General features: G+C 73.0%; 45 protein-coding genes, 2 pseudogenes and 1 riboswitch (1 of these 48 only partly in view). Of the genes and pseudogenes, 19 read left to right on the top strand and 28 right to left on the bottom strand.

What is annotated here, in order from left to right:
• Together AB0M11_RS26045 and AB0M11_RS26040 are read right to left on the bottom strand one after the other, a co-directional pair.
• Positions 1-540, bottom strand: partial view of a M56 family metallopeptidase gene (locus AB0M11_RS26045; RefSeq protein WP_365709458.1) — the 5' portion only. Its footprint begins 345 nt before the window's first position; 540 of the gene's 885 nt are visible here — the first part of the coding sequence; the start codon lies at positions 538-540; its stop codon lies off the left edge, out of view.
• Entirely contained in the window at positions 537-920 is a 384-nt protein-coding gene (locus tag AB0M11_RS26040) for a BlaI/MecI/CopY family transcriptional regulator (RefSeq protein ID WP_365709456.1), read from the bottom strand. The genes AB0M11_RS26045 and AB0M11_RS26040 overlap by 4 nt, the downstream gene beginning before the upstream one ends.
• Before the next feature lie 159 nt (positions 921-1,079).
• Here AB0M11_RS26040 and AB0M11_RS26035 point away from each other — a divergent pair, with 159 nt between their 5' ends.
• A complete protein-coding gene (locus AB0M11_RS26035) occupies positions 1,080-2,015 on the top strand; it encodes a lysylphosphatidylglycerol synthase domain-containing protein (protein WP_365709454.1) in 936 nt (311 codons plus the stop codon).
• Between the two features lie 11 nt (positions 2,016-2,026).
• On the opposite strand, the gene AB0M11_RS26030 is transcribed toward AB0M11_RS26035, so the two are convergent.
• Positions 2,027-2,710: a phosphatase PAP2 family protein gene (locus tag AB0M11_RS26030; RefSeq protein ID WP_365709452.1), complete on the bottom strand. Its 684-nt coding sequence runs from the start codon at positions 2,708-2,710 to the stop codon at positions 2,027-2,029.
• 252 nt (positions 2,711-2,962) lie between these two features.
• On the opposite strand from AB0M11_RS26030, the gene efeU reads away from it, so the two are divergent.
• From efeU to AB0M11_RS26015, 3 genes are all read left to right on the top strand, one after another.
• Positions 2,963-5,230: an iron uptake transporter permease EfeU gene (gene efeU / locus AB0M11_RS26025; RefSeq protein WP_365709450.1), complete on the top strand. Its 2,268-nt coding sequence runs from the start codon at positions 2,963-2,965 to the stop codon at positions 5,228-5,230.
• Between the two features lie 47 nt (positions 5,231-5,277).
• A complete protein-coding gene (gene efeB, locus AB0M11_RS26020; protein ID WP_365709448.1) occupies positions 5,278-6,549 on the top strand; it encodes an iron uptake transporter deferrochelatase/peroxidase subunit in 1,272 nt (423 codons plus the stop codon).
• Between the two features lie 147 nt (positions 6,550-6,696).
• Positions 6,697-7,854 carry a HoxN/HupN/NixA family nickel/cobalt transporter gene (locus tag AB0M11_RS26015; RefSeq protein WP_365709446.1) on the top strand — a complete coding sequence of 386 codons (1,158 nt, stop codon included), beginning with the start codon at positions 6,697-6,699 and terminating at the stop codon, positions 7,852-7,854.
• Here the strand turns inward: AB0M11_RS26015 and AB0M11_RS26010 are convergent.
• Both AB0M11_RS26010 and AB0M11_RS26005 read right to left on the bottom strand, forming a co-directional pair.
• Positions 7,739-8,068: pseudogene (locus AB0M11_RS26010) on the bottom strand (helix-turn-helix transcriptional regulator); the annotation flags it as partial. The gene AB0M11_RS26015 and the pseudogene AB0M11_RS26010 sit on opposite strands and share 116 nt — an antisense overlap.
• Positions 8,069-8,093: 25 nt before the next feature.
• Complete coding sequence (locus tag AB0M11_RS26005; protein ID WP_365709444.1) at positions 8,094-9,005, bottom strand: helix-turn-helix transcriptional regulator; 912 nt, start codon at positions 9,003-9,005, stop codon at positions 8,094-8,096.
• Between the two features lie 170 nt (positions 9,006-9,175).
• Here AB0M11_RS26005 and AB0M11_RS26000 point away from each other — a divergent pair, with 170 nt between their 5' ends.
• Positions 9,176-10,216, top strand: coding sequence for an NAD(P)-dependent alcohol dehydrogenase (locus AB0M11_RS26000; protein WP_365709442.1), 1,041 nt, complete (start codon positions 9,176-9,178; stop codon positions 10,214-10,216).
• 119 nt (positions 10,217-10,335) lie between these two features.
• Here AB0M11_RS26000 and AB0M11_RS25995 read toward each other — a convergent pair whose 3' ends face one another.
• The 3 genes from AB0M11_RS25995 to AB0M11_RS25985 all read right to left on the bottom strand — a co-directional run bounded on the left by AB0M11_RS25995 (position 10,336) and on the right by AB0M11_RS25985 (position 13,508).
• Positions 10,336-11,328: a hypothetical protein gene (locus AB0M11_RS25995; protein WP_365709439.1), complete on the bottom strand. Its 993-nt coding sequence runs from the start codon at positions 11,326-11,328 to the stop codon at positions 10,336-10,338.
• A 398-nt stretch (positions 11,329-11,726) separates the two neighbouring features.
• On the bottom strand, positions 11,727-13,130 hold the full coding sequence (gene sthA, locus AB0M11_RS25990) for a Si-specific NAD(P)(+) transhydrogenase (RefSeq protein WP_365709437.1): 1,404 nt from the start codon (positions 13,128-13,130) through the stop codon (positions 11,727-11,729).
• A 171-nt stretch (positions 13,131-13,301) separates the two neighbouring features.
• Entirely contained in the window at positions 13,302-13,508 is a 207-nt protein-coding gene (locus AB0M11_RS25985) for a hypothetical protein (protein ID WP_365709435.1), read from the bottom strand.
• Positions 13,509-13,638: 130 nt separating this feature from the next.
• Between AB0M11_RS25985 and AB0M11_RS25980 the strand changes: the two genes are divergently transcribed.
• Positions 13,639-15,474 carry a glycoside hydrolase family 15 protein gene (locus tag AB0M11_RS25980; RefSeq protein WP_365709433.1) on the top strand — a complete coding sequence of 612 codons (1,836 nt, stop codon included), beginning with the start codon at positions 13,639-13,641 and terminating at the stop codon, positions 15,472-15,474.
• Between the two features lie 11 nt (positions 15,475-15,485).
• Here AB0M11_RS25980 and AB0M11_RS25975 read toward each other — a convergent pair whose 3' ends face one another.
• From AB0M11_RS25975 to AB0M11_RS25955, 5 genes are all read right to left on the bottom strand, one after another.
• Positions 15,486-18,224: a SpoIIE family protein phosphatase gene (locus AB0M11_RS25975; RefSeq protein ID WP_365709431.1), complete on the bottom strand. Its 2,739-nt coding sequence runs from the start codon at positions 18,222-18,224 to the stop codon at positions 15,486-15,488.
• Positions 18,225-18,305: 81 nt separating this feature from the next.
• Positions 18,306-21,281 (bottom strand): SpoIIE family protein phosphatase, encoded by a 2,976-nt coding sequence (locus tag AB0M11_RS25970; protein ID WP_365709429.1) that lies wholly within the window; start codon positions 21,279-21,281, stop codon positions 18,306-18,308.
• Positions 21,282-21,472: 191 nt separating this feature from the next.
• Positions 21,473-21,754: a YkvA family protein gene (locus AB0M11_RS25965; RefSeq protein WP_365709427.1), complete on the bottom strand. Its 282-nt coding sequence runs from the start codon at positions 21,752-21,754 to the stop codon at positions 21,473-21,475.
• Positions 21,755-21,794: 40 nt separating this feature from the next.
• Positions 21,795-22,943 carry a hypothetical protein gene (locus tag AB0M11_RS25960; RefSeq protein ID WP_365709425.1) on the bottom strand — a complete coding sequence of 383 codons (1,149 nt, stop codon included), beginning with the start codon at positions 22,941-22,943 and terminating at the stop codon, positions 21,795-21,797.
• Between the two features lie 236 nt (positions 22,944-23,179).
• Positions 23,180-24,544 (bottom strand): FAD-dependent oxidoreductase, encoded by a 1,365-nt coding sequence (locus AB0M11_RS25955; protein WP_365709423.1) that lies wholly within the window; start codon positions 24,542-24,544, stop codon positions 23,180-23,182.
• A 301-nt stretch (positions 24,545-24,845) separates the two neighbouring features.
• Between AB0M11_RS25955 and AB0M11_RS25950 the strand changes: the two genes are divergently transcribed.
• Positions 24,846-25,904 carry an NAD-dependent epimerase/dehydratase family protein gene (locus AB0M11_RS25950; protein ID WP_365709421.1) on the top strand — a complete coding sequence of 353 codons (1,059 nt, stop codon included), beginning with the start codon at positions 24,846-24,848 and terminating at the stop codon, positions 25,902-25,904.
• A gap of 16 nt (positions 25,905-25,920) precedes the next feature.
• Here AB0M11_RS25950 and AB0M11_RS25945 read toward each other — a convergent pair whose 3' ends face one another.
• Positions 25,921-28,374, bottom strand: coding sequence for an NlpC/P60 family protein (locus AB0M11_RS25945; protein ID WP_365709419.1), 2,454 nt, complete (start codon positions 28,372-28,374; stop codon positions 25,921-25,923).
• Between the two features lie 10 nt (positions 28,375-28,384).
• Positions 28,385-28,561, bottom strand: a riboswitch (cyclic di-AMP (ydaO/yuaA leader).
• A gap of 415 nt (positions 28,562-28,976) precedes the next feature.
• Here AB0M11_RS25945 and AB0M11_RS25940 point away from each other — a divergent pair.
• The 5 genes from AB0M11_RS25940 (at position 28,977) to AB0M11_RS25920 (ending at position 35,663) form a co-directional block, all read left to right on the top strand.
• Positions 28,977-30,965 (top strand): DUF1996 domain-containing protein, encoded by a 1,989-nt coding sequence (locus tag AB0M11_RS25940; RefSeq protein WP_365709464.1) that lies wholly within the window; start codon positions 28,977-28,979, stop codon positions 30,963-30,965.
• A gap of 287 nt (positions 30,966-31,252) precedes the next feature.
• Positions 31,253-32,569, top strand: coding sequence for a lipase family protein (locus AB0M11_RS25935; protein WP_365709417.1), 1,317 nt, complete (start codon positions 31,253-31,255; stop codon positions 32,567-32,569).
• 119 nt (positions 32,570-32,688) lie between these two features.
• Complete coding sequence (locus tag AB0M11_RS25930; RefSeq protein ID WP_365709415.1) at positions 32,689-33,141, top strand: NAD(P)H-dependent oxidoreductase; 453 nt, start codon at positions 32,689-32,691, stop codon at positions 33,139-33,141.
• A 109-nt stretch (positions 33,142-33,250) separates the two neighbouring features.
• Entirely contained in the window at positions 33,251-35,383 is a 2,133-nt protein-coding gene (locus AB0M11_RS25925; RefSeq protein WP_365709413.1) for a hypothetical protein, read from the top strand.
• A gap of 28 nt (positions 35,384-35,411) precedes the next feature.
• The gene (locus AB0M11_RS25920; protein ID WP_365709411.1) at positions 35,412-35,663 is read left to right on the top strand and encodes a hypothetical protein; all 252 of its coding nucleotides are present in this window, start codon (positions 35,412-35,414) and stop codon (positions 35,661-35,663) included.
• Between the two features lie 286 nt (positions 35,664-35,949).
• Here the strand turns inward: AB0M11_RS25920 and AB0M11_RS25915 are convergent, their stop codons facing one another.
• The gene (locus AB0M11_RS25915; RefSeq protein WP_365709409.1) at positions 35,950-36,624 is read right to left on the bottom strand and encodes an ATP-binding protein; all 675 of its coding nucleotides are present in this window, start codon (positions 36,622-36,624) and stop codon (positions 35,950-35,952) included.
• 327 nt (positions 36,625-36,951) lie between these two features.
• Between AB0M11_RS25915 and AB0M11_RS25910 the strand changes: the two genes are divergently transcribed.
• From AB0M11_RS25910 to AB0M11_RS25895, 4 genes are all read left to right on the top strand, one after another.
• Positions 36,952-37,827: a helix-turn-helix transcriptional regulator gene (locus AB0M11_RS25910; protein WP_365709407.1), complete on the top strand. Its 876-nt coding sequence runs from the start codon at positions 36,952-36,954 to the stop codon at positions 37,825-37,827.
• 1 nt (position 37,828) lies between these two features.
• The gene (locus AB0M11_RS25905) at positions 37,829-38,065 is read left to right on the top strand and encodes a DUF397 domain-containing protein (protein ID WP_177233215.1); all 237 of its coding nucleotides are present in this window, start codon (positions 37,829-37,831) and stop codon (positions 38,063-38,065) included.
• A 112-nt stretch (positions 38,066-38,177) separates the two neighbouring features.
• Complete coding sequence (locus AB0M11_RS25900; protein WP_365709404.1) at positions 38,178-38,993, top strand: SAM-dependent methyltransferase; 816 nt, start codon at positions 38,178-38,180, stop codon at positions 38,991-38,993.
• Positions 38,994-39,065: 72 nt separating this feature from the next.
• A complete protein-coding gene (locus tag AB0M11_RS25895; protein WP_365709402.1) occupies positions 39,066-39,527 on the top strand; it encodes an SRPBCC domain-containing protein in 462 nt (153 codons plus the stop codon).
• A 1-nt stretch (position 39,528) separates the two neighbouring features.
• Here the strand turns inward: AB0M11_RS25895 and AB0M11_RS25890 are convergent, their stop codons facing one another.
• The 9 genes from AB0M11_RS25890 to AB0M11_RS25850 all read right to left on the bottom strand — a co-directional run bounded on the left by AB0M11_RS25890 (position 39,529) and on the right by AB0M11_RS25850 (position 48,496).
• Positions 39,529-40,314, bottom strand: a complete 786-nt coding sequence (locus AB0M11_RS25890) for an NPP1 family protein (RefSeq protein WP_365709400.1) — start codon at positions 40,312-40,314, stop codon at positions 39,529-39,531.
• 252 nt (positions 40,315-40,566) lie between these two features.
• Positions 40,567-41,763 (bottom strand): PP2C family protein-serine/threonine phosphatase, encoded by a 1,197-nt coding sequence (locus AB0M11_RS25885; RefSeq protein ID WP_365709398.1) that lies wholly within the window; start codon positions 41,761-41,763, stop codon positions 40,567-40,569.
• Positions 41,764-41,862: 99 nt separating this feature from the next.
• The gene (locus AB0M11_RS25880) at positions 41,863-42,852 is read right to left on the bottom strand and encodes an aldo/keto reductase (protein ID WP_365709396.1); all 990 of its coding nucleotides are present in this window, start codon (positions 42,850-42,852) and stop codon (positions 41,863-41,865) included.
• Between the two features lie 157 nt (positions 42,853-43,009).
• Positions 43,010-44,236 carry a cytochrome P450 gene (locus AB0M11_RS25875; protein ID WP_365709393.1) on the bottom strand — a complete coding sequence of 409 codons (1,227 nt, stop codon included), beginning with the start codon at positions 44,234-44,236 and terminating at the stop codon, positions 43,010-43,012.
• 80 nt (positions 44,237-44,316) lie between these two features.
• Positions 44,317-45,525 carry a cytochrome P450 gene (locus AB0M11_RS25870; protein WP_365709391.1) on the bottom strand — a complete coding sequence of 403 codons (1,209 nt, stop codon included), beginning with the start codon at positions 45,523-45,525 and terminating at the stop codon, positions 44,317-44,319.
• The gene (locus AB0M11_RS25865; protein ID WP_365709462.1) at positions 45,522-46,115 is read right to left on the bottom strand and encodes an ATP/GTP-binding protein; all 594 of its coding nucleotides are present in this window, start codon (positions 46,113-46,115) and stop codon (positions 45,522-45,524) included. Before AB0M11_RS25865 ends, AB0M11_RS25870 begins: the two co-directional genes overlap by 4 nt.
• Positions 46,116-46,128: 13 nt before the next feature.
• Complete coding sequence (locus tag AB0M11_RS25860) at positions 46,129-46,476, bottom strand: DUF742 domain-containing protein (protein ID WP_365709389.1); 348 nt, start codon at positions 46,474-46,476, stop codon at positions 46,129-46,131.
• Positions 46,473-46,880, bottom strand: a complete 408-nt coding sequence (locus tag AB0M11_RS25855; protein ID WP_123979438.1) for a roadblock/LC7 domain-containing protein — start codon at positions 46,878-46,880, stop codon at positions 46,473-46,475. The genes AB0M11_RS25860 and AB0M11_RS25855 overlap by 4 nt, the downstream gene beginning before the upstream one ends.
• Positions 46,877-48,496 carry an ATP-binding protein gene (locus AB0M11_RS25850; protein WP_365709387.1) on the bottom strand — a complete coding sequence of 540 codons (1,620 nt, stop codon included), beginning with the start codon at positions 48,494-48,496 and terminating at the stop codon, positions 46,877-46,879. The genes AB0M11_RS25855 and AB0M11_RS25850 overlap by 4 nt, the downstream gene beginning before the upstream one ends.
• Before the next feature lie 522 nt (positions 48,497-49,018).
• On the opposite strand from AB0M11_RS25850, the gene AB0M11_RS25845 reads away from it, so the two are divergent.
• Positions 49,019-49,828 (top strand): hypothetical protein, encoded by an 810-nt coding sequence (locus tag AB0M11_RS25845; RefSeq protein ID WP_365709460.1) that lies wholly within the window; start codon positions 49,019-49,021, stop codon positions 49,826-49,828.
• Between the two features lie 364 nt (positions 49,829-50,192).
• Positions 50,193-53,567, top strand: coding sequence for a pyruvate carboxylase (locus tag AB0M11_RS25840; RefSeq protein WP_365709385.1), 3,375 nt, complete (start codon positions 50,193-50,195; stop codon positions 53,565-53,567).
• Between the two features lie 51 nt (positions 53,568-53,618).
• On the opposite strand, the gene AB0M11_RS25835 is transcribed toward AB0M11_RS25840, so the two are convergent.
• The 4 genes and pseudogenes from AB0M11_RS25835 to AB0M11_RS25820 all read right to left on the bottom strand — a co-directional run.
• Entirely contained in the window at positions 53,619-54,593 is a 975-nt protein-coding gene (locus AB0M11_RS25835; RefSeq protein WP_365709383.1) for a hypothetical protein, read from the bottom strand.
• A 154-nt stretch (positions 54,594-54,747) separates the two neighbouring features.
• Positions 54,748-55,203: a hypothetical protein gene (locus AB0M11_RS25830; protein ID WP_365709381.1), complete on the bottom strand. Its 456-nt coding sequence runs from the start codon at positions 55,201-55,203 to the stop codon at positions 54,748-54,750.
• Between the two features lie 141 nt (positions 55,204-55,344).
• Entirely contained in the window at positions 55,345-56,007 is a 663-nt protein-coding gene (locus tag AB0M11_RS25825; RefSeq protein WP_365709379.1) for an MBL fold metallo-hydrolase, read from the bottom strand.
• Between the two features lie 37 nt (positions 56,008-56,044).
• A pseudogene (locus tag AB0M11_RS25820) lies at positions 56,045-56,230 on the bottom strand (polysaccharide lyase family 7 protein); the annotation flags it as partial.
• Positions 56,231-56,453: 223 nt separating this feature from the next.
• Here AB0M11_RS25820 and AB0M11_RS25815 point away from each other — a divergent pair.
• Positions 56,454-56,945 carry a peptidylprolyl isomerase gene (locus AB0M11_RS25815; RefSeq protein ID WP_365709377.1) on the top strand — a complete coding sequence of 164 codons (492 nt, stop codon included), beginning with the start codon at positions 56,454-56,456 and terminating at the stop codon, positions 56,943-56,945.
• Positions 56,946-57,099: the final 154 nt, after the last annotated feature.

The raw sequence follows: 57,099 nt of genomic DNA, 5'->3' as shown, positions 1-57,099 counted from the left end.
CGTCACCAGGCCACCGTGCCGGTGTCTCAGGTGCGCGCGTTCGTGCGCGAGCAGCACCCGCCGCTCCGCCGGTGTCAGCGCGCCCAGCATCGCCGAGGTGACCAGGATCCGGCCCGGCCTCCCCGGTATCGCGAACGCCCGCGGCACCGGCGAGGCGGCCACCACCAGCTCCGTGTCCCGCGGATGCCCCTCGCACAGCCGTCGCAGCGCCCGCCGGGTGCGCCGCTCGGTCCGCACCGCCCGCTGCACCCGCCGGACCACCAGGGCCAGCGCGACGCACGCGGCGACGCCGATCACCTCGGGCACCGGGTCGGCCAGCGCACGGCCGTCCTCGTGGGCCTCCCGGACCACCGGCGGTGCGTCACCCAGCAGGGCCGTCGCCAGCAGGACCAGCGACCAGGCGCCCGCGGCGGCGGTCAGCACGGCCGCCGACGCCAGCACGCGCGCCGCCGCCGCGGGCGCCACCCGGCGGCCGATCACGGGGCTGACCAGGGGCAGCAGCAGGGAGACCAGCAGCGGGGTGTACACGTCGAACCTCATGCGCCGCCCCCGGCGAACAGGTTCCGCAGCGCCCGCTCCTCCTCCGGGCTCAGCCCGGACACGAACTGCTGGAGCGCGGCGATCGGATCCGGGCCCCGGTCCAGGGCCTCGTGCATGGCCTCGGCGGTCAGCTCGGCCGCGTTCTTCGCCGGCCGGTACGCGCCCCGCCGCCCGTCCGCGTCCCGGAGGACCAGGCCCTTGTCGTACAGCCGCTTCAGGATCGTGTGCACCGTGTTGTAGGCCAGTCCGCCGCCGATCCCGGTCTGGATCTCGGCCGGGGTCAACGGGCGGTCGGTCGCCCACAAGGCTGCCAGGACCTCGCTCTCCAGCTCTCCGGCGCTGCGCCGCTCCGTCCTGCCGCGGGACCCTGTGCCAGCCATGGGGCAACCTTACAGCGCGTAGTGCCGCCGTTCGTATGGCCGTCCCCGCGCTGCCTCCGCCGATAAGTCCGGTTATTTTGTCAGTGTTTGTCCCCTAAGTCCGTGGAGGGTCCTGCACGCCGCAGGGGAGACGGGGTGGGTGCCTCGATGGTCCCGAACGTGAACACCACGCCCGTGCGGGGCCGTCGGGGACGCTGCTGGCAGAGCGGTGCCTGCCTCGCGCTGCTGCTCGGCGCGGCCTGGCTGGCCCGGCGGCGCTGGCCGACCGTGGCGCACGGGGCGCTCCGGCTCGCCGCGGCCGACCAGGGCTGGCTGCTGGTGGCGGCGACGGCCGTGGTCGGCACCTGGGTCTGCTCGGCGCTCGCCCAGCAGGGCGCGGTCACCCGCCGGCTGCCCGGCGGGCGGCTGGTCGCCGCGCAGTTCGCCGCCTCGGCCGCGGGCCACGTGCTGCCCGCCGGGCTCGGGGCGGGCGCGGTCAACCTGCGGTTCCTCATGCGCTGCGGCCTGCCGGCGGGCCGCGGCGCGTCGGCCCTCGCGGTCAAGGCGGTCGCCGGTGCCGTGGTCCGGCTGGTCCTCATCGCGGTGCTCGCCCCCGCCTGCCCGGGGCTGCTGCGCATCCCGCACGTGTCCGCGGCCGCGCTCCTGGCCGGTCTCGGCACGGCCGTCCTGGCCGGCGTGCTGCTCCGGGTCCGGGTGTGGCCCCGCTGCCGGGGCGCGGTGGCCGCCGTGGCGGCCGACGTCCGGGCGCTGCACGCCCGTCCGGGCCGCGCGGCCGCGCTGTGGGGCGGCTCGCTGGCCTTCGCCGGACTGCACGCGCTGGTGCTCTTCGCGGTGACCCAGGCGGTCGAGCTGGCGCTCTCCCCGGCTCGGGTGGCGCTGCTCTACCTCGCCGCGAGCGGCGCCGCCGCGCTGCTGCCCACGCCGGGCGGCCTCGGCTCGCTGGACGCGGCCCTCGCGTTCGCCCTCACCGCTTCCGGAACCCCGGCGTCCGCTGCCGCCTCCGCCGTGCTCGGCTACCGCCTGCTCACCGTCTGGCTGCCGCTGCTGCCGGGCCTGCTGGTGCTCGGGGTGCTGATCCGGCGCCGGGTGCTGTGACCGGGCGGGGCTCAGGGCGCGGCCACCGGTCTCTCCGGGGCGCCGTCCCGCGTCCCCGCGTCCGGCAGCCATCGGGCCGCCACGCACACGCAGAGCCCGAGCCACCCGGCCGCGAACAGCCAGCCGCCGATCACGTCGGTGCACCAGTGCACACCGAGGAAGACCCGGGTGGCGCCCACGGCGAGCCCCCAGCAGGCGACGGCCGTGCACCACGCGGCTCGGCCGCGCGGGGCCCGCGTTCCGATCGCGAGGATCACCAGTCCGGCGGCGAGTGCGGCTGTGGTGGTGTGGCCGGAGGGGAACGACCAGCCGGAGGCCGACGCCTGCCAGTCGGCTCGCGGCGGCCGGGGCCGGGTGACCAGCTCCATCACGACGCGGCGGGCGGTCTGGCCGAGGGCCAGGCAGCCGGCGCCGAGCAGCGCGGCGACCAGCCGCTGCCGCCGGGTGCGGCCCACGGCCAGGCCGGCCGCCAGGACCAGGGCGTACGGCACGATTCCGGTGCCGGTCGTGGTGATCCCCCGGGCCACGGCCACCGCCACCGCCGGACGGTGCCCGAGGGACCAGGTCAGCAGCGCGCGGTCCGGGGCGAGCGGGGCGCCGTGCCGGCCGGTCACCACCAGGGCCAGCACGACGAACGCCGCCCACGCCCCGAACGCGACGCTTCCCGCGAACTCCGCGGTCCTCTTGCGGTCCATGACGCCGACGACGGCCTCCCGGTGCGATGACTACGGCGATGTAGACGGTCTACCCGAATGTAGACGACTGTCGTCCGGCCTGTGCCGCCGGGTCGGCGTGTCCGGCTCCGGTAGCGGCTTTTACCGCACCATTACCCGCTCATGACCAGCTGACTACATGGGTGTAGTCATCATGGTCGGCGGAGTAAGGCATGCCTTCACTAAGTTCGAGCCAAAGGGCGGGGACGGGCCTGCCGGGGAGGGCTGGGGCGGATGTGGGACGACGCGTTTCCTAGTTTCCTGATCGGGCTGCGGGAGGGCCTCGAAGCCGGGCTGATCGTCTCGATCCTCGTCGCCACGCTGGTGCGGGCCGGGGCGCAGAATCGGCTGGCCCAGGTGTGGACGGGTGTCCTGGCCGCGATCGCGCTCGCGATGAGTTTCGGGGCGGTCCTCACCTTCACCGCCGCGTCGCTCTCGGAGACCGCCCAGGAGGCCTTCGGCGGCACGCTCAGCGTGATCGCGGTCGCCTTCGTCACCGCTATGGTCTTCTGGATGCGCCGCTCGGCCCGCGGCCTGGCCGGCGAGATCAAGGAGAAGGTCACCGGCGCTCTGGCCATGGGCTCGGGCGTGCTGATCCTCACCTCGTTCCTCGCGGTCGGCCGTGAGGGCCTGGAGACCGCGCTCTTCCTGTGGACCACCGCCCGCGCGGCCGGCGAGTCGGCGGGTCCCCTGACCGGCGCCGGGATCGGGCTGGTCCTCGCGGCGGGGCTCTGCTGGGGCCTGTACCGCCGTGTGCTGAAGATCAACCTCACGAAGTTCTTCACCCGTACCGGCGCGGTCCTGATCGTGATCGCCGCCGGCGTCCTCGGCTACGGACTGCGCGACCTCCAGGAGGGCGGTGTCCTTCCGGGCGACGGGGCGTACGCCTTCGACCTCGGCGCCCACATCGACGCGGGCTCCTGGTACGGCACCCTCCTCCAGGGTGTCCTCAACATCACCCCGGCGATGACCTGGCTCCAGGTGATCGGGTACGCCGGCTACCTCGCCGTGGTGATGACCCTGTTCGTACGCGGAGTGCGCGCCGCCGCCCCGCGACCGGCCGCCGGGAAGCGCGAGCCGGGGCCGGTCACCGACGCGCCCGCACCCCGACACCCCACCGAACCCCCGGTGCCCGCGACCGACAGGCCGACCCCGCAGGCCGGCCTGGCAGCGGACGGGGCCGAGCCGGGGCACGAAGCCGACGGGGCGGCCGAGCCGGGGCGCGGAGCCGTCGGGGACGAACCGCGGTCCGGCGCGGAGGTGCGCGCGGCCGGGAAGTCCGAGGGGCCGGCGCAGTCGGAGCCCGGGGCCGGTCGGCCGGGGATCGCAGGCGGGCGCGGACGGCGCCCCGCCTGGGTGGCCCCCGTCGCCGTGGTCGCCGTCCCCGTGGTCGTCGCCGGGCTCGTCGTCGCCTTCGCCCGGCCCAAGCCGAGCGGCGGGCAGACCGTCGCCGTCTCCGAGACCGAGTGCGGCAAGGGCTTCACCGCGCCGAAGCCGGGCCGGCAGACGTTCCGGATGCGGAACACCGGCGGCAAGACCTCCGAGGTGTACCTGATCGACCCGGCCACCAACGCGGTCTACGGCGAGATCGAGGGCCTCGCCCCCGGCACCACCCGCGACCTGGTCGCCACCGTGGCCGGCGGCACCTACGCCTGGCGCTGCGTCCCCTCCGGCGGCAAGGCCGTCACCTCCGCGTCGGTCACCGTCAGCGGCGGCGGAAGCCGTGCCCAGGCGGTCGTCCCGGTCTCCGAGAACGACCTCGCGGCACCCCTGAAGGCCTACAAGGAGTACGTCGAACAGGGCCTGGCCACCCTCGTCACCCAGACCCGCACGCTCGACGCCGACATCGCGGGCGGCCATCTCGACCAGGCCCGCGCCGACTGGCTGACCGCCCACCTCACCTACTCCTCCCTCGGCGCCGCGTACGGGACCTTCGAGGACTTCGACAAGAAGATCAACGGCCGTGCCGACGGCCTCGCCGGCGGGGTCGCCGACCAGGACTTCGCCGGGTTCCACCGGATCGAGTACGGGCTGTGGCACGGTCAGTCCGCCGAGCAGCTGAGGGCTCCGGCGCAGGCGCTCGCGGACGCGGCCGCCGGGCTCCAGCAGGCGTTCCCCACCCAGGACTTCGACCCGGGCGACCTGCCGCTGCGCGCCCACGAGATCCTGGAGAACACCCTGCAGTTCGAGCTGACCGCCGACACCGACGAGGGCAGCGGCACCAACCTCGCCACCGCGAACGCCAACCTCGCGGGCACCCGCGAGCTGCTCACCGTCCTGCAGCCACTGCTGACCACCCGGGCGCCGAAGCTGCTGTCGTTCGTCGACGCGGACATCGCCCGTCTGCAGAAGCTCCTGGACGCCGCGCACCAGGGCGCGAGCTGGACCCCGGTCGAGCAGCTCGACACCGGCACCCGGGAGCGGATCGCCGGGGCCACCGGGCAGCTCCTCGAGGACCTCGCCCCGGTGCCGGACCTCCTGGAGATCCGGAAGTCCGCCTGATGAACCGCGCAGAGCACCCGCACCCGTACGACGAAGGGAACCCTCCGATGTCCGCTGCCGACACCCCGTCCTGCCCGATGGGCACGGGCCGCCGTTCCTTCGTGCGGACCGCGCTGGGCGCCGGGGCCGCGGGCGCGGTGCTGGCCGGCGGCGGCTTCGCGCTGAGCCAGGCCGGGGGCACCGCCGAGGCCGAGGCCGCCGGGCCGAGCAGCACCGCCAAGGTCCCCTTCCACGGCGCCCACCAGGCCGGCATCCTCACCCCGGCCCCGGCCGCCGCCACCTTCGTCTCCCTCGACGTCATCGCCGACAGCCGGCAGGAGCTCGCCGACCTGCTGAAGACGATCACCGCACGGGCCCGCTTCCTCGCCTCCGGCGGCACCCCCGACGACCTCGGCGTCGGCGCGCCGCCCGCCGACAACGGCATCCTCGGCCCCGAGGTCCCCTCCGACGCGCTGACCGTCACCGTCGGCGTCGGCGCCTCCCTGTTCGACGACCGGTACGGCCTGGCGAAGGCGAAGCCGGCCCGGCTGACGCCGATGCGGACCTTCCCCAACGACAACCTCAAGCCCGCCGAGTGCCACGGCGACCTCTCGCTGCAGATCTGCGCCAACAGCACGGACACCGTGCTGCACGCCCTGCGGGACATCGCCCGGCACACCCGCGGCGGCATGCAGATCAGGTGGCGGATCGACGGCTTCCAGAACGCCCCCCGGCCGACCGGCGCCCAGCGCAACCTGCTCGGCTTCAAGGACGGCATCGCCAACCCGGACGTCACCTCCGCCCGGGAGACCGACCGGCTGATCTGGGTGGGCGCGGGCCAGGGCGAGCCGGCCTGGGCCACGGGCGGCAGCTACCAGGTCATACGGATCATCCGGATGCTCGTGGAGTTCTGGGACCGCGTCTCGCTCAGCGAGCAGGAGCTGATGTTCGGCCGCCGCAAGGACACCGGCGCCCCGCTGGACGGCGCCAAGGAGACCGACATCCCGAACTACGCCAAGGACCCGAAGGGCAACGCCATCCCGCTGGACGCCCACATCCGGCTGGCCAACCCGCGCACCGCCGACACGGACGGCACCCGCATCCTGCGCCGCGGCTACAACTACGACCGGGGGATCGACAACGTCGGCAACCTCGACATGGGCCTCGTCTTCTGCTGCTACAACCAGGACGTCAAGCGCCAGTTCGAGGCCACCCAGACCCGGCTCATCGACGAGCCGCTCGTCGACTACATCTCCCCGACCGGCGGCGGCTACTTCTTCGCGCTGCCCGGCGTGCGCGACGCAAGGGACTGGCTGGGCAGCGGACTGCTGTCGGCCTGACCGACGACCGGACTTTACCTTTTCATGGCGTTCTCTTGGTGAAGGCCTGTCGCGGCCGTTGCTGCGAATGATGTGCAAGTGCGGGAGGATGGCACCAGGCTGCCGATGGCAGCTGCCCATCGCTCGACCGAAGGATGTCACCTCCCGATGACGGCCGCCCCTGGTTCCGCTCCGTCCCTCCCCGCCCAGGCCGAGACCAAGCGCTCGGCCTGGCGCCGTGTCCGGGGTTCCATGACCCGCCAGGAGTGGACCAGGGTCGGCGGCATGGCCGGTTTCGTGCTCGCCCTGCACGTCATCGGCTGGGGCACCCTGGTCGGGATCATCGCCCCGCGGCACTTCAGCGTGGGCACCGAGTCCTTCGGCATAGGCATCGGCGTGACCGCTTACACGCTGGGCATGCGGCATGCCTTCGACGCCGACCACATCGCGGCCATCGACAACACCACCCGCAAACTGATGGGCGAGGGGCAGCGGCCCCTGTCGGTCGGCTTCTGGTTCTCCCTCGGCCACTCCAGCATCGTCTTCGGCCTCTCCCTGCTGCTCTCGTTCGGCCTGAAGGCCCTGGTCGGCCCGGTCGAGGACGACGGCTCGCACCTCCACGAGGTCACCGGCCTGATCGGTACCACGGTCTCCGGCACCTTCCTGTTCCTCATCGCCGGCATCAACCTGGTCATCCTGGCCGGCATCTGGAAGGTCTTCCGGCAGATGCGCTCCGGCGTCTACGACGAGGCCGCGCTGGAGACCCAGCTCAACAACCGCGGCTTCATGAACCGCTTCCTCGGCCGGGTCACCGGCGCCATCCGCAAGCCCTGGCAGATGTACCCGCTCGGCCTGCTGTTCGGGCTCGGCTTCGACACCGCCACCGAGATCGCCCTGCTGGTCCTGGCCGGCTCCGGCGCCGCGTCGGGGCTGCCCTGGTACGCCATCCTCACCCTGCCCGTGCTCTTCGCGGCCGGGATGTCGCTGCTCGACACCATCGACGGCTCGTTCATGAACTTCGCCTACGAGTGGGCGTTCTCCAAGCCGGTCCGCAAGGTCTACTACAACCTCACCATCACCGGCCTGTCCGTGGCCGTCGCCCTGATCATCGGCACCGTGGAACTCCTCGGCCTGCTCGCCGACAAGATGGACCTGCACGGCTTCTTCTGGGACTGGATCTCCGGCCTCGACCTGAACACCGTCGGCTTCGTCATCGTCGGCCTCTTCTTCGCCACCTGGGCGATCGCCCTGCTGATCTGGAAGGCGGGCCGCATCGAGGAGAAGTGGACGACCGGCCTCGCCCCCGCCGAGCAGCCCGAGGCCTGAGCCGGGCACCGCGGGCACGGCGCCCCGGTGCCCGGCCCCCGTCAGTCCCGGCCCGTGCGAGCCCGCTCTCGTAGGCGAAGATCACCGCGTGCACACGGTCGCGCAGACCGAGTCTGGCCAGGACTCGGCCGAGGTGGGTCCTGACGGTCGTCTCTCCCACGAACAGGCGGTCGGCGATCTCGCCGGCGGTCAGTCCCGCGGCGACCAGCACGAGCGGCGTACGAACTGTCGGGCGCGGCTCAGGACGACGTCGCCGACTGCCCCGTCCGAGTGGCGTCCGCGCCCCAGCTGGCCAGCAGCCGCAACGCTTCCGCCGTGGGCGAGCCGGGTTCCGCGTGGTAGATGCTCAGGCACTGATGGCTGCCGTCGGTCACGGGGAACGACTCGTAGTTCAGCAGCAGGTCGCCGACCAGCGGGTGGTGCAGGTGCTTGACATCGTGGCTCTTCTCCTTGACGTCGTGCATGGCCCACAGCCGCCTGAACTCCGCACTCTTGACGGAGAGCTCGCCGACCAGGGCGGACAGCCGCGGATCGTCCGGATAGTAGCCCGCCTGCATGCGCAGCAGGGCGACGACGTCGGACGCCTTCTCCTCCCACGCCACGAACAGCTCGCGGTAGGCGGGATTCAGGAACACCAGCCGGGCCCAGTTCCGCTCCTGCGGCACCAGCTCCCCCCAGTCGCCGAAGACGGCCGCGGCCATCCGGTTCCAGGCGAGGATGTCCGAGTAGCGGCCCCCGATGTACGCCGGCACCGAGTCCATCGTGTCCAGCAGCTGCCGCAGCGACCCCCGCACGTGCTGCGACCGCGCCGCCGGCTTCTTCTTGTGCTGCTTCGGCTTCGCGAGGTGGGTGAGGTGCGCATGCTCGGCGTCCGTCAGCCTGAGTGCCCGTGCGATGGCGTCGAGCACCTCCGCCGACACGTTCTGCCCGTTGCCCTGCTCCAGGCGCGTGTAGTACGCCACCGAGACGCCCGCCAGCTGTGCCAGCTCCTCGCGGCGCAGCCCGGGTACCCGCCGGTGCCGGCCGAAGTCCGGCAGCCCCACGTCCTCCGGCTTCAGCCGGGCGCGCCGGGTGCGCAGGAACTCGCTGAGCTCGGCACGCCGGTCCAGCGCCCCCGCGGGCTCGGGTACGGGATGGGGCTGTTCGTCCATGCCTCAAGTATTCACTGTCGTAAGCCCGCCATCCTGACCTCGCCAGTGGTAGGCACAGCGGACGTATGCAGAAGCGTGGTCTGGGTGAAGTCCGAGCGGCCCGGCATGCTCGACGACATGCCCGGTCAGAAGGCAGCCGGGCGCGTGACGACTGCTAGGAGATCCTCGGTATGACCACTGTTGCCGCTTACGCCGTCCCCGCCGCGAAGGCTCCGCTGGAGCGCACCACCATCGAGCGCCGCGAGGTCGGTGAGTTCGATGTGCTGATCGACATCAAGTTCGCCGGTATCTGCCACTCCGACATCCACCAGGCGCGGGAGGGCTGGGGCGAGGCGACCTTCCCGATGGTCCCGGGTCACGAGATCGCGGGCATCGTCTCCCAGGTCGGCGCGGGCGTCACGAAATACCAGGTCGGCGACCGGGTGGGCGTCGGCTGCCTGGTCGACTCCTGCCGGGAGTGCGAGAGCTGCAAGGCCGGCGAGGAGCAGTACTGCACCGGCGGCAACGTCTTCACGTACAACGCCATCGGCAAGGACGGCGAGCTCACCTACGGCGGCTACTCGCAGAAGGTCGTCGTCGACGAGAACTTCGTCGTCCGTATCCCCGACGCCCTTTCGCTGGACGTGGCCGCACCGCTGCTGTGCGCCGGCATCACCACCTACTCCCCGCTGAAGCACTGGAACGCCGGCCCCGGCAAGAAGGTCGCGATCCTCGGCATGGGCGGCCTCGGTCACATGGGCGTCAAGATCGCCCACGCGCTCGGTGCCGAGGTCACGGTCCTCTCGCAGTCCCTGCGCAAGAAGGACGACGGCCTGAAGCTGGGCGCCGATCACTACTACGCGACCAGCGACGAGCAGACCTTCAAGGAGCTGCAGGGCTCCTTCGACCTGATCCTCTCCACGGTCTCGGCCCCGCTCGACTTCGGCGCGTTCCTGTCGCTGCTGAAGCGGGACGGCGCGCTGGTGAACGTCGGCGCCCCCGAGGAGCCGATCGCCCTGAACCTCTTCTCGTTGATCGCCGGCCGCAAGACCCTCGCCGGTTCCATGATCGGCGGAATCGCGGAGACCCAGGAGATGCTGGACTTCTGCGCCGAGCACGGTTTCGGCGCCGAGATCGAGGTGATCCGCGCGGACCAGATCAACGAGGCGTACGAGCGGGTCCTCTCCAGCGACGTCCGCTACCGCTTCGTGATCGACATCGCGACGATCTGACTCGTCCGACAGGTGAGGCCCCGGCGGCCGGTGCTGCATCTGGCCAGGTCGGCGAAGGGCATCAGGCCACGGTTCCATCGCTTCAGCCGCATGCTTGCGAACGAGCCCGTGAAACGGTGTCAGCCAGTCTCGGGAGAGTTCCTGCTCAGCGATGTACCCCGTACGTTCAGGTCCGCCCGCCACTTGAGGATCTGCTTCTCGGCGTCGCCGGTGTACGCCCACGGGGTGCGGGTCGCCCGGCGGCCCTGCAGCCGCAGCAGGTCCGCGGCGATGTCCGTGACGCCCGCCTGGCAGGCCGCGTGGGTCAGGTGGTTGAGGTCGCGCAGCTCGCCCGGGGCGACGGGCCCAGCCTCGCGCTGGGCGATCCAGCGCTCCCAGGTGTGCCGTACGTCGCTGACCGCGCCGTCGTGCTTCCAGTGCCGGCTCAGTGCGATCGCGTTCTGCTGTCCCTGCGCCGTGTCCAGGGTGTACCGGAACTCCTCGACGCGGGCGTACTGCACCAGGACGGGCAGCGGACAGCCGGGCGGCGCGACCCCGGCCGCGTCGCGGGCGAAGTCGTACATCAGGCCGTGCGTGCCGTGCCAGCGCGCGGAGTAGTAGTGGAGCACCTGGAGGTGGCCCTCCACGTTGTAGGGGTCGCGCCGGTGCAACTCGTCCCACCAGCGGGCGAGTTCCTGCCGGCGCACCCCGGTCGGATACAGCCGGGCCACCGAGATCAGGGAGACCCATGGGGTCGGGTCCCGCGGGTGGGCGTCGGCGGCCGCCAGGCAGGCCAGCACGGCGGCGTCGATCCTGGCCCGGTCGATCGGGACGCCCCGGCCCGCCGAGACGGCCCGGGTGAACGCACGGGCCGTCTCGGTCGCCGCCCGCAGCACCAGCGCGTCGGCGTCGTGCGGCTCGGCGGCCAGCCAGGACTCGGCCGTCGAGTTGCCCGCGCAGGCCCGCGCCAGCAGCCGGACCCGGTGCCCCCGGGCCGGCCGGTCCGGGCCGGTGGCCCGGAGCAGGTCCCGCAAGGCCTGCCAGCGGCCGACGACGATGTCCTGACGGGCCGAGGTGAGGGACTCGTCGCCGCAGTCCGGGTCGAAGTCGGGGGCGAAGCGGTCGCGCGCCATCGGACTCGTCCTCAGCAGCCGGCGGGGCCGGCGAGGGCCATGACCACGGTGCCGAACGTGCCGAGGGCGTCGGCCTGGAGCCCGCAGCCCCTGATGTCGTTCATGGTTGTGCTGCTTTCCGGTCGTGCAGGGCCCACGGCTGTGCAGACCCGCGGTGGTACGGGTGGGGAGCACGGCCCGCCCCGTACCCGGTGAGGGATGGCCTCGGGCAGGGGGCCGGTCGGAAGGAGAAAGGGGTGGTGAGGGCCGCGTGCCCAGAGTCGGCGAACGGTCACACCGCGTGTGTGGGTGTGACTATAGCGGCACTCTTTGACCTTTCAAGCTGACCGACCGGTAATCACATATGCCATTTGAGGGTGACAACCCGCCCTCCGGCAGCCGGGGTTGCGCCCGGTTCCTCAGTCCTCCAACCGGTCGAGCTGGCGCAGCTTGTTGGTGGCGTCGAGGGCCGCGACCTTGTACGACTCCGCGAGCGTCGGGTAGTTGAAGACGGCGTCCACCAGATAGTCGACCGTGCCGCCGCAGCCCATCACCGACTGACCGATATGGATCAGTTCTGTCGCTCCGCTGCCGAAGCAGTGCACACCGAGCAGCCGCCGGTCCTCGGGGGAGACCAGGAGCTTGAGCATGCCGTGCGAGTCGCCGATGATCTGGCCCCGGGCCAGTTCCCGGTAGCGGGCCACCCCGACCTCGAACGGCACGCTCTCCCCGGTGAGCTGGTCCTCGGTCCGGCCGACGAAACTGATCTCGGGGATGGTGTAGATGCCGATGGGCTGGAGGTTGTCCATCTGGCCGACCGGCTCCCCGCAGGCGTGGTACGCGGCGACCCGGCCCTGCTCCATCGAGGTCGCGGCCAGCGCCGGGAAGCCGATGACATCGCCGACGGCGTAGATGTGCGGCACCTCGGTGCGGAAGTGGTCGTCCACCGCGATCCGGCCGCGCCGGTCCGCGGACAGGCCCGCCTTGTCCAGGTCCAGCCCGTCGGTCAGGCCCTGGCGGCCCGCCGAGTACATCACCGTGTCCGCCGGTATCTTCTTGCCGCTCTCCAGCACGGTCAGCGTGCCCCGCGGATGCCGTTCGACGGCGGCGACGGTCTCCCCGAACCGGAAGGTGACGGCCAGGTCCCGCAGGTGGTACTTGAGCGACTCCACGACCTCGACGTCGCACATGTCGAGCATGCCGGCGCGCTTCTCGACCACGGTGACCTTGCTGCCCAGCGCGGCGAACATGCTGGCGTACTCCATGCCGATGACACCGGCACCGACGATGACCATGGAGCGCGGCACCCGCTCCAGGGAGAGCACGTTGTCGGAGTCCATGATGGTGCGGCCGTCGAACTCGACGCTGTCCGGGCGGGCCGGCCGGGTGCCGGTGGCGATGATGATGTGCTCCGCGCTCAACAGCCGCTCGTTGCCGCTCGGTTCGCGCAGGGCGACGGTGTGCGGGTCGACGAACCGGCCGACACCGGAGCAGAGGGTGACGTGGTTGCGGGAGAGCTGGTTGCGGATGACGTCCACCTCGCGGCTGACCACGTGCTGGGTGCGCGCGGTCAGGTCGGCGACGGTGATGTCCTCCTTCAGCCGGTAGCTCTGGCCGTACAGGTCGCGCTGGGTCAGACCGGTCAGGTAGAGGACCGCCTCGCGCAGGGTCTTGGAGGGGATGGTGCCGGTGTGGATGGACACACCGCCGACCATGTCGGGGCTGTCGACGACGGCGACCCTGCGGCCGAGCTTGGCCGCGGCGATGGCGGCCTTCTGGCCGCCGGGTCCGGAACCGATGACGAGCATGTCGAAGTCGGGCACCCTGCGAAGTCTGTCAGCAGCCGCCCCCGCTTCGAAAGGGTGAACGGGCAACCTTCGGATGAAATCCGGTACGGGCCGGGGCCGTTGCGCGCCTCACCGGTCCCGGCCGTCACCTCGGCCCGCCGGGACCGGTGCGGTGGCGGGCGCGCTCGCCCACGGCCGCAGCCTCGGTCAGGGCAGGAGCCGCTCGATGCAGTTCGGTCCCTCGCGTTCGATCTTCTTCCTGGCCCATTCGAGCGTGGCCGGGGTGACGTCCCGGCCCGACGCCATCACCAGGTCTTCGGGCGCCACCCCGGTGCCGGGGGCGCTGTGCAGCAGGGAGTCCGGGGTGGCGCGGTCGTCGGGCGACCGGGACGCTTCGGGTTCTGGGGTCGACATGGTCCCTCCTTCGCGGAGCGGGTGCACACTCTCACGATTGCCCGCCCGACGGCACCGCGCATCCTGGGAAGCGATTCATCCCTTTTGGGCTGTAAAGTGACCCTACAGTCGCACCGGGGAGGCCGTCACGATGGCCGAGCAGCCGTTCTACCAGAATGCGCCCGGGAGCCCCCGCTACCTGCCGATCGCCGAACACGGGCTGATCGGCGACCTGCGCAGCGTGGCCCTGGTGGGCAGCGACGGCACGATCGACTGGTACTGCACGCCGTCCTTCGACTCCCCCAGCGTCTTCGCCGCCGTCCTGGACGCGGAGCGCGGCGGGTTCTTCGCCCTGGCCGCCACCGTGCCGGCCCGGACCAAGCAGTTCTACTTCCCGGACACCAACGTGCTGATCACCCGGTTCTACACCGACGAGGGTGTGGGCGAGGTCCAGGACTTCATGCCGGTGACGAGCGAGTCGGCCGAGTGCGAGCGGCACCGGCTGATCCGCCGGGTGCTCTGCGTGCGCGGCACCGTGCCCTTCCGGGTCCGGGTAGCCCCCCGCTTCAACTACGGCGCCGACCCGCACACCCTGCGCCTGCTCGGCGACACCGCCCGCTTCGAGTCGGCGGACCAGACCCTGCTGCTCACCTCCACGGTGGCGCTGGAGAGCGACGGCCCGGACGTCTGCGCCGACTTCAAGGTCGCCGAGGGGGAGTCCGCCGTCTTCGCCCTCGACCAGGCCGGCAAGGACATCACCCCGCGCGGCTGCGCCCGCGCCGAGGCCGAACGACAGTTCGAGGCGACGGTCTGCTACTGGCGCCGCTGGCTGCACCAGTCCCGCTACCGGGGCCGCTGGCGTGAGATGGTGCACCGCTCCGCGCTCACCCTCAAGCTGCTCACCTACGCCCCGACCGGCGCCATCGTGGCCGCACCCACCACGAGCCTGCCCGAGCAGTTCGGCGGCGAACGCAACTGGGACTACCGCTACGTCTGGATCCGCGACGCCGCCTTCGCCGTCTACGCCCTGCTGCGGCTCGGCTTCAGCAGCGAGGCGGCGGCCTTCATGAACTTCGTGACCACCTACATCAGCCCCGGCGACGGCTTCGCCTCCGGTCCGCTCCAGATCATGTACGGCATCGACGGCCGCTCCGAGCTGCCCGAACGCGAGCTCACCCACCTGGAGGGCCACTGCGGCTCCGCCCCGGTCCGGGTCGGCAACGGCGCGGCGGGCCAGCTCCAGCTCGACATCTACGGTGCCCTCATCGACTCGATCTACCTGTACGACAAATGGGCCGAGCCCATCTCCAGCGCCCAGTGGGACGACGTCACCCGCCTCGTCGACTGGGTCTGCGACCACTGGGACCAGCCCGACGAGGGCGTCTGGGAGACGCGCGGCGGCCGCAAGACCTTCCTCTACTCGCGCCTGATGTGCTGGGTCGCCATCGAGCGCGCGATCCGCCTCGCCAACCGGCGCGGCCTGCCCGCCGACCTGCCCCGCTGGCGGCAGTGCCGCGACACCGTCTACCGGCGGATCATGGACCGCGGCTGGTCCGAGCGGCGCGGCGCCTTCGTCCAGCACGAGGGCGGCGACGTCCTCGACGCCTCGGTCCTGATGATGCCCCTGGCCAAGTTCATCGCCCCGACCGACCCCAAGTGGCTGGCCACCCTGGACGCCCTCACCGAGGACCTGGTCTCCGACTCCCTCGTCTACCGCTACGACCCGCAGGCCAGCCCCGACGGACTCCGCGGCGACGAGGGCACCTTCTCCATCTGCTCCTTCTGGTACGTGGAGGCCCTGGTGCGCGCCGGACGCGTGGACGAGGCCCGGCTCGCATTCGAGAAGATGCTCACCTACGCCAACCATCTCGGCCTGTACGCCGAGGAGATCGGCCGCACCGGCGAGCAACAGGGCAACTTCCCGCAGGCGTTCACCCATCTCTCCCTGATCAGCGCCGCCTTCAACCTGGACCGCGCGCTCGGCTGAGCCACTGCCGGTCAGGGCACCGGCTGTTCCGCCCAGATGACCTTCCCGGCGGGCGTGTAGCGGGTGCCCCAGCGCTCGGCGATCTGCGCGACCAGGAACAGGCCCCGGCCGCCCTCGTCGGTGCTCGCCGCGTACCGCAGGTGCGGCGAGGTGGTGCTGCCGTCGGAGACCTCGCAGATCAGCGTCCGGTCGCGCAGCAGCCGTACCCCGATGGGCGCCCGGCCGTGCCGGATGGCGTTGGTGACCAGCTCGCTGAGGATCAGCTCGGTGGCGAACGACAGCTCCTCCAGGTCCCAGTCGGCGAGCTGCCGGGTCACCTTGGCCCGTACCTCGGAGACGGCGGCGGGATCGGCCGGCACCTGCCACTCGGCGATCCGGTCCGCACCGAGCGCCCGGGTGCGGGCGACGATCAGTGCCACGTCGTCGCTGGGGCGGGCCGGCAGCCGCTCCAGCACGGCCGCGCAGGTCTCGTCGGGGGTGCGGCCGGCCGCCGACTCCAGGGCGCCGGCGAGCAGTTCGAGGCCCTCGTCGATGTCCCGCTGCCGGTCCTCCACCAGCCCGTCGGTGTAGAGGACCAGGCTGCTGCCCTCCGGCAGCTCCAGCACGGCCGTCTCGAAGGGCAGCCCGCCCACCCCCAGCGGCGGGCCGGCCGGCACGTCCGGGAAGTCCACGCCGCCGTCCGGTCGGGCCAGCGCCGGCGGCGGATGACCCGCGCGGGCCACCGTGCAGCTCCGGGACACCGGGTCGTAGATCGCGTACAGGCAGGTCGCCCCGGTGATCGTGGCCATGGTGTCCGCGGGCGTCTCGTCCTGGTCGATACGGCTCACCAGCTCGTCCAGCAGACCCAGCAGCTCGTCGGGCTGGAGGTCGAGCGCCGCGAAGTTGTGCACGGCGGTGCGCAGCCGGCCCATGGTCGCCGCCGCGTGCAGCCCGTGCCCCACCACGTCCCCGACCACCAGCGCCACCCGGGCCCCGGACAGCGGCAGCACGTCGAACCAGTCGCCGCCCACGCCCGACTGGGCCGGCAGATAGCGGTAGGCGATGTCCAGCGCGCTCTGCGCGGGCAGGGTGCGCGGCAGCAGGCTGCGCTGGAGGGTCACCGCCATGCTGTGCTCGCGCGTGTAGCGGCGGGCGTTGTCGATGGAGACGGCGGCCCGCGCCACCAGCTCCTCCGCGAGGGCCCGCTCCTCGGCGTCGAACGGCGCGAGCTTCTCCGAACGGCAGAAGTTGGCCAGGCCCAGCACCACGTTCCCGGCCCGCAACGGCACCGTGATCAGCGAGTGGATGCCGAAATCCAGGATCCGCCCGGTCAGTTCCACGTCCTGCGCCCGCCAGCCGGGCGCGTCCCGCAGCCGGGGCTCCACGACGGACTCGCCGGTCCGCAGGCTGCGGCCCTGCGGCGAGGACGGCACGAACTCGAACCGCTCGCCGACCGGGTACAGCGGGGCTTCCTTGCGGACCCCCGCGTACGCCACCCGGCGCAGCGCGTCCCCGGGCTTGGGCTCGTCGCCCTTGAGGACCGCGTCGTACAGGTCGACGGTGGCGTAGTCCGCGAACCGCGGCACGGCCAGCTCCGTCAGCTCCTCGGCGGTCCGGGTGACGTCCAGACTGGTGCCGATGCCCACACCCGCGTCGTACAGCATGTTCAGGCGCTCGCGGGTCACCTCGGCGCGGCCGGAGAGGGCACGCAGCTCCGTGGAGTCGCGCAGGGTGATGACGCTGCCCGGCGGGCCGCCGCGCACCTCGATGGGGCGCTGGTTGACGGCCAGCAGCCGGTCCTTGACCAGGTGCACCTCGTCGGTGGCCATCCGCCCGGAGGCGATCAGCGTCGCCGTCTCCGCGTCCAGGCCCAGATCCCGGACCAGGCGGCGCTCGGCGTCCGCGGGCAGGTCCAGCAGGCGCTGTGCCTCGTCGTTGGCGAGCATCAGCCGGCCGTCGCCGCCGACGATCAGCACGCCCTCCCGCACCGAGTGCAGCACCGCGTCGTGGTGCTCGTACATCCGGGTCATCTCGTCCGGGCCGAGGCCGTGGGTCTGGCGCAGCAGCCGCCGGCTGACCAGCGCCGTGCCCGCCGTCGCCAGGGCCAGCGCGGCCGCGGCCGCGGCCAGCACCAGCGGCAGCTGCTGGTCGGCGGTGCCGCCCACGTGTGCGGTGGTGATGCCGGCCGACACCAGCCCCACCACCGTGCCGTCCGCGTCCTTGACCGGGACCACCGCCTGCACCAGCTCCCCGATGGTGCCGTGCACCTCCTCGGTGACGGTCCCGCCGGCCAGTGCCGGCCCGATGGTTCCCACGAACTTCTTGCCGATACGGTCCGGCTTGGGGTGCGTGTACCGGATCCCCTCGGTGTTCATGACCACGATGAAGTCCACGCCGGTCGCCCTGCGGGCCGCCTCCGCCCGCGGCTGGAGCACCTTCGTCGGGTCGGGGAGCCGCAGCGCCGCCGCCGTGCCGGGGGCCTCGGCGAAGGTCTGGGCGACTGCCAGGGACCGGTTGCGGGCCTCCGTGCTGCTGTCATGCTGCACCTGCAGCACCAGGACCCCCACGGCAGAGACGACCAGCAGCAGCACGATCACCACGTGCAGCACGAAGACCTGACCGGCCACGCTGCGCCCGCTCAGCGCGGACCGCAGCCGTCCGGACCGGACGTGCCCAGGGCCGCCGGACTCGGGTTCCCGCCGGGCGAGCGGCGCGCGCGGAGTCCCGGAACGGGACGGCCGAGTGTCGGACCGGCCGGACTGACGGACCATGAGCCCATGTCTACACTGCCGGGCCCCGCGAGGCGAGAGCGTCCCCCGGGGTAACCGGCCGGATACCCCGTTCCGTCCCGCTCACCCCCGGTCCGCGGGCCCCGGCCGACGGGTGGCGAGCAGCAGTGCCACGTCGTCCGGGCGGTCGGTGGCGTGCCGGGCCATGGCGGTGAGCCGGTCGGCCACCCCGGTGAGGGTACGGGCACCGCGCCGCCCCGGTGCCGCCCCCGCCTCGGCCAGGACCGCGCCCAGCGCCGCGATGCCCTCGTCGATGTCGGCGCCCGGCCGCTCCACCAGCCCGTCCGTGTACAGGGCGAGGATCGCGTCCGGTGCCAGCTCCAGCTCGGTCACCGGATACCGGGCACGCGGATCCACCCCGAGCACGACGCCGCCGGGGAGTTCCAGGACGCGGGTGCGGCCGTCCGGGGCGCACAGCAGGGGCGGCAGGTGACCCGCACGGGCGATGCGGGAGCGCCCGGTGGCGGGGTCCAGACGCAGGTAGCAGCAGCTCGCGAACTGGCCCGGGTCGAGGTCGATGAGCAGCCGGTTGGTGCCGCTCAGCACCTCGTCGGGCGGCCGGTCGCTGAGCGCGAACGCCCGGACCGCGCTGCGCAGCTGTCCCATGGTGGCGGCCGCCTGCACGCCGTGCCCCTGGACGTCGCCGATGACCAGGGCCAGCCCGTCGCCCGCCCCGACGACGTCGTACCAGTCTCCGCCCACGTCCATGCCCTGGGTGCCCGGCAGATACCGGCCCACGGTCTCCACCTGGGGGTGCGCCGACAGCCGGCGGGGCAGCAGCGCCTGCTGCAGACCGCGGGCGAGAGCGGCCTCGCTGTCGTAGCGCCGGGCCTTCTCCATCGCGTGCGCGATCAGGCCGGCGAGCGCCGTGAGGACGGTGCGCTCCTCGGTGCTGAAGCCGCGCTCCACGTCGAAGCCGAGGATGCAGGTGCCGACCGGGCGGCCCGAGGCGATCAGCGGCAGGAAGGCGCGGGCGCCCACGTCGGCGTCCAGAGCGAGGCCCGGGTAGGTTTCGGCCAGCTTCCGCATCGACTCGAAAAACAGCGGCCGGCCGGTGGTGAGGGTCTCCACGCCGGGGATGGGGGCGTCCAGGCCGACCCCGTCGAACGGCGCCAGGAAGCCCGGCGGGAAGCCGTTCTCCCAGGCCAGGTAGAGGTGCCGGTCCTGGAGCAGGTAGATGGCAAGTCGGCCGCCGCCGAACGCCGGGAGCAGTTCCTGCGTCACGACCGCCGACACCTGGCGGGCGGTCACCGCGTCGGTCAGCGCGATCGCCAGGGCGATGGGCCGGTACAACGGAGCCAAAGAGGACCCACCGACACCCCCGACCGACCCGGCCCCGGCCGCCGCACCCGCCCCGGCCGCCGTACCCGCCCCGGCCGCCGGTACGGCCCCGGCCGCCATGCCGGATTCGGCCGTCGTGCTTGTTTCTGCGGGCGTGCCTGGTTCGGCGGTCGTGTCGGCCCCGACAGCCGCGCCGGTCCCGGCCGCCGTTCCGGCTCCGGCGGGCGCGCCCGGTGTGGTGGTCGTGCGGGCCCCGGCTGCCGCGCCGGGTTCGGCCGTTGCGCCCGGTTCGGCGGGTGCGCCTGGTTCGGTGGTCGTGCGGGTCCGGGCCGCCGTGTCGGCCGCGGCCCTCCTGCCCGGTTCGGTGGGGGTGCCCGGTTCTGCGGTTCTGTCGGCTCCCGTCGCCATGTCGGCCCCAGCCGCCGTGCGGGCCCCGGCTGTCGTGCCGGATTCGGCGGTCGTGCCCCGTTCTGCGGCCGTGCCGCCCCCCGCCGCCGTGCCGGCCTCGGTCGCCGAGGCGGGGGGCGGGGGCAGGTGCATGGTCTGGGGGGTCTGGTCGGCCGGGGTGATCGTGCAGGCGATCTGGTCCGGGCCCGGGTGGACGGACAGGGCGAGGAAGTCGCTGTCGGGGGTGTCGCCGCGGCGGACCTGGAAGTGCACCGGGCCGCTGGCGAGCAGCGCACCCCGCCAGTGGTCGTCGTAGGGCGGCCCGCTCAGCCACGGCACCGCCTCCCAGAGCGGCCTGCCGAGCAGCTCGGTGCGCGGCCGGCCCAGCAGCCGGACAGCGGCCGGGTTGGCGTAACGGAGGACTCCGGACCGGTCCAGGCAGAAGACGCCCTGGGGCAGCGGGTCGGCCGCCCCGTCGGCCACGGTGGCCGGGCCCATGTCGATGACGATCCCGGAGACCAGGGACGGCTCGGCGGCACCGGGCGGCGGCCACAGCTCCAGGAGGAGCGGGGTGCCGTCCGTGGCGCGCACCCGCAGCGGGGCGTGCGGAGGCTTGCCGGCCGCGGTCCGGTGCAGCACGGCCAGCATGTCGTCGCCGTCATCGGCGTCGTCGGGCGTCACGGCCGTGGCCAGCTCGGCGCCGGTCCGGGGAAAGTCCCGCGGTGCCATGCCGAGCAGGGCGTGCAGCCGGTCGTCCGGACGCACCGCCGAGGTGGCCGGATCCCAGGTGAAACGGGCCACCCGGGCCACCGCTCCCGCCTCCGGCCGCGTCGACGGCGGCCGTACGCACACCGGGTCGCCTTCCCAGGCGACCGCCGCGTCGCCCTCCACGGCCACCAGTCCGCGCAGCCCGGCGCCCAGCGTCTCGGCCAGCCGGTGCAGCCGGTCCAGGCCGGGCAGCTCGTCCACGGTGTCCGGGGTGCCGGGAAACAGCACGGTGAGCACCCCGAAGGACGGCTCCGCGCCGGGGACGGGCGTGTACACCGACCCGAACTGGAACGGCAGGCCCGCCGCGAACTGGGGATAGCGGCGCACCATCTCGGTGGCGTTGGGCAGCACCACCCGCACCCCGAGCCGGTAGGCGTCCGCGACCGGGAACGGCCGGTCCACGTGCAGCCGCCACCAGGGCCGGAACAGCGGGCCGGGGAGCCCCACGAGCGTGGCCAGCCGGAGCAGTCCGGGGGTGCCGGAGCGCAGGTACACCCCGGCGACGTGGCCGCCCGCCGCGCCCAGGGCGCCGGTCGAGGCCTCGACCAGCAGCGCGGTCAGGCGCTCACGCGCCCGGCCCACGTGCTCGCCGCTCCCAGTCATCGGGTCCTACCTCGTCCGCGCACCGCCGGGTGGGTGACACAGCAAGAATGCGTCACGACGGCCCGGGAGCGCACCTCAGTGACCCGGCCCGAGGCCGGCGCGGGCCTGCGGTGGCCGGCCGGCTCAGTCCGGCCCACCGGCCGCAGCCCCTCGGCAAGCCGCGCCACCCCGCCGGCGTGCCGGGCATCGGATCAGAGTTCCGGGTCCTCGGTCGGCAGGGCCGCGCGCATCGAGCGCAGGGCCAGCAGCAGGACGCCGATGTCGTCCAGGTAGATCGGGTCGGGCAGCAGGTCGGTCGGGAGCACCAGATACAGCACGGCACCCCAGAACACCCAGCGCGAGCCGGTCGGCAGGCCGGCCCGGCGCAGGGTGCGCCGGGTGCGGACCAGCCGTACGAGTACCGCGACGGCGCCCGCGAGCAGGGCCGCGGCGACGAGTCCGCAGATCACGAGCACGGTCGTGGTGGTGTCCATGGCTGTCCTGTCGTCCGGCCCCGATCCGGCCCGGGGCCTGTCACTGGTCCGTCTTCCCGCTTTCGTCCCCCGGCATGGCCACCGGTCCCGAACTCTCCTTCGGCGCCCGCAGCCCCTTGAAGGCACGGGTCAACTGCTGGAAGGGGGAGGCGGGCCGGGCCGCCGGTGCGGCCGGGACAGGGGCCTCGCGGAGCGCGGCGAGCGCCTCGCCCGCCCGCTCGGCGGCCTCCCGGTACAGGTCACGGGACCTGGTCATGGCCTCCAGCGCCTCCGCGTACTGCGCCACCCGCCTGCGCTCACGCGCCAGTTCCTCCTCCAGCGTCATCAGCGTCCAGTTGTCCCGCAGATCGGCCAGCGCCTCCTCGGCGCCCTGCGGCGCCGGCTTCGGCAGCGCGAGGAACCGGCGTACGGCGGCGAACAGTTCGGTGGGCTCCGAACCGTCCAGGAAGACGCTGCGCACCGCGTACTCCTGCGCGTCGTAGCCGTCCGGCGCCGGTTCCGGGGGCAGCAGCACGGCGCCGCCGCGTGGGACCTCCGCACCTAGGTCGCGCAGCGCCCAGTTGACGGCACGGAACTGCTGGGGAGCGGCCCGGTGTTCCACCACGCGGTGCGCGAGCGACGGCGGCAGCTGCCGGACCAGCGGCAGCCGGCCGAGCGCGTCGGGCGTCATCGCCTCGTGCACGACGAGGTTGACGCACCAGGCGTCCTTCGCCGCGTCCCGCAGCACCCGGCGCATGTCCTTGTCGTCGGCGGGCAGCGGGTTGACCGTGCGCAGGCGTACGCCCGCCACGGCCGGGAGGTAGTCCCAGGCGGCCTCGCCGCCGTCACCGGCCTCCTCGCCGTCGGGCCAGAACATCACCGCGGGGGAGGGCCAGGCCTCGTCCCAGGGCCGCTCGGCCTCGGCGACGAGCTGCCACTCGCGCCCCGCCTGCCGGCCCTGCGGGTCGACGAGGGTCAGCCGGGCCCGCACCGTCACGGTGCCGTCGTCGACGCGCCAGCGGGCCTCGAAGACCCGCCGGGCGGGAGCGTCGGGCACCGGGGGTTCGGCGAAGTCGTCGAGGGCGCCGGTCTCCTTGCGGCGGCGCAGGATCCTGCGGATCACCTTCTCGGAGTCCGGGCCCGTGTGGCGGCCACGGGCGGGCCAGACGGTCGGCGGAAGGACGGCACGGTCTTCGGCGGAGTTCGACATGGCCCAATCTGCTGGTGAGAGGCGGCTGCGTCCTCCAGTATCGCCGCCCCGGAGCGTGTCCCACAGAGCGGGGGCCGCCCGCGCACGGGGAGTGCGCCCCGCACCCGGGGTGCGCGCGGAGTGCGTCGTACGACGCCGGTTCACCCGTGCCCTCGGTCCGGGCCGCCCCGCACAATGGTCGGCGAACGGGGCCCGCCCGTCCATCCGCTTCGGGGCGGGCCCTGTTCCTCAGCGCCTCACGCGCCGCTCTCGCGCAGCATGTCCTCGCGCTCGACGAGCTTGACGCGCTCGCGGCCCTGCGGCTCGCCCAGGGCCCTCTCGGCGGCGTCCAGCCGGTACCAGCCCTCCCAGGTGGTGAAGCGGACGTTGCGCTCGGCGAGGAAGGCGTCCACGGCCTCCGGCGCGGGCGCCTCGGGCGTGTGCAGCCGGCCGTTCGCGTAGTCGTCCAGCAGGTTGGACACCGTCTCGTTGGCGTCCCCCTTGGTGTGGCCGATCAGCCCGACCGGGCCGCGCCGGATCCAGCCGGTCACGTACGTCGACCGGAGGTGGCTGCCGCTCTCCTCGATGACCCGGCCGCCCGCGTCCGGGACGGTGCCCGACTCGATGTCCCAGGGCAGCTTGGGCAGCCTGTCGGAGAGGTAGCCGACCGCGCGGTAGACCGCGGTGACGTCCCAGTCCTTGAACTCGCCGGTGCCCTTCACGTTGCCGGTGCCGTCCAGCGCGGTGCGCTCGGTGCGCAGGCCGGTGACCTTGCCGTCCTCGCCGAGGATCTCGGCCGGCGACTCGAAGAAGTGCAGGAACAACTTGTGCGGGCGGTCGCCGACATCGCGGATCGCCCAGTTCTCCAGGGTCTTGGCGACCATGTCGGCCTGCTTGTTGCCGCGCCGGGTCTCGATCGAGCCCGCGTCGTAGTCGATGTCCTCGGGGTCGACGATGACCTCGATGGTGGGGGAGTGGTCCAGCTCCCGCAGCTCCATCGGGGAGAACTTCGCCTGCGCGGGGCCGCGGCGGCCGAAGACGTGGACTTCGAGGGCCTTGTTGGCCTTGAGGCCGTCGTAGACGTTCGGCGGGATCTCCGTCGGCAGCAGTTCGTCGGCGGTCTTGGCGAGGATGCGGGCCACGTCCAGGGCCACGTTGCCGACGCCGAGGACCGCGACCTTCTCGGCCTCCAGCGGCCAGGTGCGGGGCACGTCCGGGTGGCCGTCGTACCAGGAGACGAAGTCGGCGGCGCCGTAGGAGCCGTCCAGCTCGATGCCGGGTATCCGCAGCTCCCGGTCGGCGGTGGCGCCGGTCGAGAAGATCACCGCGTCGTAGAAGGAGCGCAGGTCGTCGAGGCTGATGTCGGTCGGGTAGTCCACGTTGCCGAAGAGGCGGATCTGCGGCTTGTCCAGCACCTGGTGCAGGGCCGTGATGATGCCCTTGATCCGCGGGTGGTCGGGGGCGACGCCGTACCGGATCAGGCCGAACGGGGCGGGCATCCGCTCGAAGAGGTCGATGGACACGCCGGGCTCGGCGGCCACCTCGGACTTGAGCAGGGCGTCGGCGGCGTAGATCCCGGCGGGGCCGGCTCCGACGATGGCTACCCGCAGGGGGCGCGGCATGATCAGGTTCCCTTCGAGCGGAGACAGTCGATCGAGTGCGGACAGTCGATCTCGAACGGGAAGCCTAAACTAAGGCAGTCCTAAGTAGGTACGCGGGTCCGCTCTATGACCTCATAAGGCGATCTTATGAGGTGTATCGGGCCCGGCTTATGGCCTCTCACTCATGGCTTCCGGTCCAGGGCTTCCGGCTTCCGGGGCCGCGCAGCGGCCTCCCGGTGCTTGGCGGACGCCCGGCCCATGCATCACCCTGTCCTCCTGCGGCGCACCGAGGCGCGGTGGCCCGAGGGCGAGGGGTGGAAGCGTGGACGCACGCGGGGAGACGACCGTCGCGGTGACCGGCGGCAGCGGATTCGTCGGCAGTCATCTGGTGCGGCGGCTGCTGGAGCGCGGGTACCGGGTCCGGGCGACCGTCCGCCGCGCCGGTGACGCGGCGAAGACGCGGCCGCTGTGGGAGCTCCAGGAGGCCTTCCCCGGTCAACTCGCCCTCTTCGAGGCCGACCTGCTCCGGGACGGCTCCTTCGACGAGGCCTTCCGCGGCTGCGCCACCGTCTTCCACGTCGCCTCGCCGTTCCTGATGCCCGAGCGGATCAAGGACGGCCGACGGGACGTCGTGGACCCGGCGTTGCTCGGCACCCGCAACGTCCTCGGCAGCGTGCAGCGCACCCCCGAGGTGGCGACCCTGGTCCTCACCTCCACCGTGGGCGCGATCTTCGGTGACTACGCCGACGTGCGCGAGATGCCCGGCGAGGTGCTGACCGAGAAGTACTTCAACACCACCAGCACGGTGGAGAACAACCCGTACCACTACGCCAAGACCGTCGCCGAGCGCGCCGCCTGGGACGCCGAGGCCGCCCAGGACCGCTGGCGCATGGTCTCGATCAACCCCGGCCTGATCCTGGGCCCCTCGCTCACCCCCGCCTCCGAGTCCGGCAGCCTCTTCCTCCTGGACGAGCTGTTCAAGGGCTACTTCTGCTACGGCGCCCCGGACTTCAGCTTCACCACGGCGGACGTCCGTGACGTGGCCGACGCGCACATCGCGGCGGCGGAGAACCCGGCGGCCCGGGGCCGTTACATCGTGGCCCACGAGACGATGACGTCCTTCCACGAGATGTCCCGGATCATCCGCACCCGCCACCCCTGGGACCCGCGCCTGCCGCGCACCGCGCTCCCGCACGCGCCGGTACGCGTCCTCGGTCCGCTCTTCGGCCTCACCCAGGACTACATACGCAAGCACCTCGGCATCCGCTTCCGCGTCGACAACAGCCGAAGCGTCGACGAACTGGGGCTCGTCTACCGGCCGGTCGAGGAGACCCTCCTCGACCACCACGAGAGCTGGCGCGCGCGGCGGCGGAGGGTCTGACCCCGGGGCCGCTCGGTCAGGCCGGGCGGATCACCCGGTGGATGGCCGACTCCCCGGCGTTGTAGATCGACTCCTCGCGGATGAGCGCGCCGGGGCTGGGCGCGTGCACCATCGTGCCGCCACCCGCGTAGATCCCGACGTGGCTGTCGTCGTCGAAGAAGAAGATCAGGTCGCCCGGTTCGACGGCGGCCAGCGTGATCGGGGTGCCGGCCAGGGTCTGCTCCGGCGCGCTGCGCGGCAGCGTCACCCCGGCGGCGCGCCAGGCGGCCTGGGTCAGGCTGGAGCAGTCGTACGCTCCCGGCCCGGTCGCCCCCCAGACACACGGTCGGCCGATCTGCTCCCGCGCGAACGCGAGCGCCTTCATGGCCTTGCCCGGCTCGGCGAAGGCGACGGGCGCGGCCATGGGCGCGGGTGCGGTCATGGCCGCGGCCGGAGCCGGGGCGGCGACCTGCGCGGGCGCGGTCGCCAGGGGGGTGGTGGGCAGCGGCGCCGTGACGACCGGGGGGAGGGGCGGCATCGCCATGGGGGGCGCCGGTGCCGGTGCCGATGCGGTCGCCGTCGCCATCGCGGCCGTCATCGCTTCGGGCTGCGCGGTCATGGCCGCCGGCATGGGGGCGGTCATCGGCGTCGGCATCGGCGCGGGCATCGCGGCGGCGGGCGCTGCCGTGGGCATCGCGGCGGTGGCGTAGGCGTAGCCGGTCTCGGCGGGCTGCGGGCCCGCGGTGTAGCCGCCGGTCATGCCGGCGGCGGGTGCCGCGGCGAAGGAGGGGGCCGACGGCATGGGAGCCATGGCAGCCATGGGCGCCGGGGCGGCGGGGGCTGCCGTGGGGTACGTGTACGCGCCGGTGGCGTAGGCGGTGTCGGCGGCGGCCTGGGGCACCTCGGCGTAGGCGGCGGGCGCGTTCGGCGACATGACCCGGAAGCCGCCGAGGTCCATCGGGCCCGGTGCCGGGGCGGGAGCGGCGGGCGTCGCGGTCGGGAAGGCGCCGCTGTCGGTGGTGGCGGCGGTGGGGAAGGCGCCGCTGTTCGTGGGGGCCACGGGCGGGAGGACGCTCGTGCTCACGGCGTCCGGGTTCGGGAAGGCGCCCGCGTCGGCCGGGGTCGGCATCGGGAACGAGCCCGTGGCGCCCGGCGTCATGATCCGGAAGGAGCCGGAGTCCCCCGGGGTCGGGGCCTGGGAGACGCCCGCATCCAGGGAAGACGCGCTCTGGTAGGTCCCGCCGCCCGAGCCGCCCGGGGTCATGACGCGGAACCCGCTGGTGTCCGGACCGGGTTGGTTCGGGGTGGTGTCGATGTTCCCGGGGGTCATGACGCGGAAGCCGCTGAGATCCGGGGTGGGCTGGTTCGGGGTGGCGTCGGCGTTCCCCGGGGTCATGACGCGGAACCCGCTGGTGTCCGGACCGGGTTGGTTCGGGGTGGTGTCGGCGCTTCCGGGGGTCATGACGCGGAACCCGCTGGTGTCCGGACCGGGTTGGTTCGGGGTGGTGTCGGCGCTTCCGGGGGTCATGACGCGGAAGCCGCTGGTGTCCGGGGTGGGCTGGGCCGGGGTGGCGTCGATGTTCCCCGGGGTCATGACGCGGAAGCCGCTGGGATCCGGGGTGGCTCGGCGCGGGGCCCTGTCGGCGCCGCCAGGGGTCATGATGCGGAACGTGCCGGTGTCCGACGGGGACACGATCGGGATGCCGCCCGTCTCGGTCACGGCCGGGAGCGCGCGGGTGGCGGCGAGGGCGTCGGTCCGTGCGGAGTCGCTGCCGGTGCGCTGGCTGGGTATGCCGACGGCGGGAGCCTGCCACTGCGGCGCCGCCGGGGCCTGCCTCTCGGGTGTGGGCCAGGGGCTGGGCGGCTGCGGCACGGGCTGGGCAGCCGGAACCTGGGCAGGTTCGAGCGCGGCGACCGCGCGCGGCCCGGTGCGCTGGGACAGCATCTCGCGCGCCTTGGCCAGCTTGAGCTGGTTCCTGGTCTTGAAGGCACCCGGCGTGGGCCGCTGCGGTGCGGCGGAGGGCAGGGCCCTGGACGCATCCGAAGGGGCCGCGGTCACTGCCCCGGCGGACCCGGCCGTCAACTCCAGCTTCGGCCGGGCCGGCAGCTCGCGGACGACCTCGACCTCGCTCTGCCCGGACCCCGCGGTCAGCTCCAGCCGCGCCGGACCGGAGTCCTCCAGCTGGGCGAGCAGGTCGGCCGCCATGGCGCTGACCGGCCGCCGTGGACCGGGCCGCTCCGGCATCCGGTCGGTGGGCAGCGCGGCCGGGACGCTCGGCCCCAGCTTCGCGCGCGCCCCCTCGAACCACTCCCGCGCGATGTTGTCGAGGCCCGGGTCGTCACGGCGAGGCCGCTTGAACAGCGGGACACCGCGCGAGCGCGAGCCCCCGCCCGCCGCGCGCGTGGCGTTGTAGTTCCCGGTGGCGTTCTCGGCCTGGTCGTAGAGGCTGTCGATCCGCTGTCGAACCTCGTCACGGCTCTCGGGCGCCATTGAGGGGTCGTGCTCCTTCCGTACTCCGCCTACCGGGTTAGCTGTCGGGTTCGGGCGGTCGAATCCGGAAGGCATGCCCTACGGCCCCTGTCCTGACGGACGGTCGGCCGATTCACCCCAGTGGTTCGGTTGGGTCCCCGGCTCCGTGTTCGCCCCTGTGGGGCACCGGACTCGGCGGAGGCCGCGCGGCCCGGCGGGGTTCGCCGGGGGGAGCCGAACGGCTTAAACGTCAACTTAGCCAACTTGTGTCACTCGTGTGAAGGTTGAGGTGCGTAATGTCCGATACGTATTTGTGATGTTCGTCGTAGCGTTCGGAACTCGACCGTACGGGACGGCATTTCGCGCTCATCGATCACTTTCGCAGGGTCACCGGCTCGTCGCCGTCAGTCGCCTTTTCCTTCTTCGCCGCCGGTGCGTGACTCCCGATTTCTGTGAGGTCGCCGTGAATTCGCGATTCTGTTGAACACGGTGGCGTCGAGGGCCGTATGGGGCAGGGGATTTCCATGCCCGGCCGCACTCAGACCCAGGGGACGACCTTGAGACGCAACAGGCGCAGACGTCCGACCGGCGCACGACGCGCGACCTTCGCAGCGGTCGCACTGATGCTCGGCGGCGGCGGACTGGTCGCGGTGAACGTCTACGCCTCGGCCACCGAGAGCGGCGGGGACCAGCAGACCCGGGTCGCCACCGGCCAGGTGCTGTCCGCGCCCACCATCTACTGCCCCGACGTCGGCAGCCGGCTGACGACGGTGCCCGACGGGGCCCGCGCCGACGTCGACGGCGAACTCGCCAAGCTGGACCAGCAGGTCGCGGCCGCCTACCAGCAACTCACCCAGTCCGCCGCGGCGATCGAGCAGAACCCCGGCCTCGCCGACCAGGCGATCATGAACCCGCTGAAGGAACAGCGGTCCGCGTCGATCCAGCGCATCGCCGACGCCATCGCTCGCGAGGCCGACCGCCCGCAGGGCCTGGACGACCTCGCCGCCTGCACCCTGAGCTCCTCGAACCAGGGCACCGGGCAGCCGGCGTCACCCCAGGACGGGGCCGCGCCGAGCCAGAGCGGCCAGGGTCAGGGCAGCGCCGCGCCGAGCCAGGGCGCCGGCGGTCAGGGCGGCAACGGCCCGGTCGCCGCCGACTACGCGGACATCACCTCCGTCCAGCCGAACGTCACCACGCCGGCCGAACAGCCCGGCGGTTCCACCGGCACCTTCTCCTCCAGCTGCGGTGTCAACGCGAACGGCCTGTTCAACTCGGACAACGTGATCGTCGCGCCGGGTGTCTCGAACGGCGCCCACCACTTCCACGACTACATCGGCAACCAGTCCAACAACGCCTTCGCCAGCGACCAGGACCTCGCGAACGCCGACACCAGCTGTGCCGACAAGGGCGACAGGTCCACGTACTACTGGCCCGTGCTGCGGCTGCAGAACGGCAAGCAGGAGCGGGACGCCGACAAGCCGGGCGGCGGCACCGAGGGCAACGCCGGGCAGATCGTCACGGCCAAGCAGGTCACGCTGACCTTCGAGGGCAACCCGACCTCCAAGGTCACCGAGATGCCGCGGCTGCTGCGCATCATCACCGGCGACGCCAAGGCGTTCGTCAACGGGCCGGCCAACGCCAACGCCTCCTGGAGCTGCACCGGTTACGAGAACCGCCAGCTCAAGGACAAGTACCCGCTGTGCCCCGCGGGCAGCGACGTCGTGCGCACGTTCAGGTTCCAGAGCTGCTGGGACGGCCGGAACATCGACAGCGCCAACCACCGCACCCACGTGGCGTTCGAGGCGCCCGACGGCAGCTGCCCGGATGGTTTCCGGGCCATCCCGCAGCTGGTGCAGCGCATCGTCTACGCCGTGGACGCGCCGAGCCTCGCGGACGGCGGCCGTACCGTCCCGCTGTTCGCCGTGGACTCCTTCCCTGAGCAGCTGCACAAGCCGGTCACCGACCACGGCGACTTCATCAACGTCTTCGACGAGAGCCTGATGCGGACGATGGTCGACTGCATCAACTCCGGCCGGACCTGCGGGGCCGGGGCCGCCGAGCAGCCGCCGTCCCAGGGCGCGGAGCCGACCCCGAGCGAGACCGCGAGCCCGGTCGCCCCGCCGGCCCAGACCCAGAGCGCCGAGCCGTCCGAGCCGGCGACCGAGCAGCCGCCGTCCGGGCAACCGTCGGCCCGGCCGCCGTCGTCCGAGCCGCCGGCCGGCACCCCGGCCACGCAGACCGCCCCCGCCGCCGGGGCCACCGAGCTGCCGAAAGTCGACGCGAGCGTGTCGCCGAGGCATACGACGACCACGAAGTCGTCGGGCGGCGGTGTGATCAGCAAGGCGACGCAGCGGCCCGACACCCAGGCGCCGAACGCCACCGCCACTGCTGCCGCCCCGCCGACCGCCACCGCTGCCGCCGCCCCCACCGCCGCCCCCAGCGGTCAGCAGACCCCGGCCACCGGCGGCCGGACGGCGCCCCAGACCGAGCCCCAGGCGGTCCAGAGCGGACTCGCCGCGACCGGTGCCCACCTCTGGCCCGCCGTCTTCGGCGGGCTGCTGCTGGCCGCCGGGGCCCTGCTGCTGTGGTGGACCCGGCGGAACCCGGCCTGACCCCCTCACGCCCCTTCACCCCGAGCCCCCGAGCCCCGGAGCCCGCGGCGTCCGCCGCGGGCTCCTCGTCTCCTCGCGACGGCACCGGCGCCGCCCCCTGCCCTCCCGCGCGCGCACTGCCCCGGACCTCTGCCGACTGTCCGTCCTATTACCGAACCGTAACCTGACGGCTGCTACCACGAGTAACCCAGGGTTCGTTACCGTCGGGTAAACCGCACCCCTCCCCGTCGGCCGCTCCGGGGACGTCCGCCGCACCTCCCACGTCCGGCACGTCCAGGAGGTTCCCCATGCCTGCCCGCGTTCGCCTGCTGGCCACCGCCCTCGCCGCGGCTGCCTGCCTCTGCCTGCAGACCCTGCAGGCCACCGCCTCCCAGGCGGAGGTCTCCCGCGGGGTCACCATCCCCGCCTTCTACGATCCGCCGGCCACCCTGCCCGCGGCCGACGGCGCCCTCGTCCGCACCGAACACCTCCCGCTGGCCCTGAGCCTGCCGAGCCTGCCCGGTCCGCTGCCGGGCAGCGCGACCCGGCTGATGTACAAGTCCACCGACGCCGCGGGCGACCCCGTCGCGGTCACCGGCGCCTACATCGAGCCCGCCGCCCCCTGGCTCGGCCCCGGGGCCCGCCCGCTGGTCGCGCTGGCCCCCGGCACCATGGGGCAGGGCGACCAGTGCGCCGCGTCCCTGGGCCTGGAACACCCCCTGGTCCTCAACGGCCGGACCGTGTCCGTGGGTTACGAGGACCTGTCGATCTACCGGCTGCTCGCCGAGGGCGTGGCGGTCGTCGTCACCGACTACGTCGGGCTCGGCGCGACGGACCGGCTGCACACCTACGTCAACCGGCTGGACGGCGCCCACGCCGTCCTGGACGCCGTACGCGCCGCCCGGAGCCTGCCCGGCTCCTCGGTCACCGCCGCCTCGCGGGTGGGCCTGTTCGGCTACAGCCAGGGTGGCGGCGCGACCGCCGCGGCCGCCGAACTCCAGCCCTCCTACGCCCCGGACATCACCCTCTCCGGCACCTACGCGGGGGCGCCGCCCGCCGACCTCACCGCCGTCACCGCCGCCATCGACGGCAGCGACCTGGCCGGCGCCCTCGGGTGGGCGGTCAACGGCTTCGTCCAGTCGGACCCGGCGCTCCGGCCGCTCGTCGACGCCCACCTCGGCACGGCCGGCCGGGCTGCCCTCGCCGACCTGTCCACCATGTGCGTCGGCGACGCGATCCTCGCCTACGGCTCCCAGCACAGCACCGCCTGGACGAACGACGGCAGCTCCATCTCCGAGGTCGTCGCCGAGGAGCCGGCCCTCCAGGCCTTCCTCGCCGACCAGCGCATCGGCAGGACCGCGCCGGCCGGCCCGGTCCGGGTGGCCACCGGCGTCAGTGACGACCTCGTCCCGCACGCCCAGGCACGGCGGCTCGCCGTCGACTGGTGCGGCAAGGGCGCGAACGTCACGTACGTGCCGGTCGTCCTCCCGGACGCGGGCCGCGCCCTGCTCAACCACCTCGGACCCCTGCTCGCCGACCAGAGCGACGCCATCGCCTGGCTCACCGCCCGGCTGTCCGGCGCCCCCGCCGTCTCCAACTGCTGGAGCATGCCGGCACAGCCCTGACCGTCCCACACCGCGCCGGACCAGCACCGCGCCGGACCAGCACCGTCCCGCACCGCGCCGCACCACGCCGTGCCCGTCGGCGCTTGCCGTCGGCGGGCACCGCAGGGCAGGGTGCCGGTGTGCCCACCTTGCTGATCGTCCACCACACGCCCTCACCGCACTGCCAGGCCATGTTCGAGGCCGTGGTCTCCGGGGCGACCGCTCCGGAGATCGAGGGCGTGCGCGTGACACGGCGGGCGGCGCTGTCCGCCACCGCCGCCGACGTGCTGGCGGCCGACGCATACCTGCTCGGCACCCCGGCCAACCTCGGCTACGTCTCCGGTGCCCTCAAGCATTTCTTCGACCAGATCTACTACCCGTGTCTGGACGAGACGCGCGGCCGCCCCTTCGGCGCCTACGTGCACGGCGGCAACGACGTCACCGGCGCCCTGCGCGCCCTCGACTCCATCACCACCGGCCTCGGCTGGCGCCGGGCCGCCGAACCCGTCACAGTGACCGGCGAGCCCGGCAAGGCGGGTCTGGAGGCGTGCTGGGAACTCGGCGCGACGCTCGCCGCCGGCCTCGCCGCCTGAACCGAGCCGTCCACGGGCGCCGCTCACCCGGACGGACGAAGGTGCGGGCGCCGGAGCCAGGGCACACGATGGGAGCAGGCCGTGTCGTCGATCCGAGAGGGAGCGCCGGATGGCAGCGCAGCGCCGTGCCTGCGAGCCGCCCGCGGAGGAGTTGCTGCGGGAGTGCGCCCGTGACGTGGTGGCCGTGGCCGAGGGCGTCCGCGAGGTCTGCGCACGGACCAGTTCCGTCCTGTTCGCCCCGGCGCTGACGAGTTCCGCGCGTCGCCGCCCGCGCACCGGCCTGGCCGCCCGCTGGGCGCTGCTGCGGACGCTCACCAACAAGCAGGGGCTCGGCGGCTCGGCGATCGTCGCGCCCGACGGCCTCGGCCACCTGCTCGGCGCGGCGGGGGATGCGCTGGGCCGGGCGAGCCTGGCCGCGCTGGTCGCGGTCACCTCGCTGCGGCTCAGGATCGCCGCCGTCCTCCTCGGCCACCCCGAGGTGGGGCACGACGCGGGGATGCGCCGGCTGACCGGCGCCGTCAGCGCGGACCGCGAGGCGGAGGCCGTCCGCGCGCTGCGGGCCCTCTTCAAGGACCAGGGCGCCCAGCGCTCGCTGTCCGCACTCGCCCCGGTCCTCGCCGAACTCCCCGCCGTCCGGGGCCTGCTGGACGAGGACCCGCTGAGCGACGGGACGGCCTGGGCCCTGGCGGCCGGCCGGGAGCGGGCCCTCGGCGCGGCCGGCGGTCCCGACGCCTCCCCCCTGTCCGGCACGGGCCGGGCCAGGGGCGCCGCCCGGGCCGTGGAACTGTCCGCCCAGGAGGCCCGGTCCCTCGCCGGCGAGGGCTCCCTCCTCGGTTTCCTGCGCAACATCGACCTGCTCGGCGGCGACGGCCGCGTCCTCGTCCAGGAGGTGCGCGGCCCCGACGGCGTGCTCCGGTACGTCGTCCAGGCCCCGGGCACGGCCCCGGGCCGCCCCCGTGACGACCGTCCGCAGGACTTCGCCGGTGCCTGGCGCGACCTGTTCCTGACCGACTCGCCGTACACCCGCTCGATCCTGCTGGCGATCCGGCACCACGGTGTCCCGCGCGGCGCCGACCTCGCGCTGGTCGGACACGGCGAGGGCGCGGTCGCGCTGCTGAACCTGGCGCAGGACGACGACTTCTGCCGCGCCTACCGGGTCACCCACGTGGTGGCCGTGGGCGCGCAGACCGACGACCGCACACCCGCCGACCCGCGCACCTGGGTCGCCGGCATCACCAACCAGCACGACATCGTCCCGGTCCCGGACCGCCCCGGCGCCCCGCACCCCCGCCGGTACCGGGTCGACTACGCCGGTCCCGCCCAGGAGTTCCCGCGCTGCCACCTGCTGCGCGTCTACATCGACCATCTGGAGCACGTGATCCCGCAGGCGCGGGCCGACGTCGACCGCGCCCTCGCCCGCTACCTCGGCCCGGTGGAACGCAGCCGCGCCTACCGGCTCGGGGACCGCGCCCGGCCGCCCGAGGGCTACCCCTTCCTGGCGGTCCCCACCAGCAGCCTGCCCACCTCGGCGGGCCCGGTGGAGCTGCCGGTGCGCTACTACGACTCCTCCGCCGCGCACCTGTGCTTCCCGGTCGACACCGACGTGGCCCGCAGCCTGCTGCCCGAGGTCGCCTGGCTGGTCCCCGCCCGGCTCGGCCGCCGCGCCCTCGCCGTGCTCTCCGTCTACGAGCACCGCTGCACCACCATCGGCCCCTACACCGAACTCGGCCTGTCGGTGCTGGTCGACGATCTGTGGCGGCCGCATCCGTACGACCTCGCCGCGGACCTGCTGCGCCGTGCCGACCTGCGCCGCACCGGGCGGTACGTGGTCTCGCTCGCCGTCGGCACGGAGGAGGCACGGGCGGTGGCCGAGGAGGTCTGGGCCCAGCCGGCCGTGCGCGGACCGGCCGACGTCGATCTGCAGGGGCGGGAACTGCGGGTGCACGCGCCCGAACTGGGGGTCTCGGTCGAGGGCCGCCCGGGGCCCGGCGCCCGCTGTCCCGAGCCCGACTGGGTGCTCTACGGGCGCCGCGGCGAGAGCACCGTGCGCACCCTGGTCCGCGCCCACGGCAAGCAGCGTGTCCATGCCCGCCCCCGGCTGCGGCTACGGCTCGACGGGGCCCACGGCCCGCTCGTCCGGCACCTCCAGATCCTCGAACTCGACGCCGTCCGGCCCGGGTTCGTGCTGTCCAGCCGCCGGTTCGTGGCCCGCAGAAGCGCCGGCGCGGTGCTGCCGCGCTAGCCGTCCCCCCCGAGTGCAGGTGAGCCCCATGGCGACCGAACCCCGTCCCGCGACCGCGGCCCCCGAACTCCTCGCGTACGTCGACGGCCTGCGTGTCGACGCGGACCGGATGGAGGGGTACGCGGGGCGGCTGCGCGGAGTGGCCGAGACGCTGGGCCGCTGCGCCGAGGCGCCGGAGTGGAGCGGTGCCGTCCTGGAGCGGCAGGCGTCGGCCTGTGTGACCGCGGCGGTCCAACTGCGCGCGGCCGCCGCCGCGTTGCTGGCACACGCGGTGGAGTGAGCGACGGCCCCCGTCAAGCGCGGCCCCGGTCAAGCGGCGCCCCTGGTCAAGCGGCGCCCCAGGAAGCGGCGCCTCTGATCAAGTGGAGCCCCCACGAAGCGGCGCCCCGGTCAAACGGCGCCCCGGTCAAACGGCGCCCCTGCCATGCAGGCGGGCCCGGCCATGCGGAACGGCCGGGACGGTCGCGTCCCGGCCGTGGCCGGCTCAGCCGGCCGGAGCGGTGTGGGGTTGTTCCGGGCCCGGCTTGGGGCGGGTGCGGGTCCAGGACGGGTCGGCGGCGGGATCGTCAGGAGTGGGGGGACGGTCCATGGGCGGGGCGGCCTCCTGCGGTGTGGGGGGTGGTGAGCGGTGCGTCGGGGGCCGTCGACAGCTCGGCCCAGACGACGCGGGAGGAGGGCCGTCCCTCCGGCGCGGCCGTGACGCCCCAGTCGAGACTGAGCGCGTCGACGAGGAACAGGCCGCGCCCGTTCTGCTCGTCCGGTCTGGCCCGCCGGGGCGCCGGGAGCGTGATGCTCCCGTTCTGGTCCTCGACCTCGATGCGGATCCGGTCGGCGTCGGCGTGCACCCGGCAGATGATCCGCCGGCCTGCCGAGTGCACGATCGCGTTGGTGACCAGTTCCGAGGTCACCAGGACGGCGTTGTCGACGGCCTCCTCGCCCACGCCCCACGTGCCGAGGAGCTCGCCCACGCTCCGGCGGGCGTTGCCCACCGCACGGGGCGTCGGCGCCAGGTCGAAGGCCCGGCTGTGCGGAGCGGGACGGTCCCCGGAGGCGAACCGGCCGAGGCCTTGCGGCCCAGGGAGTCGGCCGAGGCGTTCGCCTCCGGGTGGTGTGGGGGTGCCCGTCGCGTCGGACGGGCGGTGCGGGCCCTCGGCGGCGGCCGCCAGGGCCGGCCGGGTCAGGCCGGGTATGTGGTCCTCGGGCAGTCGGTCGAGTGGCTGGGGGAGAGAGGGCGGGGCCATCGCCTTGCGCCTTTCGTCCGGCTTCGCAGCGTGGGCTGAGCGGTCGTCGTCCGCCCGGACCGTTCGGGGGCAGACGACGACCCGCGCCTGGACGGCAGCGGGACGCAGCTCAGTCTCCCCCAACTGCTCTGCTTCGCCTGCTCCTTGGTCGGCCGGAGCAGTAAGCCCACTCTGGCATCTGCCAACATCGTCTCGCAACCAGCAAGTTGAAAATTGCAAGAAGCGAAGTGCATGCTGCTCCGGGACAAGTAATGATCGATCGAGTCCGCGAGCCGATCACGAACCCGTGAGACGGTGACCCTGAAACCTGGTGTGAGGGGGTAGGGCGTGACCTCGGAGACCGACTGGGGCGGTGCCCCTTCCGTCTTGCGCATGATCCTCGGCCGGCAGCTGGAGGAGATGCGGACCAGGGCCGGTCTGACCTTCGAGCAGGCCGCCGCCGCCATCGGCGTCAGCCACTCCACGATCCGCCGTATGGAGGCCGCCAAGGTGGCCCGGCTCCGGCTGGCCGACGCCGAGAAACTCCTGCAGGTCTACGGCGTGACGGACCGCCAGGAGGTCGACACCTTCCTGCAGTCGGTGCGCGAGGCCAACAAGCGCGGCTGGTGGCACACCTACCGCGACGTGATGCCGGACTGGTTCGCCGCGTATCTCAGCCTGGAACAGGCCGCATTGCAGATCCGTGCCTACGAGAACCAGTTCGTGCACGGCCTGTTGCAGACCCGCCGGTACGCCGCCGCCCTGCTCGGCGCGGGCAACCCGCACGCCCCGTCCGAGGCGACCGAGCGCATGGTGGCGCTGCGCATGCGCCGCCAGGAGCTGCTCACCCGGCCGGCCCCGCCGCGGCTGTGGGTCGTGATGGACGAGACCGTCCTGCGCTGGCCGGTCGGCGGACCGGACGTGATGCGCGCCCAGATCGACCATCTGATCGAGATCAACCGGCTGCCCAACGTCACCCTGCAGATCATGCCGTTCGCCAACGGCCCGCACCCCGCCATGCGTGCGGGCGCGTACCACCTCTTCCGGTTCCGGGCTCCCGAACTGCCCGACATCGTCTATCTCAACGGCCTGGTGGGCGCTGTCTACCTGGACAAGAGAGCCGACGTCGTGGTCTACCGCGAGGCCCTGGACCGGCTGGGCGCCCAGGCGACGCCCGCCAGAAAGACCGAGGACCTCCTCGGTGCGATTCGCAAGGAGCTCTGACGTGCACCACCCCATACGCAACGGCATCCCGTCCCGGCAACTCGGCGCGCGCGGCTGGTCCAAGCCGTGGAGCGACGACGCCGGCGGCGCCTGCGTCGAAGTGAAGAAGCTCGCCGACGGACGGGTCGCGGTACGCCAGTCGACCGATCCCGACGGTCCGGCGCTGGTCTTCACGCCCCGAGAGATGACGAGTTTCCTGTCCGGCGTGAAGGCGGGTGACGCCGACTTCCTGATGTGACCCGTGGTCCCGGAACTTCCTTGGTATAGCTGATCGTTCAACCAATTCCCACCCCCGACGCACCACCCGCAGCCCCCCCCGCACCCCCCTCACCTGAATGGGAGACACGGCGTTGCCCGACAACGGATGGCCGGCCGACCGCATCGACACGGAGAACGCCCACTCCGCCCGGATCTACGACTACATCCTGGGCGGCAAGGACTACTACCCCGCGGACCAGGAGGCGGGTGACGCCATGGCCCGGGAGTGGCCCGCGCTCCCGATCCACATGCGCGCCAACCGCGACTGGATGAACCGCGCCGTGCGCTGGCTCGCCGAGGAGGCGGGGATGCGCCAGTTCCTGGACGTCGGGACGGGCATCCCCACCTCCCCGAACCTGCACGAGATAGCCCAGGCGGTGTCCCCGGACTCCCGGGTCGTCTACGTGGACAACGACCCCATCGTGCTCACCCTGTCCCAAGGTCTGCTCTCCAGCACGCCCGAGGGCAGGACGGCGTACATCGAGGCCGACTTCCGCGACCTGGCGAACCTCTACGACGCCCCCGAACTGCGCGAGACCCTCGACCTGGACCAGCCGGTCGCGCTCACGGTGATCGCCATCGTGCACTTCATGCTCGACGCGGACGACGCGGTCGGCGTCGTCCGGCGCCTCCTCGAACCGCTGCCGTCCGGCAGCTACCTGGCGATGTCCATCGGCACCGCCGAGTTCGCGCCCGACGAGGTGGGCCGGGTCGCCCGCGAGTACGCGGCCCGCAACATGCCGATGCGGCTGCGCACCATCGACGAGGCCCACGAGTTCTTCGAGGGCCTGGAGCTGGTCGAGCCGGGCATCGTCCAGGTGCACAAGTGGCACCCGGACGGCACCGGCGAACAGGGTATCCGCGACGAGGACATCGCGATGTACGGAGCGGTCGCCCGCAAGCCGTAGCACGGGTTCCGTGCCGGGGCCCGGCTCACCTTCCGGGCCCCGGCACGGTCGTCGGGCGCTACCGTCGGCTGCATGCACACCACGCGTGTCAGCAGGCGGATCCAGGCGCACCCGGCCGCCGTCTACCGGGCCCTGCTCGACCGGGAGGCGGTCGCCGCCTGGCGGGTGCCGGACGGCATGACAGCCCGGGTGCTCGCCTTCGACGCCCGGGAGGGCGGAGTGTTCCGGGTGTCACTGGACTACGACGACCCGCGCCGCGCCGGGAAGTCCGGCGGGCGCACCGACACCTACCGGGGGTACTTCGCCCGGCTGGTCCCGGACGAACTGGTCGTCGAGGTCATCGAGTTCGAGACCGGCGACGCGACCGTCCGCGGCACCATGAGGATGACCACCACGCTCACCGGGGCGGACGGCGCCACGGATGTCGAGGTCCTGCACGAGGACCTCCCCGAAGGCATCCGCCCCGAGGACAACGAACTGGGTACGCGGATGGCCCTCGACAAGCTGGCCCGGCTGGTCGAGGGCCGTGCCTGACTCAGGCGTTCGGGTCGAACGAGATCCCGGACGGCATGGAGTAGGACAGGTTCGCGGTGAACGAGCCGTCCTTGATCTTGATGGTGGCGTCGCCGAAGTCCGCGTTCATCAGCTTGTCCCGGTAGCCGGCCGGGTAGCCGTCCCAGCCCACCAGACGCGGATAGAACCAGCCGCCGGTCACGTTCTCCGGCGGGTCGTCGTTGGCGTTGGCGAAGCGGAAGTCGTGGGTGGACAGGCCGTCCTTGTGGTAGACGATCTTCGGGTGGGTGCCGTCGAACCGGATCGCCGAGGCCGGCTGCACCAGGTAGCTGCTGTGCTGGGACACCGAGACGTACCGCACCTGGTCGTCCTGGATCCACACGATGACGTGTTCCCAGTCGTGCCGGTGCCCGATCGCCAGCGGCCCGTACGTCGCCTGGTCCTTCTCGAAGTAACTGGCGTACATCACCGCGCACCAGCCGTTGTCGCACTTCTCGCGGGAGTACGTGTTGGCGTTGGCGAGCTGCGCGTAGTCGTGGCAGTGGCCGTTGACGTCGCCGCCGAGTTTCAGACCCGGGTTGACGGTGCCGTCGGCGCCGATGGCCGCGGTGGCGTAGCAGCCGTCGCCGTCGTAGTCGTAGGCGGGGGAGAAGGTCTGCTCCAGGCCGTCGGCGTTCTGCGGCAGCAGCGTCAGGACATCGGCGTGCGCGGTGGCGGGCACGGCGACCACCAGGGCGAGCGCGCCGAGAGCGGCGGCGAGGGCCTTGCGCAACGGCCGTCCGCGGGTGGGGGGCTGCCGGTCGGACATGTCGACTCCTCGTCGGTGGAAGGCGATGCGGAGTCTGGCAGTCGGCTGCTCTCGGCAGCCACCCTCACGACTTGACTTTGACCTGAAGAAAACTGAACGGCTTGCTCAACTCTGCCTGCGCGCAGGGATGTTGAGCTGTGGCTGACGCACGGGTCCGCCCGCGGCCAGGCTGCTGGTCCGCTGAACCGGCGCGGCTTCCCCGGCGCCGCCACCGCGACATCCGCCGAGTCCGGCGTACACCCCTTCTACCGGCTAGGTCAGAGCGGAGCCGCGGGGCGAGCTGCGGTCCGAGCCGTGGCCCGTGTGGTGGCCGAGGACGCCGTGGTGGTGGCGGGCCGGCACGGTCGGGGTGCGGTGCAGGGCGATCAGGGCCGCGTCGTCGCCCAGGCGGCCGCCCGCGTGCGCCAGCAGGTCGCGCCGGATGTGGTGCATCAGCGACTCCGGAGCGGCGTCGGTCCACTGCGCGACCCGCTCGGCGAGGGGGTAGAAGCGGCCCTGGGCGTCCCGGGCCTCGACCACGCCGTCGGTGTAGAGCAGCAGGGTGTCACCGGGCTCGAACGAGAACACGTCCAGGGTGTGCTCGACCTCCCCCGCCCCGGCCACGCCCAGCGGCGGCGACGGGTGCAGGCTCGGCACGGTGACCGCGTGCCCCGGGCTCAGCAGCAGTGGCGGCGGGTGACCGCTGCTGGTCATCCGGGTGACCGGGTCCTCGTCGGGGATCTCGACCAGCAGGGCGGTGGCGAACCGCTCGCCCGCCTCCTCCGGGGTCTCGAAGTCCGCCGCGTACCGGTGCACGCTCTGCCCCAGGGAGACGGCGAGGTCCGGCAGGGTGACGTGCCGGTGGCCGGACTCCCGGAAGGCGCCGAGCAGCAGCGCCGCCTCGCCGATCGCGGACAGCCCCTTGCCCCGCACGTCGCCGATCAGGACCCGGACCTCGCCCTCGCAGCGGGTCACCGCGTAGAAGTCCCCGCCGATCTGCGCCTCGTCCTCGGCGGCCAGGTACAGCGAGGCGATCCGCAGCGGCCCTATGTGCTCCGGCAGCGGCCACATCAGCACGTGCTGCGCGGCCTCGGCGACCGTGCGCACCTGGGCCAGCTGGGCGCGGCGCCGCTCGCGGACCGCGCTGTAGACGACCGTGATCACCGAGAGCAGTACCAGGGTGACGATCTGCACCACGTGGTTGGCGGTGCTCAGCCCGCCGTGGAAGACGGCGATCAGCACCTGGGCGGCCACCGCCAGCGCCCCGACCAGCGCGGTCGGCCGGGGACCGGCGAACGACGGGGTGAGCGCGGGCGCGATGACCAGGGCGGGGCCCAGGTGGATGTCCTCAGGTGTGCGGAGGTCCGCCACCGTGATCACCACGATGAGCGCGATCGGCAACAGCAGCAGCGCGTGCGACGACTGCCCCGACCGCCGCAGCCCTGCCGCCCCTCGCTGCAGCCTGCCCATGGCACCAGCGTGCGCCACCGCAGGGGGACCGGCCACCGCGACCCGGCCGGTCCGCCGCAGTGCCCGGTCGCGGGTGCCCCGGCAGGCGCTGTCGGGGTACTAGAGGTTCACGGAACGCATTCCGGCCTCGTCGTAGCGCTCGCCCGCCGCCCGGGGCACCTCGGCCTCGATCCGGGCCAGGTCCTCCTTGGTCAGCTCGACGTCGACGGCGCCCGCGTTCTGCTCCAGGTAGCTGACCCGCTTGGTGCCCGGGATGGGGACGATGCCGTCGCCCTGCGCCAGCACCCAGGCGAGGGCCAGCTGCGCCGGGGTCACGCCCTTCTCGGCGGCGATCTCCTTCACCTTGGCGGCCAGCCGGAGGTTCGTGTCCAGGTTGTCGCCGGTGAAGCGGGGTCCGGTGCGGCGCCAGTCGCTCGCGTCGAGGTCGTCCGGGGAGGTGAACCGGCCGGCGAGGAAGCCGCGGCCCAGCGGCGAGTAGGGGACGAATCCGATGCCCAGCTCCCGGCAGGCGGGCAGCACCTCGTCCTCCGGGTCCCGGGTCCACAGCGAGTACTCCGTCTGCACGGCCGTGATCGGATGCACGGCGTGGGCCCGCCGGATGGTCTCGGCGCTCGCCTCGCTCAGTCCGATGTGCCCGATCTTGCCCTCGGCGACCAGCTCGGCCAGGGCGCCCACGGTCTCCTCGATCGGCACGTTCGGGTCGACGCGGTGCTGGTAGTACAGGTCGATGTGGTCGGTGCCCAGGCGCCGCAGCGAGCCGTGGATCGAGCTGCGGACATGCTCGGCCGAGCCGTCCTGCGGGCCGATGCTGCTCATGTCGCCGGGCACGGCGTCGTCCATGCGGTAGTTGAACTTGGTGGCGATCACGTACTCGTCCCGGTGCCCCCGGATCGCCTCGCCGACGAGGGTCTCGTTGGTGAGCGGTCCGTAGAGCTGCGCGGTGTCGAGGAAGGTGACGCCCAGTTCCAGCGCGCGGCGGATGGTCCGCACGCCCTCGTCCTGGTCGGCGGTGCCGTAGAAGGCGGACATGCCCATGCAGCCGAGGCCGATGGCGCTGACCGACAGATCTCGCAGAGTGCGCTGTTGCATGTGACTCCAGCCTTTCCCGCTGACGTGCGTTCCTCATGGACGCTACGACTTGAAGAGCACTCGAAGTCAAACGGGTGCGGCCCGTCCGGCAGACCTGGCCCCGGGGCGGTGCGCTCCGCTCCGGGGCCGGGCGCCAGGTCGTCCGTGGTGAACCCCGTCAGGGGGTGAGCCGGACCGGCAGCTCGAACAGGTCGTTCTGGGTGACCACCGGCTTGTTGCGCAGCTCGGCGGCCGGCACGGCCAGGTCCAGGTGGGGGAAGCGGCCGTAGAGCGCGGGCAGCGCGACGCCGGCCTCCAGGCGGGAGAGGGCCGCACCCGGGCAGACGTGCGGGCCGTGCCCGAAGGAGATGTGCCGGTTCGGCGACCGGCGGGTGATGTCGAACTCCCCGGCGCTCGGGCCGTGCGCCTTCTCGTCGCGGCCGATCGCGGCGTACGACACGATCAGCGCGTCGCCCGCCGGGAGCACCTTGTCGCCGACCGGGACGTCCTCGGTGGCGAAGCGGATCAGGACGTGCGAGGTCGGGGTGGACCAGCGCAGGGTCTCCTCGACCACCGCAGACCAGTCCACCTCGCCGGAGAGCACCCGGGCCCGCTGGTCCGGATGGGTGGAGAGGTTGACCACCGCGTTGACGATCAGGGAGATCGTCGTCTCGTGCCCGGCCGCCACCATCAGCTGGAGCGTGGAGACGATCTCCTCGTCGGTGAGGTGGTCGCCGTCCTCGGAGGCCAGGATCAGTGCGCTGGTGAGGTCGTCACCCGGCTCGGCCCGCTTGGCGGCGACCGTCGCCGCCATGATCCCGGCCAGTTCGGTCAGCGTCGCGACGACCTCCGCGGGCGGGGTCTGGGTCGAGAAGAACTTCTCGAACAGCACCTTCAGACGGGGCAGTTCTGCCTCGTCGATGCCCATGAGGTCGGCGACCACGTACATCGGCAGCGGGTAGGCGAAGGCAGCCTTGAGATCGACGCTCTCCGCGTCCTCGGGCAGCCGGTCCAGCAGGTCCTGGGTGAGCTTCTCGATGCGCTCGCGCATCCGCTCCACCCGGCGCGGGGTGAGCGCCTGCGCGACCAGGGCGCGCATCCTGCGGTGATCGGCGCCGTCCACGGTCAGCATCGAACGGCCGGGGTTGGCGAGGCCGATCAGCGGCCAGTCCGGCGCGATCTCCCCGCGCTGCCAGGCCCCCCACACGTTGATGTCCTTGACCAGCCGCGGGTCGGTGAGCAGCGCCTTGGCCTCGGCGTGGTGCGTGACCGCCCAGACGGGCACCCCGCCGGGCAGCTCCACGGCCGCGAGCGGACCGGCGGCGCGCAGCCGCGCGCTCTCGCCGTCGAGGTCGGTGACGAAGGGGTCGAGGGCGATCCGGGCTTGTCCGGTACCGGTCGTCATCGTGACGTGCCTCCCAGGGCAGGGTCGGGTAACTGCGCCATGCGGTGTGCTGCGCCTGTCTCTCGACGCGGAGGTGCGGATCAGAGGGCGGGTACGGGAGTGAACCTGACGGGCAGTTCGGTCAGGCCCCGCAGCCACGGCGAGGGCCGACGGGTGAGGGAGTCGGCGGGCACCGCGAGGTCGATGTCGGGGAGCCGGTCGAGGACGACCTCGATGCCGGTCCGGGCGACCACCTCGGCGACCTCCTGGGCGGGGAACGGGCAGCGGTGCTCGCCGTGCCCGAAGGAGAAGTGCGCGTTGTTGCCGCCGGTCAGCGCGGAGGCGTCGGTGCGCACCTGGGGATCGGAGTTGGCGCCCTGCAGGCCGAGGATCAGCAGGTCGCCGGCGCGGATCCGGCGGCCGCCCAGCTGGGTGTCACGGGAGGCCCAGCGGCCGGCGACGTTCTGGCTGGGGGTGTCCTCCCACAGCACCTCGTTCATCGCCTCGGCGACACTGTTGCGCCCGCCGAACAGGGAGGCGGCGAACCGGTCGTCGGTGAGCATCAGGCGCAGCGAGTTGCCGATCCAGTCGGCGGTCGGCTGGTGTCCGGCCGCCATCATGACCATCAGGTCCTGCATGATCTCTTCGTCGGTGAACCCGTTGGTGTTCTGGAGCATCCGGGACACCACGTCGTCGGCCGGGTCCGCCTTCCGGTCGGCCAGCAACTGGGCCATGGACGTGGCCAGGTGGGTCTGCCCCGCCAGGGCCCGCTCCCGGCCGTCGATCATGTCGTTGAGGGCGGTGACCAGGCCGGGGCCGTCCTCGTCGGCGAAGCCGTACAGCTGCGCGAGGACCCGCACCGGAAGCAGCATCGCGTACTGGCCGATCAGGTCCGCCTCACCGGCGGTGCACAGTCCGTCGATCAGCTCGTCCGCGAACCGCTCGGCGTGGCCGCGCAGTTCGAACGGGTCGACGGCCTCCAGCGCGTCGCTGATCATCCCGGCCCGCTCACGGTGCCGCTCGCCGACGGTGTAGAGGATCGACGGCTGCTTGCGGCCGATCATCGGCAGCAGCGGCCAGCCGTCGGGGATCATGTCCCACTGGTTCCACAGCTCCGAGTCCCGGCTGAACAGCACCGGGTCGCCGGTCACCTGGTGCAGCTCGCGGTAGCCGACCACCAGCCAGGCGGGTATGTCCCCGTCGAGCACGACGGGGGTGACGGCGCCGTGGTCGCGCCGCATCTCGCGGTACAGTCGCGCCGGTTCGGTCTGGAACCGGGGGCCGCCGAGCGGCACGGCGTCGGGGGTCACACGAACTCCTGTCGGGGCAGGTCGGCCGGTGCCAAGGGGCCGGCGTACCGGGTCTTGACGTGCTGGACGAGCGTGATCAGCACCTGCTTGCCGGACTCCCGGGAACGGGCGTCGCAGGTCACCAGCGGCACGTGCGGATCCAGGTCGAGGGCCAGCCGGACGTCCTCGGGGCTGTGCACCGGGCCGCCGAAGTCGTTGCACGCCACGATGAACGGCGTGCCGTGCTTCTCCAGCCGGTCGATCGCGTACCAGGAGTCGTCGATCCGCCGGGTGTCCACGAGGACGACCGCGCCGAGAGTGCCGGAGAACAGCCGGTCCCACAGGAACCAGAACCGCTCCTGGCCCGGCGCACCGAACAGGTAGAGCACATTGCGGGCGTCCAGCGTGATCCGGCCGAAGTCGAAGGCGACGGTGGTCGCGGACTTGCCGCGCACCTCCTGGATGTCGTCGACCTCCGCGCCGGCCTGGGTCATCGTCTCCTCGGTGTTGAGGGGACGGATCTCGCTGACCGAGCGGACCAGGGTGGTCTTGCCGACGCCGAAGCCGCCCACGACCACGATCTTGAAACCGTGGTCGGCGGAGGCACCCAACGGGGTGCGCGCGTCAGAGGTTGCGGAGTCCAACGAGCACCTGCTCCAGGATGTCGGGGTCGGTGATGGCCGGCCGGTGGGGGTGGCGGGCGCTGACCCGGCCGGCCGCCTGCAGGTCGCACAGCAGGACCTTGGTGATGCTCACCGGCAGCTTCAGCTCGGCGGCGATCTCCACCACCGAGGTCGGGAACTCGGCCAGCCGCAGGATCGCCGCGTGCTCCGACTGCATGCCGGGACCCGGCTCCGACTCCGCGACGACCAGGGTGACCAGGTCGAAGGGGCTGTCGGGGCCGGCGCTGCTGCGGCCCCCCGTGAGGGTGTACAGACGGTCGGGCGCGTCGTCCCTGCCGGGCCGGCTCATGACGTGCGGGGCTGCGCGGTCAGGTGTTCGCCGAGCTGCTCGACCAGTTCGCTCATGTTGTGCCCGACCAGCCCGGGGTCGGCGTCCTCACTGGTCACCACGGCCAGATGGGCGCCCTCACCGGCCTCCACGATGAACAGGACGCCCCCGTAGAACTCGGTCATCGCCGACCGCACGCCGCCGCTGCCGTCGCCGAACTCGACGGACGCACCGTGCGACAGCGACTGGATGCCGGCCGCGATCGCCGCGAGCTGGTCGGCCTGGTCGACGGAGAGTTCCGGGGTGCGGCAGAGTTTCAGGCCGTCACGGGAGAGCACAAGGGCGTGCCGGGCACCCGGGGTGCGTTCCAGAAGGCCTTCGATGAGCCAGGTGAGCTTGTCGTCGGCGGTGGTCCTGCCGGTCATGAAGTGGGGTCGCCTTCCGGGTACGCGTACGGGTGGGACGTGGGCTCCGGTCCGGACTCCGGGTGGGGCGCGGGGACCGGGTCGTGGGTGGGAACGGGAGCGTGCGGGGCTGCTTCGGCGGCCGCGCCGGAGGTCTCGGCAGAGCTCTCGGCGGAGGGGCCGGCCGAGGGGGCGGCGGAGCTCTCGGCGGAGCCGGGGGTCGCCGGGCGGACGGCCTGCCGGAAGCTGTGGAAGCGGGCGGCACGGGCCTGGGCGTCCGCGGCACCGGAGGCGGGGCGCGGCTCGGCGGACTGGGCCGCCGAGCGGCGTTCGGCCTCGGCGAGGGTCCGGCCGCGGCGGCGCCTGGGCAGCCCGGTGGGCCCTTCCTCGAAGTCGTCGGAGAGGTCGGAACCGGCGGACTCGTGCACCGGCACAGGGTCCGCGGCGACCGGCAGCGCCTCGGCCGCGTCCCGCTCCTGGACGGGCGCGGGTTCGTCGGCGACCCGGCGGGTCAGCAGGTCCTGCGGGATCAGCATCAGCACCCCGGTGCCGCCGCGCGCGGACGGCCGGAACGACACCTTCAGCCCGTGCTTGCGGGCCAGCCGGCCCACCACCGCGAGCCCGAGCCGGGTACCGGTGAGACCGCCCAGCCCGGTGCTGTCCCCGGCGACCGCCCGCTCGGCGCGGCGCAGCTGCACGTCGCCCATCACCAGCCCGCTGTCCTCAACGGACACGATGACCCCGGCCGGCACCTCCTCCACGTACACGTGGACCTCGGCGGTCGGGGGCGAGAAGTTGGCCGCGTTGTCCAGGAGTTCGGCGAGCGCGTGCATGACGCCCTCGGCGGCGTGTCCGGCGACGGCCGTCTCGCTCACCGAGTGCACCCGCACCCGGCGGTAGCCGCTGATCCGTCCCATCGCACCGCGCAGGATCGACTCCATGCTGATCGGCCGCGCCCAGCGGCGGCCGGAGCGGGCCCCGGTGAGGACGGCGATGGAGTCGGCGAGCCGGCCCGCCTGGGCGGTGCGGTGGTCGAGGTGCAGCAGGTCGGCGAGCACGTCCTCGTCGGAGTGCCGGTCCTCCATGGCCCGCAGGTCGGCGAGGGTCGCGGTGGCCAGGGCCTGCATCCGGCCGGCCGCGTTGCCGGCGGCGGCGACCGCGGCGGCCCGTTCCCTTGAGGCACGGTCCAGTTCGGCGGTGAGCCGGGCGTGCTCCTGCCGGTACCACTCCAGTTCCTCGCCGCTGTCCTGGCGGATCCGGGCCCGCTCCTGCTCGAAGGAGTCCGCGAACTCACTGCGCTGGTGCGCCAGCTCGTCGATCAGCCGCTGCTGCTCCTGGCGCGCCTCCTCGGTGATCCGGGCCTGCTGCTGGAGCAGCCGCCCGATGTCCTGGCTCACCGCCTCCAGCCGGCGACGGGCGGCGCGCGCGGTCCGCACCGCCTGCACGGCCCAGGTCACCGCCCCGCAGAGCAGCAGCGCGGCCGCGCTCGCGCCGAGGGCGAGGGGGGTGCGTACCGACGACGGCGCGGCGGTCACCGCGGCGAAGACCGCGAGGGCCGACACCACGGCGGTCGACGCGAAGGTCGGAACGAGCGTACGGAGGGAAGGTCGTTCGCCGGGATGCGTGGGCGCGGTCATCGGTGAGGTCTGGTCCTCGGAGCAGGGAGGGATGTGTGTCCGGTGAAGGAGTTGTGACGCTCGGTGCTGAACTGGGCGTCACTATACGAGAGTTCGTGATCGAAACAGAACGGTTCAGGTCCCATTGCCGAAAAGCGGGGGACAGGGAAGGTGACTTGTTGTGCTCCGGCTGTGAACGGTCCTGTGCGACAAGGCGGTCTGCGGTGTCCGTGACCGGCCCGCCCGCCCCGCCTGTCTCCCTCACCCGCCCGGTTGCTCCAGCAACAGGCTGCGCGGAGCGTCTTCGACTTCCGGCAGGAAGCCGGGCGTTCACCGGCTGCGGAGAGCGTCGTGCGACGCGATCGCGGGCGCGCGGGTTGAGCCGTGGACGGGTGATAAATCCGACGCTGATATCCGACCGGTCGTAGCTCCCGCATCGCCGCAAATGATCCAAACGTCTATACGATGACGCATGGAACGGCCTCGCCGCGGTGGACCTCCGGGATGGCGCAGGCCGACGACCGGGATGGTGTCGAGGGGGCGATGCCTGTCATGGAAGGCGGCTGGAGCCAGGTGGTCGCGCGGTTGCTCCGCTTCGTGTGGCGCACGCTGCGCGGCGAATGGCACGCCATCGTCGTGGAGCCGGTACGGCAGCTGGTGCGGCGCGGACTGTCCGGGCTCGTGCTGGCTTTCGTCGCCGCCTTCGGCGTCATCTTCTTCCACGCCGTCGCCCAGCACCCCTTCGGCAGAAGGCTGGTGTGGCACCTCGGCGGTGTCACCGCCGACCTCCCGCTGTGGCTCTCCCTGCTGCGCACCCCGGTGTCGCTCTACGTGCCGGCGCTCGACCTGCCGGTCTGGGCGGGCATCACCCAGCTGTTCCTCGCCTTCGCGCTCGCCGAACTCACCCTCGGCCGCGGCCGTACCCTCGCCGTCGCCTACCTCACCACCCTGGCCGGCACCATGACCGCCCGGGTGATGGTCGCGCTGGGTCCCGGCTGGTGGGGCTTCGGCCTGCCCCCGGAGGTCGGCCGGGTCCTGGACACGGGACCGTCCGCGGCGGTGGTGGGCCTGTTCACCTATCTGGCGGTGGTCCGGCGCGCCCCGGTGGTCTTCGTCCTCACCGGCGGCTCGATGGTCTGGGAGTCCGTCGCCGTACCGAACCTCGCCGGCCGCGAACACCTGATCGCCGTGGGCTCGGCGATCGTCCTCGGTCTGCTGCACGGCCGCCGCCTGCCGCTCGCCACCCACCTGGTGGAACGCCTCGACACCACACCCTCGCCGCCCCGGTCCGACCCGCCGCTGCCCAGCCCCGGCCCACCGCGCCGACCCGTGCCGTCCTTCCGGCTGCCCTGAGGCTCCCCAACCCCTCCGGCTTCCCCGCAACCGCACCTCCCACGCGGCCGACCCCCCGAACTGCTCAACGACGTCAATGTGATGGTTTTCGCACTTCAGCCGGTTCCGGCACCCCCTAAGGTTGCGGCGAGCCAGGGGGTGTCCGGCGGATCAGGCCGGCCGGCGGGGACGGCGTCTCACGGCCGGTCCGGTCGGGGGCCGGGGCGTGCGGCCGCAGGACGCAGGAGGGAGTCGGCGAGTGACGACACCGCGGCGGATGCGCGTACCGGACTCGCGACGCCGACATGATCCGCCCAAGACCCCCTGAGGACGGGCGCGGCTGACACCATGGTGTTCGTCGCCGGCAGGCTGAAGGGATCCAGGGATGTTCCGCAAGGTGCTGGTCGCCAACCGTGGAGAGATCGCCATCCGCGCTTTTCGCGCGGGCTATGAACTGGGGGCGCGGACGGTCGCCGTGTTCCCCTACGAGGACCGCAACTCGCTGCACCGGCTGAAGGCCGACGAGGCGTACGAGATCGGGGAGCCGGGGCATCCGGTGCGCGCCTACCTCTCCGTCGAGGAGATCGTGGGAGCGGCCCGGCGGGCCGGGGCCGACGCCGTCTACCCGGGCTACGGGTTCCTCTCCGAGAACCCCGAACTCGCCCGCGCCTGCGAGGAGGCGGGCATCACCTTCGTCGGGCCCAGTGCCCAGACGCTGGAGCTGACCGGCAACAAGGCCCGCGCCGTCGCGGCCGCCCGCGCCGCCGGGGTGCCGGTGCTCGGCTCCTCCCAGCCCTCCAACGACATCGACGAACTGGTCCGCGCCGCCGACGAGATCGGCTTCCCGGTGTTCGTGAAGGCCGTCGCGGGCGGCGGCGGCCGCGGCATGCGCCGGGTCGAGGAGCCCGCCGCGCTGCGCGAGTCCATCGAGCAGGCCTCGCGCGAGGCGGCCTCCGCCTTCGGCGACCCCACGGTCTTCCTGGAGAAGGCCGTCGTCGACCCCCGCCACATCGAGGTGCAGATCCTCGCCGACGGCGAGGGCAACGTCATCCACCTCTTCGAGCGCGACTGCTCGCTCCAGCGCCGCCACCAGAAGGTCATCGAGCTGGCCCCCGCGCCCAACCTCGACCCCGCGCTGCGCGACCGCATCTGCGCCGACGCCGTCCGCTTCGCCCGCGAGATCGGCTACCGCAACGCCGGCACCGTCGAGTTCCTCCTCGACCGCGACGGCAACCACGTCTTCATCGAGATGAACCCCCGCATCCAGGTCGAGCACACGGTCACCGAGGAGGTCACCGACGTCGACCTGGTCCAGGCCCAGATGCGCATCGCCTCCGGCGAGACCCTCGCCGACCTCGGGCTCTCCCAGGAGACGGTGACGCTGCACGGCGCCGCCCTGCAGTGCCGCATCACCACCGAGGACCCGGCCAACGGCTTCCGCCCGGACACCGGCCGCATCAGCGCCTACCGCTCCCCGGGCGGCTCCGGCATCCGGCTCGACGGCGGAACCACCCACGCGGGTACGGAGATCAGCGCGCACTTCGACTCCATGCTGGTGAAGCTCACCTGCCGGGGCCGGGACTTCAGGGCCGCCATCGGGCGCGCCCGGCGTGCCGTCGCCGAGTTCCGCATCCGCGGCGTGGCCACCAACATCCCGTTCCTCCAGGCCGTCCTGGACGACCCGGACTTCCAGGCGGGCCGGATCACCACCTCGTTCATCGAGCAGCGCCCGCACCTGCTGACCGCCCGCACCTCCGCCGACCGCGGCACCAAGCTGCTCACCTACCTGGCCGACGTCACCGTCAACAAGCCGCACGGCGAGCGCCCCCACCTGATCGAGTCGACCACCAAACTGCCTCCGCTGCCCGCCGGTGAGCCCCCGGCCGGGTCCCGGCAGCGGCTGGTCGAGGCCGGCCCGGAGGGCTTCGCCCGCTGGCTGCGCGAGTCGCCCACCATCGGCATCACCGACACCACCTTCCGCGACGCCCACCAGTCCCTGCTCGCCACCCGCGTGCGCACCAAGGACCTGCTCGCCGTCGCCCCGGTCGTCGCCCGCACCCTGCCCGGGCTGCTCTCCCTGGAGTGCTGGGGCGGCGCCACCTACGACGTGGCGCTGCGCTTCCTCGCCGAGGACCCCTGGGAGCGGCTGGCCGCCCTGCGCGAGGCCGTCCCCAACATCTGCCTCCAGATGCTGCTGCGCGGCCGCAACACCGTCGGCTACACCCCGTACCCGACGGAGGTCACCGACGCCTTCGTCCAGGAGGCCGCCGCCACCGGCATCGACATCTTCCGCATCTTCGACGCCCTCAACGACGTCGGCCAGATGCGTCCCGCCATCGAGGCCGTACGGGAGACGGGCACCGCGATCGCCGAGGTCGCCCTCTGCTACACCGCCGACCTGTCCAACCCCGACGAGCGGCTCTACACCCTCGACTACTACCTGCGGCTCGCCGAGCAGATCGTCGAGGCCGGTGCGCACATCATCGCGGTGAAGGACATGGCCGGCCTGCTGCGTGCCCCGGCCGCCGCGACGCTCGTCTCGGCCCTGCGCCGGGAGTTCGACCTCCCGGTCCACCTGCACACCCACGACACCGCGGGCGGCCAGCTGGCCACCTACCTCGCCGCGATCCAGGCGGGCGCGGACGCGGTGGACGGCGCGGTGGCCTCCATGGCCGGCACGACCTCGCAGCCCTCGCTGTCGGCGATCGTGGCCGCGACCGACTACTCGGAGCGTCCCACCGGCCTCGACCTGCGGGCGGTCGAGGACCTGGAGCCGTACTGGGAGAGCGTCCGCAAGGTCTACGCCCCCTTCGAGGCGGGCCTCGCCTCGCCGACCGGCCGCGTCTACCACCACGAGATCCCCGGCGGCCAGCTCTCCAACCTGCGCACCCAGGCCGTCGCGCTCGGCCTCGGCGACCGCTTCGAGGACATCGAGGCGATGTACGAGGCGGCCGACCGCATCCTCGGCCGGCTGGTCAAGGTCACGCCGTCCTCCAAGGTGGTCGGCGACCTCGCCCTGCACCTGGTCGGCGCCGGGGTGAAGCCGGAGGACTTCGAGGCGACCCCCGACCGGTTCGACATCCCCGACTCGGTCATCGGCTTCCTCCGCGGCGAGCTGGGCACGCCGCCCGGCGGCTGGCCCGAGCCGTTCCGGACCAAGGCCCTCCAGGGCCGCGCCGCCGCCAGGCCGGCCCCGGAGCTGACCGCGGAGGACCGCGAGGGCCTGGCCAAGGAGCCCCGTACGACCCTGAACCGGCTGCTGTTCCCGGCCCCGACCCGCGAGTTCGAGACCCACCGGCAGACGTACGGCGACACCAGCGTCCTGGACAGCAAGGACTTCTTCTACGGTCTGCGTCCGGGCAAGGAGTACTCGGTCGACCTGGAACCCGGCGTCCGGCTGCTGATCGAGCTCCAGGCGGTCGGCGAGGCCGACGAGCGCGGCATGCGCACGGTGATGTCGAGCCTGAACGGCCAGTTGCGGCCGATCCAGATCCGCGACCGGGCGGCGGCCTCGGACATCCCGGCCACCGAGAAGGCGGACCGGGCCAACCCCGGCCACGTCGCGGCTCCGTTCGCCGGCGTCGTCACCCTCGCGGTGAGCGAGGGCGCCGAGATCGAGGCGGGCGCCACGGTGGCCACGATCGAGGCCATGAAGATGGAGGCCACCATCACCGCCCCGAAGGCCGGCCGGATCTCCCGGCTCGCCATCAACCGCATCCAGCAGGTGGAGGGCGGTGACCTGCTGGTCGAGATCGCCTGAGCACGGACCGCCGCGGGGGCGGGGGAGGGCCGGACCGACCGGCCCTCCCGGCTAGGAACGGGAGTAGTGCGCGCCCAGCAGGGCCTTCAGCAGGTTCGGGTCGCGCTGGGTGAGGTAGGCGGCGCTCGCCACGAAGACGTCACGGCCGTTCACGGCGAGCGAGGTCGGGTTGGACAGCCCCTCCTGCACGGTCAGCACGGTTGCGCGGCTGCCGTCCGGGCCGACCAGCGCGACCTCGTTGGCCGGGCTCAGTGCGGCGAGCACGTTGTCCGAGTGCCCGGGGAAGACGAAGTCGTCGACCCCGGTGAGCCCGGTCGCCCGCGTCCCGGCCGGCCCCGCCGAGCCGTCCGCGGCGACCGGGATGCGCAGCAGGGTGCCGCGGTCGGTGTTGGTCACCCACACCGCGTCCCGGTGCACCTTGATCCCGTTGGCACCGAAGCCGGTGGCCGAGGGGAGCCCGGCGAGCGCGGGGCCGGTGGCCCAGGCCGTGGGCTCGCCGCCCGCCCGCGGGACGCGCCACACCGTGCCCAGCGCGGAGTCGGCGACGTAGAGCACGCCGTGCCTCTCGTCGAGCGCCAGCCCGTTGGGCAGGCCGTCGGCCGGCAGCTGGGCGATCTGCTCGGGTGTGCCGCCGCCGGCCGGGATCCGCCAGACGCCGGTCCGGTCGGTGCCGGTGGCGTAGGTGACGTACAGGGTGCCGTCGAGGGCGCGGGCCAGGCCGTGGGTGACCGCGGTGTGCACGAAGGGCGTCCGGGGGTGCTGCTCGGCGGGCAGGGTGGCGAGGACCCGGACGCGGCGCTCCCGGGTGACCTTGACGACCTGCCGGGCGAACGCGAAGGACATGTCGACCGCCCCGCCCCGCTCGGCGACGACGCTCTCGGGTGTCTGTCCCTGGGCGAGGTCGAAGTGGGCGACGGTGTGCGGACGGGAGAGGACCGGCTCGTCGCTCGCGGCCGGAACCGCCGCGAGCAGGCCGATCACGACCGCGGCCGGTACGGCGACGGCCCGGCGGGGGAGTCGGGGCATGTGACCTCTTTCGACGGGGGCGCAGGGCTCCGGCGTACCGGTCACACCACCATGACGCTTCCCCGTCCCGTGGCCGCGGCAGCCGTGGCCGCGGCGTCGCCCGGCCGGCGCACGGCGTGGCCCCGCCTGCCGCCCGGCCGGGTGACGACCCCGCTCAGTTCCACAGGGGGTAGCTCATGACCTGCGTGTACCCTTCCGGCCTGACGTCGGAGTAGGTCAGGTTCATCCGCGTGAAGTGCTGCACGTTCGGGTGCTTCGTCCAGGCCGTCGGACGGTCGAGCCGGATGGTCACCGGGTACTTGTGGAACTTTCCGGCCGCGCAGTACGGCTTGCAGTCGTTCACCAGGTTCACGCCCTGGGCGACGGCGGACCCGTCGTTCCACTGGGACCAGCGCATGCCGGTGAGGAGGCTGTTGCCGTCGCCGCAGGCCAGCATGAAGTCGGTCGGCCGGTACCGCTGGTGCCAGAGGCAGTCGACGAGCACGGGGTGCTGGACCGGCGCCCGCGCCGGGGACGGTGTCGGCGGCGTCGCGGAGGCCGTCGTCATGCCCGCCGTCAGGAGCAGGGCCGCCCCGAGTCCGATCGCCGTTCCCACCACTGGTCTGCGCATGGTCGCTCCAGCCCGTTCCGCGTACGTGTCCTCTTCGACGCTACGACCGTCCGGGAAGATGTACCACTTGCGGAGTAATCACCGCCCGGAAGGGTGAAGTTCCCGACCGGCGCGTCCCGACGTGCCGGTTCCGGTGCGCGACTACGCGTACAGCGCGACGGCCCCGCCCCACAGCGCGCCCGGGTTCAGGCGTTCGGGGAAGCGTTCCAGCATGGCGTGGAAGAAGCCGAGCGCGTCCTCCTGCCTGCCGAGGAGTTCGTCGGTGGCGTCGAGGTAGAGCCGGGTCTCGGCGATGGCACGGGCGGCGTCGTCGTCGAGTTCCTTGTTCTTGTGTCCGGTCACGATCCGGCGCGGCCGCAGGCCTTCGACGACGGTGAGGGCCTCGCGCCAGGCGTCGCGGCCGCCGTCCCGGGATTCGGCGAGGTACTGGTGCACACCGTTGTGGACGACGTCACCGGCCACGACGAGTTCGAGGTCGGGGACGTGCAGCACGCTCGTTTCGTCGGTGTCGCTGTGGCCCACCTCCACGATGACCAGGTCGTGCCCTTCGAGGCTGAGCCGGTTGCCGGGCACGGTGACGGCGGTGACGGGGGCGTCCGGGATCTGTCCGGGGAAGAGCCTGTCCCAGAAGTGCGGGCGGAGGGAGACGTTGCGGTGCATCTGCGTGATCGTGCCCGCGGAGGCGACGACCTGCGCGCCGAATCGCTCCGCCAGGACGCCTGCGGTGAACCAGTGGTCACCGTGACCGTGGGTGGCGAATATGTGGGTCAGGTTCTTGCCGGTGGCTTCGACCCAGTCCCCCACCTCCTCGGCCTGGGCGGAGGGACGGTCAGGCCCATGGGATGGTGGTCGGTGACCCGGGGGAGCCGACCGGCTGCTGGAGCTGCCACACGGACAGGTCGAAGTTCCCGCCGGGTGCGACGTGCGGGTCCGCCGCGTCCGCGCTGCCGCCGAGCAGGGCGGTGAGCGCGAGGGTGAGGGCGAGGCTCGCGGTGGCCGGCGCCGCGAACAGCCTGGAGCGGTTCACGTGGGGGTCCTTTCGTCAGAAGGCCGCGCCCGGAGCTCGATGGGCGTTCATGTATGCGAACTTCGAGCGCATTCTGAACCGCCGATGACCGGTGAGGCTAAAGGTCCGAACCAATCCCGTCAACGGTTCAAGGGCGGTGGGGGGAAGCGCCGAGCGGTCCCGGCACACCCCGACACCCCGGGCCGTGCGGCCCGGCAGAGCCGTTCGCGATAGGTTGACCTGCATGAGCGACAACGTTTATTTCGACATCTCGATCAACAACGAGCCGGCCGGCCGGATCGTGTTCAACCTGTTCGACGACGTGGTGCCGGAGACGGCCCGCAACTTCCGTGAGCTCGCCACCGGGCAGCACGGGTTCGGCTACGCCGGTTCCGGCTTCCACCGGATCATCCCCCAGTTCATGCTCCAGGGCGGTGACTTCACCCGTGGTGACGGCACCGGCGGCAAGAGCATCTACGGCGAGAAGTTCAAGGACGAGAACTTCCAGCTCAAGCACGACCGGCCGTACCTGCTGAGCATGGCCAACGCGGGCCGCAACACCAACGGCTCCCAGTTCTTCGTCACCACCGTCGTGACGTCCTGGCTGGACGGCAAGCACGTGGTCTTCGGCGAGGTCGTCGAGGGCCAGGACATCGTCGACAAGATCGAGAGCTACGGCTCCCAGAGCGGCGCCCCCAAGGCCAAGGTCGAGATCACGGCGAGCGGCACCGTCTGATCCCGGACCGGAGTCTCGTCCACGGGGGACCGGGCGGCGCGCCCGGTCCCCCGGCATTTTTCACCGGGGGCCGCGCTCCCGGGGCGGGGGGGGGGGGGGGGGGGGCCGCGCGGGGGGGGGGGGGGGGGGGGGTGGGGTGGGAGGCGGGGGCGAG

It is taken from the genome of Streptomyces sp. NPDC051987 (assembly GCF_040680735.1).
In the GTDB taxonomy this organism is placed as follows: Bacteria; Actinomycetota; Actinomycetes; order Streptomycetales; family Streptomycetaceae; genus Streptomyces.
The sequence above is the reverse complement of the archived record's forward strand: the minus strand, read 5'-3'. Positions and strand labels throughout refer to the sequence as shown.

Bases quoted from the DNA above. Each gene is read 5' to 3' on its own strand.
- AB0M11_RS26040 (WP_365709456.1), bottom strand. From the start codon at position 920: ATGGCTGGCACAGGGTCCCGCGGCAGGACGGAGCGGCGCAGCGCCGGA.
- AB0M11_RS26030 (WP_365709452.1), bottom strand. From the start codon at position 2,710: ATGGACCGCAAGAGGACCGCGGAGTTCGCGGGAAGCGTCGCGTTCGGG.
- efeU (WP_365709450.1), top strand. From the start codon at position 2,963: ATGTGGGACGACGCGTTTCCTAGTTTCCTGATCGGGCTGCGGGAGGGC.
- efeB (WP_365709448.1), top strand. From the start codon at position 5,278: ATGTCCGCTGCCGACACCCCGTCCTGCCCGATGGGCACGGGCCGCCGT.
- AB0M11_RS26015 (WP_365709446.1), top strand. From the start codon at position 6,697: ATGACGGCCGCCCCTGGTTCCGCTCCGTCCCTCCCCGCCCAGGCCGAG.
- AB0M11_RS26005 (WP_365709444.1), bottom strand. From the start codon at position 9,005: ATGGACGAACAGCCCCATCCCGTACCCGAGCCCGCGGGGGCGCTGGAC.
- AB0M11_RS26000 (WP_365709442.1), top strand. From the start codon at position 9,176: ATGACCACTGTTGCCGCTTACGCCGTCCCCGCCGCGAAGGCTCCGCTG.
- AB0M11_RS25995 (WP_365709439.1), bottom strand. From the start codon at position 11,328: ATGGCGCGCGACCGCTTCGCCCCCGACTTCGACCCGGACTGCGGCGAC.
- AB0M11_RS25985 (WP_365709435.1), bottom strand. From the start codon at position 13,508: ATGTCGACCCCAGAACCCGAAGCGTCCCGGTCGCCCGACGACCGCGCC.
- AB0M11_RS25980 (WP_365709433.1), top strand. From the start codon at position 13,639: ATGGCCGAGCAGCCGTTCTACCAGAATGCGCCCGGGAGCCCCCGCTAC.
- AB0M11_RS25975 (WP_365709431.1), bottom strand. From the start codon at position 18,224: ATGGTCCGTCAGTCCGGCCGGTCCGACACTCGGCCGTCCCGTTCCGGG.
- AB0M11_RS25970 (WP_365709429.1), bottom strand. From the start codon at position 21,281: ATGACTGGGAGCGGCGAGCACGTGGGCCGGGCGCGTGAGCGCCTGACC.
- AB0M11_RS25965 (WP_365709427.1), bottom strand. From the start codon at position 21,754: ATGGACACCACCACGACCGTGCTCGTGATCTGCGGACTCGTCGCCGCG.
- AB0M11_RS25960 (WP_365709425.1), bottom strand. From the start codon at position 22,943: ATGTCGAACTCCGCCGAAGACCGTGCCGTCCTTCCGCCGACCGTCTGG.
- AB0M11_RS25955 (WP_365709423.1), bottom strand. From the start codon at position 24,544: ATGCCGCGCCCCCTGCGGGTAGCCATCGTCGGAGCCGGCCCCGCCGGG.
- AB0M11_RS25945 (WP_365709419.1), bottom strand. From the start codon at position 28,374: ATGGCGCCCGAGAGCCGTGACGAGGTTCGACAGCGGATCGACAGCCTC.
- AB0M11_RS25940 (WP_365709464.1), top strand. From the start codon at position 28,977: ATGCTCGGCGGCGGCGGACTGGTCGCGGTGAACGTCTACGCCTCGGCC.
- AB0M11_RS25935 (WP_365709417.1), top strand. From the start codon at position 31,253: ATGCCTGCCCGCGTTCGCCTGCTGGCCACCGCCCTCGCCGCGGCTGCC.
- AB0M11_RS25925 (WP_365709413.1), top strand. From the start codon at position 33,251: ATGGCAGCGCAGCGCCGTGCCTGCGAGCCGCCCGCGGAGGAGTTGCTG.
- AB0M11_RS25920 (WP_365709411.1), top strand. From the start codon at position 35,412: ATGGCGACCGAACCCCGTCCCGCGACCGCGGCCCCCGAACTCCTCGCG.
- AB0M11_RS25915 (WP_365709409.1), bottom strand. From the start codon at position 36,624: ATGGCCCCGCCCTCTCTCCCCCAGCCACTCGACCGACTGCCCGAGGAC.
- AB0M11_RS25895 (WP_365709402.1), top strand. From the start codon at position 39,066: ATGCACACCACGCGTGTCAGCAGGCGGATCCAGGCGCACCCGGCCGCC.
- AB0M11_RS25890 (WP_365709400.1), bottom strand. From the start codon at position 40,314: ATGTCCGACCGGCAGCCCCCCACCCGCGGACGGCCGTTGCGCAAGGCC.
- AB0M11_RS25885 (WP_365709398.1), bottom strand. From the start codon at position 41,763: ATGGGCAGGCTGCAGCGAGGGGCGGCAGGGCTGCGGCGGTCGGGGCAG.
- AB0M11_RS25880 (WP_365709396.1), bottom strand. From the start codon at position 42,852: ATGCAACAGCGCACTCTGCGAGATCTGTCGGTCAGCGCCATCGGCCTC.
- AB0M11_RS25875 (WP_365709393.1), bottom strand. From the start codon at position 44,236: ATGACGACCGGTACCGGACAAGCCCGGATCGCCCTCGACCCCTTCGTC.
- AB0M11_RS25860 (WP_365709389.1), bottom strand. From the start codon at position 46,476: ATGAGCCGGCCCGGCAGGGACGACGCGCCCGACCGTCTGTACACCCTC.
- AB0M11_RS25855 (WP_123979438.1), bottom strand. From the start codon at position 46,880: ATGACCGGCAGGACCACCGCCGACGACAAGCTCACCTGGCTCATCGAA.
- AB0M11_RS25850 (WP_365709387.1), bottom strand. From the start codon at position 48,496: ATGACCGCGCCCACGCATCCCGGCGAACGACCTTCCCTCCGTACGCTC.
- AB0M11_RS25845 (WP_365709460.1), top strand. From the start codon at position 49,019: ATGCCTGTCATGGAAGGCGGCTGGAGCCAGGTGGTCGCGCGGTTGCTC.
- AB0M11_RS25840 (WP_365709385.1), top strand. From the start codon at position 50,193: ATGTTCCGCAAGGTGCTGGTCGCCAACCGTGGAGAGATCGCCATCCGC.
- AB0M11_RS25835 (WP_365709383.1), bottom strand. From the start codon at position 54,593: ATGCCCCGACTCCCCCGCCGGGCCGTCGCCGTACCGGCCGCGGTCGTG.
- AB0M11_RS25830 (WP_365709381.1), bottom strand. From the start codon at position 55,203: ATGCGCAGACCAGTGGTGGGAACGGCGATCGGACTCGGGGCGGCCCTG.
- AB0M11_RS25815 (WP_365709377.1), top strand. From the start codon at position 56,454: ATGAGCGACAACGTTTATTTCGACATCTCGATCAACAACGAGCCGGCC.